Source organism: Fibrobacter sp. UWB3, assembly GCF_002210405.1.
In the GTDB taxonomy this organism is placed as follows: domain Bacteria; phylum Fibrobacterota; class Fibrobacteria; order Fibrobacterales; family Fibrobacteraceae; genus Fibrobacter.
The window spans coordinates 1-55,137 of the sequence record NZ_MWQJ01000004.1 but is presented as its reverse complement, the minus strand read 5'-3'; the positions used below and the strand labels follow the sequence as shown (position 1 = coordinate 55,137).

65 protein-coding genes, 2 tRNA genes and 2 pseudogenes (1 of these 69 only partly in view) are annotated in these 55,137 nt (G+C 49.5%); 12 read left to right on the top strand and 57 right to left on the bottom strand.

Annotation, left to right across the window (positions count from 1 at the left end; genetic code table 11):
• Positions 1-1,133, bottom strand: the 5' portion of a protein-coding gene (locus B7991_RS06025; protein ID WP_088630034.1) for an aspartate kinase. The gene continues 187 nt to the left of window position 1, outside the view; 1,133 of the gene's 1,320 nt are visible here — the first part of the coding sequence; it begins with the start codon at positions 1,131-1,133; the stop codon falls past the left edge of the window.
• A 249-nt stretch (positions 1,134-1,382) separates the two neighbouring features.
• Between B7991_RS06025 and B7991_RS06020 the strand changes: the two genes are divergently transcribed.
• Together B7991_RS06020 and B7991_RS06015 are read left to right on the top strand one after the other, a co-directional pair.
• The gene (locus B7991_RS06020) at positions 1,383-2,477 is read left to right on the top strand and encodes a hypothetical protein (protein ID WP_088630033.1); all 1,095 of its coding nucleotides are present in this window, start codon (positions 1,383-1,385) and stop codon (positions 2,475-2,477) included.
• A 116-nt stretch (positions 2,478-2,593) separates the two neighbouring features.
• On the top strand, positions 2,594-3,538 hold the full coding sequence (locus B7991_RS06015) for a sigma 54-interacting transcriptional regulator (RefSeq protein ID WP_088630032.1): 945 nt from the start codon (positions 2,594-2,596) through the stop codon (positions 3,536-3,538).
• Positions 3,539-3,564: 26 nt separating this feature from the next.
• On the opposite strand, the gene B7991_RS06010 is transcribed toward B7991_RS06015, so the two are convergent.
• Both B7991_RS06010 and B7991_RS06005 read right to left on the bottom strand, forming a co-directional pair.
• Positions 3,565-4,479 (bottom strand): hypothetical protein, encoded by a 915-nt coding sequence (locus tag B7991_RS06010; protein ID WP_088630031.1) that lies wholly within the window; start codon positions 4,477-4,479, stop codon positions 3,565-3,567.
• Positions 4,480-4,508: 29 nt separating this feature from the next.
• Complete coding sequence (locus B7991_RS06005; protein ID WP_088630030.1) at positions 4,509-6,017, bottom strand: phosphomannomutase; 1,509 nt, start codon at positions 6,015-6,017, stop codon at positions 4,509-4,511.
• 309 nt (positions 6,018-6,326) lie between these two features.
• Here B7991_RS06005 and rsmA point away from each other — a divergent pair, with 309 nt between their 5' ends.
• A complete protein-coding gene (gene rsmA, locus B7991_RS06000) occupies positions 6,327-7,112 on the top strand; it encodes a 16S rRNA (adenine(1518)-N(6)/adenine(1519)-N(6))-dimethyltransferase RsmA (RefSeq protein ID WP_088630029.1) in 786 nt (261 codons plus the stop codon).
• 130 nt (positions 7,113-7,242) lie between these two features.
• Complete coding sequence (locus tag B7991_RS05995) at positions 7,243-8,121, top strand: MBL fold metallo-hydrolase (protein ID WP_088630028.1); 879 nt, start codon at positions 7,243-7,245, stop codon at positions 8,119-8,121.
• A 144-nt stretch (positions 8,122-8,265) separates the two neighbouring features.
• Here B7991_RS05995 and B7991_RS05990 read toward each other — a convergent pair whose 3' ends face one another.
• Positions 8,266-9,060: a YggS family pyridoxal phosphate-dependent enzyme gene (locus B7991_RS05990; RefSeq protein ID WP_088630027.1), complete on the bottom strand. Its 795-nt coding sequence runs from the start codon at positions 9,058-9,060 to the stop codon at positions 8,266-8,268.
• Between the two features lie 282 nt (positions 9,061-9,342).
• On the opposite strand from B7991_RS05990, the gene B7991_RS05985 reads away from it, so the two are divergent.
• Complete coding sequence (locus B7991_RS05985; RefSeq protein WP_088630026.1) at positions 9,343-9,717, top strand: hypothetical protein; 375 nt, start codon at positions 9,343-9,345, stop codon at positions 9,715-9,717.
• 2 nt (positions 9,718-9,719) lie between these two features.
• Positions 9,720-9,941, top strand: a complete 222-nt coding sequence (locus B7991_RS05980; RefSeq protein ID WP_088630025.1) for a hypothetical protein — start codon at positions 9,720-9,722, stop codon at positions 9,939-9,941.
• A 52-nt stretch (positions 9,942-9,993) separates the two neighbouring features.
• Here B7991_RS05980 and lon read toward each other — a convergent pair whose 3' ends face one another.
• From lon to B7991_RS05955, 5 genes are all read right to left on the bottom strand, one after another.
• A complete protein-coding gene (gene lon / locus B7991_RS05975) occupies positions 9,994-12,345 on the bottom strand; it encodes an endopeptidase La (protein ID WP_088630024.1) in 2,352 nt (783 codons plus the stop codon).
• A 123-nt stretch (positions 12,346-12,468) separates the two neighbouring features.
• Positions 12,469-13,722, bottom strand: coding sequence for an ATP-dependent Clp protease ATP-binding subunit ClpX (gene clpX / locus B7991_RS05970; protein ID WP_088630023.1), 1,254 nt, complete (start codon positions 13,720-13,722; stop codon positions 12,469-12,471).
• Positions 13,722-14,312, bottom strand: a complete 591-nt coding sequence (locus B7991_RS05965; RefSeq protein ID WP_088630022.1) for an ATP-dependent Clp protease proteolytic subunit — start codon at positions 14,310-14,312, stop codon at positions 13,722-13,724. The genes clpX and B7991_RS05965 overlap by 1 nt, the downstream gene beginning before the upstream one ends.
• A 12-nt stretch (positions 14,313-14,324) precedes the next feature.
• Positions 14,325-15,584 carry a trigger factor gene (gene tig, locus B7991_RS05960; protein ID WP_088630021.1) on the bottom strand — a complete coding sequence of 420 codons (1,260 nt, stop codon included), beginning with the start codon at positions 15,582-15,584 and terminating at the stop codon, positions 14,325-14,327.
• 45 nt (positions 15,585-15,629) lie between these two features.
• A tRNA-Leu gene (locus B7991_RS05955) sits at positions 15,630-15,709 on the bottom strand.
• Positions 15,710-15,857: 148 nt separating this feature from the next.
• Here B7991_RS05955 and B7991_RS05950 point away from each other — a divergent pair.
• Complete coding sequence (locus B7991_RS05950; RefSeq protein WP_088630020.1) at positions 15,858-17,093, top strand: oligosaccharide flippase family protein; 1,236 nt, start codon at positions 15,858-15,860, stop codon at positions 17,091-17,093.
• Between the two features lie 82 nt (positions 17,094-17,175).
• Here the strand turns inward: B7991_RS05950 and B7991_RS05945 are convergent, their stop codons facing one another.
• From B7991_RS05945 to tuf, 32 genes are all read right to left on the bottom strand, one after another.
• The gene (locus B7991_RS05945; protein WP_088630019.1) at positions 17,176-18,519 is read right to left on the bottom strand and encodes an O-antigen polymerase; all 1,344 of its coding nucleotides are present in this window, start codon (positions 18,517-18,519) and stop codon (positions 17,176-17,178) included.
• Between the two features lie 3 nt (positions 18,520-18,522).
• A complete protein-coding gene (locus B7991_RS05940; protein ID WP_088630018.1) occupies positions 18,523-19,722 on the bottom strand; it encodes a lipopolysaccharide biosynthesis protein in 1,200 nt (399 codons plus the stop codon).
• A 3-nt stretch (positions 19,723-19,725) separates the two neighbouring features.
• Entirely contained in the window at positions 19,726-20,904 is a 1,179-nt protein-coding gene (locus tag B7991_RS05935; protein WP_088630017.1) for a polysaccharide biosynthesis/export family protein, read from the bottom strand.
• Between the two features lie 102 nt (positions 20,905-21,006).
• Positions 21,007-21,480 (bottom strand): 50S ribosomal protein L17, encoded by a 474-nt coding sequence (gene rplQ / locus B7991_RS05930; RefSeq protein WP_015732008.1) that lies wholly within the window; start codon positions 21,478-21,480, stop codon positions 21,007-21,009.
• 2 nt (positions 21,481-21,482) lie between these two features.
• Complete coding sequence (locus B7991_RS05925) at positions 21,483-22,457, bottom strand: DNA-directed RNA polymerase subunit alpha (RefSeq protein ID WP_015732009.1); 975 nt, start codon at positions 22,455-22,457, stop codon at positions 21,483-21,485.
• Between the two features lie 18 nt (positions 22,458-22,475).
• Positions 22,476-22,901 (bottom strand): 30S ribosomal protein S11, encoded by a 426-nt coding sequence (gene rpsK / locus B7991_RS05920; RefSeq protein WP_049858437.1) that lies wholly within the window; start codon positions 22,899-22,901, stop codon positions 22,476-22,478.
• Between the two features lie 26 nt (positions 22,902-22,927).
• On the bottom strand, positions 22,928-23,296 hold the full coding sequence (gene rpsM / locus B7991_RS05915) for a 30S ribosomal protein S13 (RefSeq protein ID WP_014546096.1): 369 nt from the start codon (positions 23,294-23,296) through the stop codon (positions 22,928-22,930).
• Positions 23,297-23,305: 9 nt separating this feature from the next.
• Positions 23,306-23,422 carry a 50S ribosomal protein L36 gene (gene rpmJ, locus B7991_RS05910; protein ID WP_014546097.1) on the bottom strand — a complete coding sequence of 39 codons (117 nt, stop codon included), beginning with the start codon at positions 23,420-23,422 and terminating at the stop codon, positions 23,306-23,308.
• 27 nt (positions 23,423-23,449) lie between these two features.
• The gene (infA, locus tag B7991_RS05905) at positions 23,450-23,668 is read right to left on the bottom strand and encodes a translation initiation factor IF-1 (protein WP_014546098.1); all 219 of its coding nucleotides are present in this window, start codon (positions 23,666-23,668) and stop codon (positions 23,450-23,452) included.
• Entirely contained in the window at positions 23,668-25,029 is a 1,362-nt protein-coding gene (gene secY, locus B7991_RS05900; RefSeq protein ID WP_088630016.1) for a preprotein translocase subunit SecY, read from the bottom strand. The genes infA and secY overlap by 1 nt, the downstream gene beginning before the upstream one ends.
• A complete protein-coding gene (gene rplO / locus B7991_RS05895; protein WP_073442655.1) occupies positions 25,029-25,469 on the bottom strand; it encodes a 50S ribosomal protein L15 in 441 nt (146 codons plus the stop codon). The genes secY and rplO overlap by 1 nt, the downstream gene beginning before the upstream one ends.
• 1 nt (position 25,470) lies before the next feature.
• Positions 25,471-25,650 carry a 50S ribosomal protein L30 gene (rpmD, locus tag B7991_RS05890; RefSeq protein WP_073442653.1) on the bottom strand — a complete coding sequence of 60 codons (180 nt, stop codon included), beginning with the start codon at positions 25,648-25,650 and terminating at the stop codon, positions 25,471-25,473.
• Between the two features lie 13 nt (positions 25,651-25,663).
• Positions 25,664-26,146 carry a 30S ribosomal protein S5 gene (gene rpsE / locus B7991_RS05885; protein ID WP_015732010.1) on the bottom strand — a complete coding sequence of 161 codons (483 nt, stop codon included), beginning with the start codon at positions 26,144-26,146 and terminating at the stop codon, positions 25,664-25,666.
• Positions 26,147-26,157: 11 nt separating this feature from the next.
• Positions 26,158-26,529, bottom strand: a complete 372-nt coding sequence (gene rplR / locus B7991_RS05880; protein ID WP_014546103.1) for a 50S ribosomal protein L18 — start codon at positions 26,527-26,529, stop codon at positions 26,158-26,160.
• 9 nt (positions 26,530-26,538) lie between these two features.
• Positions 26,539-27,078 carry a 50S ribosomal protein L6 gene (gene rplF, locus B7991_RS05875; protein WP_088630198.1) on the bottom strand — a complete coding sequence of 180 codons (540 nt, stop codon included), beginning with the start codon at positions 27,076-27,078 and terminating at the stop codon, positions 26,539-26,541.
• 2 nt (positions 27,079-27,080) lie between these two features.
• On the bottom strand, positions 27,081-27,476 hold the full coding sequence (rpsH, locus tag B7991_RS05870; protein WP_014546105.1) for a 30S ribosomal protein S8: 396 nt from the start codon (positions 27,474-27,476) through the stop codon (positions 27,081-27,083).
• Between the two features lie 12 nt (positions 27,477-27,488).
• Complete coding sequence (locus B7991_RS05865) at positions 27,489-27,674, bottom strand: type Z 30S ribosomal protein S14 (RefSeq protein ID WP_014546106.1); 186 nt, start codon at positions 27,672-27,674, stop codon at positions 27,489-27,491.
• A gap of 9 nt (positions 27,675-27,683) precedes the next feature.
• Positions 27,684-28,223, bottom strand: a complete 540-nt coding sequence (rplE, locus tag B7991_RS05860; protein WP_014546107.1) for a 50S ribosomal protein L5 — start codon at positions 28,221-28,223, stop codon at positions 27,684-27,686.
• A gap of 9 nt (positions 28,224-28,232) precedes the next feature.
• Positions 28,233-28,532: a 50S ribosomal protein L24 gene (rplX, locus tag B7991_RS05855; protein ID WP_073442651.1), complete on the bottom strand. Its 300-nt coding sequence runs from the start codon at positions 28,530-28,532 to the stop codon at positions 28,233-28,235.
• Entirely contained in the window at positions 28,532-28,900 is a 369-nt protein-coding gene (rplN, locus tag B7991_RS05850) for a 50S ribosomal protein L14 (protein ID WP_015732011.1), read from the bottom strand. The genes rplX and rplN overlap by 1 nt, the downstream gene beginning before the upstream one ends.
• A 20-nt stretch (positions 28,901-28,920) precedes the next feature.
• Entirely contained in the window at positions 28,921-29,175 is a 255-nt protein-coding gene (gene rpsQ / locus B7991_RS05845) for a 30S ribosomal protein S17 (RefSeq protein WP_088630015.1), read from the bottom strand.
• Positions 29,176-29,192: 17 nt separating this feature from the next.
• A complete protein-coding gene (gene rpmC, locus B7991_RS05840; protein WP_014546109.1) occupies positions 29,193-29,384 on the bottom strand; it encodes a 50S ribosomal protein L29 in 192 nt (63 codons plus the stop codon).
• Complete coding sequence (rplP, locus tag B7991_RS05835) at positions 29,384-29,797, bottom strand: 50S ribosomal protein L16 (RefSeq protein ID WP_014546110.1); 414 nt, start codon at positions 29,795-29,797, stop codon at positions 29,384-29,386. The genes rpmC and rplP overlap by 1 nt, the downstream gene beginning before the upstream one ends.
• Positions 29,798-29,799: 2 nt before the next feature.
• Entirely contained in the window at positions 29,800-30,459 is a 660-nt protein-coding gene (gene rpsC / locus B7991_RS05830; protein ID WP_014546111.1) for a 30S ribosomal protein S3, read from the bottom strand.
• 2 nt (positions 30,460-30,461) lie between these two features.
• On the bottom strand, positions 30,462-30,812 hold the full coding sequence (rplV, locus tag B7991_RS05825) for a 50S ribosomal protein L22 (protein ID WP_014546112.1): 351 nt from the start codon (positions 30,810-30,812) through the stop codon (positions 30,462-30,464).
• Positions 30,812-31,093, bottom strand: coding sequence for a 30S ribosomal protein S19 (gene rpsS / locus B7991_RS05820; protein ID WP_014546113.1), 282 nt, complete (start codon positions 31,091-31,093; stop codon positions 30,812-30,814). Before rpsS ends, rplV begins: the two co-directional genes overlap by 1 nt.
• Before the next feature lie 3 nt (positions 31,094-31,096).
• A complete protein-coding gene (rplB, locus tag B7991_RS05815) occupies positions 31,097-31,927 on the bottom strand; it encodes a 50S ribosomal protein L2 (RefSeq protein WP_014546114.1) in 831 nt (276 codons plus the stop codon).
• A gap of 2 nt (positions 31,928-31,929) precedes the next feature.
• Positions 31,930-32,232, bottom strand: coding sequence for a 50S ribosomal protein L23 (gene rplW, locus B7991_RS05810; protein ID WP_088630014.1), 303 nt, complete (start codon positions 32,230-32,232; stop codon positions 31,930-31,932).
• Positions 32,232-32,852: a 50S ribosomal protein L4 gene (rplD, locus tag B7991_RS05805; RefSeq protein ID WP_014546115.1), complete on the bottom strand. Its 621-nt coding sequence runs from the start codon at positions 32,850-32,852 to the stop codon at positions 32,232-32,234. Before rplD ends, rplW begins: the two co-directional genes overlap by 1 nt.
• Entirely contained in the window at positions 32,852-33,469 is a 618-nt protein-coding gene (gene rplC / locus B7991_RS05800; RefSeq protein ID WP_014546116.1) for a 50S ribosomal protein L3, read from the bottom strand. Before rplC ends, rplD begins: the two co-directional genes overlap by 1 nt.
• A gap of 5 nt (positions 33,470-33,474) precedes the next feature.
• Positions 33,475-33,783, bottom strand: a complete 309-nt coding sequence (gene rpsJ, locus B7991_RS05795; RefSeq protein WP_014546117.1) for a 30S ribosomal protein S10 — start codon at positions 33,781-33,783, stop codon at positions 33,475-33,477.
• A 9-nt stretch (positions 33,784-33,792) separates the two neighbouring features.
• The gene (gene tuf / locus B7991_RS05790) at positions 33,793-34,977 is read right to left on the bottom strand and encodes an elongation factor Tu (RefSeq protein WP_085491737.1); all 1,185 of its coding nucleotides are present in this window, start codon (positions 34,975-34,977) and stop codon (positions 33,793-33,795) included.
• 679 nt (positions 34,978-35,656) lie between these two features.
• On the opposite strand from tuf, the gene B7991_RS05785 reads away from it, so the two are divergent.
• The 3 genes from B7991_RS05785 to B7991_RS05775 all read left to right on the top strand — a co-directional run bounded on the left by B7991_RS05785 (position 35,657) and on the right by B7991_RS05775 (position 39,523).
• Positions 35,657-37,123: a glycosyl hydrolase family 5 gene (locus B7991_RS05785; protein ID WP_088630013.1), complete on the top strand. Its 1,467-nt coding sequence runs from the start codon at positions 35,657-35,659 to the stop codon at positions 37,121-37,123.
• A 218-nt stretch (positions 37,124-37,341) separates the two neighbouring features.
• On the top strand, positions 37,342-39,024 hold the full coding sequence (locus B7991_RS05780; RefSeq protein WP_088630012.1) for a glycosyl hydrolase family 5: 1,683 nt from the start codon (positions 37,342-37,344) through the stop codon (positions 39,022-39,024).
• Between the two features lie 166 nt (positions 39,025-39,190).
• Complete coding sequence (locus B7991_RS05775; RefSeq protein WP_088630011.1) at positions 39,191-39,523, top strand: helix-turn-helix domain-containing protein; 333 nt, start codon at positions 39,191-39,193, stop codon at positions 39,521-39,523.
• Positions 39,524-39,552: 29 nt separating this feature from the next.
• Here the strand turns inward: B7991_RS05775 and B7991_RS05770 are convergent, their stop codons facing one another.
• The 5 genes from B7991_RS05770 to B7991_RS05750 form a co-directional block, all read right to left on the bottom strand.
• A complete protein-coding gene (locus B7991_RS05770; protein WP_088630010.1) occupies positions 39,553-40,605 on the bottom strand; it encodes a M48 family metallopeptidase in 1,053 nt (350 codons plus the stop codon).
• 9 nt (positions 40,606-40,614) lie between these two features.
• Positions 40,615-41,172: a LemA family protein gene (locus tag B7991_RS05765; protein WP_088630009.1), complete on the bottom strand. Its 558-nt coding sequence runs from the start codon at positions 41,170-41,172 to the stop codon at positions 40,615-40,617.
• Positions 41,173-41,317: 145 nt separating this feature from the next.
• Positions 41,318-42,262, bottom strand: a complete 945-nt coding sequence (locus B7991_RS05760; protein WP_088630008.1) for a hypothetical protein — start codon at positions 42,260-42,262, stop codon at positions 41,318-41,320.
• A 131-nt stretch (positions 42,263-42,393) separates the two neighbouring features.
• Positions 42,394-42,957 carry a M48 family metalloprotease gene (locus B7991_RS05755; RefSeq protein ID WP_141099843.1) on the bottom strand — a complete coding sequence of 188 codons (564 nt, stop codon included), beginning with the start codon at positions 42,955-42,957 and terminating at the stop codon, positions 42,394-42,396.
• Positions 42,958-42,988: 31 nt separating this feature from the next.
• On the bottom strand, positions 42,989-44,812 hold the full coding sequence (locus B7991_RS05750; protein ID WP_254917863.1) for a DUF4954 family protein: 1,824 nt from the start codon (positions 44,810-44,812) through the stop codon (positions 42,989-42,991).
• Between the two features lie 73 nt (positions 44,813-44,885).
• On the opposite strand from B7991_RS05750, the gene B7991_RS05745 reads away from it, so the two are divergent.
• Positions 44,886-45,350 (top strand): hypothetical protein, encoded by a 465-nt coding sequence (locus B7991_RS05745; RefSeq protein WP_088630005.1) that lies wholly within the window; start codon positions 44,886-44,888, stop codon positions 45,348-45,350.
• On the top strand, positions 45,347-46,633 hold the full coding sequence (locus B7991_RS05740) for a glycosyltransferase (RefSeq protein WP_088630004.1): 1,287 nt from the start codon (positions 45,347-45,349) through the stop codon (positions 46,631-46,633). Before B7991_RS05745 ends, B7991_RS05740 begins: the two co-directional genes overlap by 4 nt.
• Before the next feature lie 77 nt (positions 46,634-46,710).
• On the opposite strand, the gene B7991_RS05735 is transcribed toward B7991_RS05740, so the two are convergent.
• The 11 genes and pseudogenes from B7991_RS05735 to B7991_RS15085 form a co-directional block, all read right to left on the bottom strand.
• Positions 46,711-47,136: a hypothetical protein gene (locus B7991_RS05735; protein WP_088630003.1), complete on the bottom strand. Its 426-nt coding sequence runs from the start codon at positions 47,134-47,136 to the stop codon at positions 46,711-46,713.
• A 21-nt stretch (positions 47,137-47,157) separates the two neighbouring features.
• Positions 47,158-47,229 (bottom strand) — tRNA-Met (locus B7991_RS05730).
• A gap of 35 nt (positions 47,230-47,264) precedes the next feature.
• Positions 47,265-48,014, bottom strand: coding sequence for a metallophosphoesterase (locus tag B7991_RS05725; RefSeq protein WP_088630002.1), 750 nt, complete (start codon positions 48,012-48,014; stop codon positions 47,265-47,267).
• A gap of 389 nt (positions 48,015-48,403) precedes the next feature.
• Complete coding sequence (locus tag B7991_RS05720) at positions 48,404-48,733, bottom strand: polymer-forming cytoskeletal protein (RefSeq protein ID WP_088630001.1); 330 nt, start codon at positions 48,731-48,733, stop codon at positions 48,404-48,406.
• Between the two features lie 9 nt (positions 48,734-48,742).
• A complete protein-coding gene (locus tag B7991_RS05715; protein ID WP_088630000.1) occupies positions 48,743-49,543 on the bottom strand; it encodes a M23 family metallopeptidase in 801 nt (266 codons plus the stop codon).
• 10 nt (positions 49,544-49,553) lie between these two features.
• Positions 49,554-50,552: a ParB/RepB/Spo0J family partition protein gene (locus tag B7991_RS05710; protein ID WP_088629999.1), complete on the bottom strand. Its 999-nt coding sequence runs from the start codon at positions 50,550-50,552 to the stop codon at positions 49,554-49,556.
• A gap of 151 nt (positions 50,553-50,703) precedes the next feature.
• Positions 50,704-51,489, bottom strand: coding sequence for a ParA family protein (locus B7991_RS05705; protein WP_014546136.1), 786 nt, complete (start codon positions 51,487-51,489; stop codon positions 50,704-50,706).
• Positions 51,482-52,159 (bottom strand): 16S rRNA (guanine(527)-N(7))-methyltransferase RsmG, encoded by a 678-nt coding sequence (locus tag B7991_RS05700; RefSeq protein ID WP_163442944.1) that lies wholly within the window; start codon positions 52,157-52,159, stop codon positions 51,482-51,484. The genes B7991_RS05705 and B7991_RS05700 overlap by 8 nt, the downstream gene beginning before the upstream one ends.
• 867 nt (positions 52,160-53,026) lie before the next feature.
• Positions 53,027-53,812, bottom strand: a complete 786-nt coding sequence (locus B7991_RS05695) for a hypothetical protein (RefSeq protein ID WP_176421764.1) — start codon at positions 53,810-53,812, stop codon at positions 53,027-53,029.
• A gap of 281 nt (positions 53,813-54,093) precedes the next feature.
• Positions 54,094-54,327, bottom strand: a pseudogene (locus tag B7991_RS15090) (VOC family protein); the annotation flags it as partial.
• A 184-nt stretch (positions 54,328-54,511) separates the two neighbouring features.
• A pseudogene (locus B7991_RS15085) lies at positions 54,512-54,676 on the bottom strand (VOC family protein); the annotation flags it as partial.
• Positions 54,677-55,137: the final 461 nt, after the last annotated feature.

The following is a 55,137-nucleotide window of genomic DNA, read 5'->3' as shown; positions in this document are numbered from 1 at the left end:
GCGATAAGAGCGATGCCCGGGAAAATCTTGATACGGTCCGGACGCATCTGCTGCGTGATGTCTTCGAGGACAACGTCTTGCACGGCGTCGAGAGCCTTGGAATCCACAACGATGCTCATGGAGTCAATTGCACTCGGGCAGAGTTCGTAGGAGAGTCCTTCGCTTTCGAGAACGGCGAGCACGCGGCGGCCAAAGCCAACTTCCTTGTTCATCATGGACTTTTCGATGTAGATCATCGAGAAGCCCTTGCGGCCTGCAACACCCGTAATCGGGAGCTTTGCGCTTTCCGGAGTCGGGCCAATGATGGTGCCTGCGTCTTCCGGGCGGTTCGTGTTGCGGATGTTGATAGGAATCTTCTTGGCGCGGCACGGAGCGATGGATTCGTCGTGAAGCACGCTTGCACCGGAGTAAGCGAGTTCGCGGATTTCGCGGTAGCTCACGTATTCGATCGGGAGCGGGCTTTCGACGATGCGCGGGTCAGCCATGAGCATGCCCGAAACATCGGTCCAGTTTTCGTACTTGGCAGCGTCAATGCCGTTAGCAAGGATAGCGCCAGTGATGTCGGAACCGCCACGGCTGAAGGTCTTCACTTCGCCACGGAGGTTAGAGCCATAGAAGCCCGGCAATACGTACAACTGATTTTCGTCGCCGAGAGCCTTTGCAATTTCTTCGTAGGTTTTCGGAGCGATGCGGTACTTGTCATCGAAAGTGATGAGCGGGTAGCTATCGACGAAGTTTGCACCGAGATACTTTGCCATGAGGCGTGCGCAGAGGAATTCGCCACGGCTCACGAGGAAGTCCGTGCTCACGGATTCCGGATGATTCTTGAGCTTGTCTTCGAGGCTGTCGAGGTCTTCGGTAAGCTTGTCTTCAAGACCGAGGTCCTTGCAAATTTCATCATAACGCTGGCGGATGAGGTTCCACGGCGTAGAGAAATCGAGGCCCTTGGAGGCGAGATCATAGGTGCTGTAGAGGAGGTCGGTCAGCTTGGTTTCTTTCGGGTTACGCTTGCCCGGAGCAGAAACGACGATGACTTTGCGGTTCTTGTCGCTTTCGACAATGGCCTTGATTTTTTTGAACTGACCTGCGTCGGCAACAGAGGAGCCGCCGAACTTACATACGATTCTAGACATGTTATTCCTTTGGGCCGCTGACCTCTCAGCTTCAAGCTTGACCGCTTTCCTCGCGATCATACCCCGTTCGGGATATTGCCCAAGCTTACCCATCGAGCCAGCCACTTGGTGTTTCACGACGGCATTTTACCGCCGCGCGGGCACAATGTAGAAATTTAAAATGCGACTGGCTAGGGGGTACAACACCTCCAAAAACTCCAATTACTATATTCCCATAATGAATTGTGTTTTAGGAAAAAGGAGAAAATCATGAAATACACCTTGCTTACGGCTGTGGCATCCGCATTCCTCATCGCCGCCTGCAGCGACAGTAACCCCTCAAGTGCCCCAAACGCCATTAGCGACAGCAATCCGTCAAGTTCCTCAAATGCCAATGGCGACAGCAATCCGTCATCCTCAAACGCCAACGGCGATAACACCGCCTCTGACAAAAATCCAAATTCAATAACAGGAACACTATACGTCGACGAATCACAACATTTGCTGGTCACAACATTCACAGACGTCCATGGTAACCGTTGCGATCTAGAAAACGACAATTTGATTTGGAAATCTCTAACAAAAGACGTCGTAACGGATTCCTTCGACTACGAATTCATTGGCGATACGCTTGTCCTCTACGATTATTACGAAGGCGGAATCGAAGAGTACGGCGACCTGTACGTGGGTGGCACAGCAGGCAACATTTACGGCACCTGGGTCTATACCGGCTCTGAACGCAACCGAAAAACAGGCGAAGAAGAACACTCCACAAACACCCGTTACGTGACCCGAACCTACACTTACGCTCCGGGAAAAGTGACCATCAGTGTCGAATACCACATGGACCTTTACGTTGCCGATGAACAGGAAAGAGGCTACATGGAATCCAGCTTTATGGTGGAATTGTATGGTTATCTCGCCCGCAGAAGCCACATGGACGACGTCATCTACATCATGGACAACGAAGATCAAGCTAGCAGCATCGCCCAAAGCATTGAAAATAACGGCGTTCAAATTATCGAAGGCTCAAAGACAAATCAAACCTTCAAAATTGGCGACAAGACATACACCGTAACCGTCAAGAAAGCGGAAACGACACTCCACTTTTCCGGACGCACCAACCGAGAAGTAAAACTCGAAGTGACCGACGGCACCACCACCTGCAGCAGTTACGCCATCTACAAGACGGTAGACGAAAACCTCTGCAAAACGGAAAATCTTGAATATTTTACGGTCTATGATGACGAAGACGAAGATGGCAACAAGCTCTTCTACGTTTCGAGGTACAAAAACACCGACCACGAAAAGTTCCAGGAATGCCTCAGCAGCATCGCGATACCGATTACGGATATAAAGAACTAAACCTGGTAACAAAGGCTCCATAAGGAGCCTTATTTTTTATAAAAATTTACCGAATAATTTGGCGAAAAAAGCGTGTTATATAGTAGGAGCCATCTCAAATAGAACTTTGAAGATCTATGAAAAAACACGAACAACTGATGCTTATCGCCGCCAAGTCAAACATTCCCGTGCTATTGCAGGGGGAATCAGGAGTCGGCAAGGAAATCGCCGCTAGGTTTATCCATGAACACAGCCCACGAAGCAAGGGGCCATTCGTAGCACTCAACTGTGGAGCCATTGCACGTAACCTCGCCGAGAGCCTTTTGGAAGGCGCCAAGAAAGGCTCTTACACCGGAGCCGCGTGCGATCACCAGGGCATTGTGCAAGCCGCAAACGGCGGCACGCTATTCCTCGACGAAATCGGCGAGATGCCATTCGACATGCAGAGCAAGCTTTTACGCATCCTGCAGGAACATTCCGTGCTCCCGCTCGGGGCCACGCAAAACGAACCGGTCGACTTCAGGCTTATATGCGCCACAAACCGCGACTTGCAAAACGAAATCCACAGCGGGAACTTCCGCAAGGACCTGTTCTTCAGGCTGAACGCCTTCCCCATCGTGATCCCGCCGCTCCGCAACCGGGACGACTTCGCCGACATCGCCACAGCCATTTGGAACGATATCACAGCAAGGACTTTTGCCGTTCAACTCCTGCTCCGCAAATGGGAAATCAGGGCGCTTTCCAGATACGACTGGCCGGGCAATATCCGCCAGCTGAAAAACGTCCTCCAGCGCTACGCACTATTAAGGCAACACGAAATATCGCTTGAAGAAATCCTCTCCGAAGAATTTTCGCACCAGACGATAAACGATATCGATGAACACTACACGTACTGCAACACACGAGCCTCGGCACCGAATTGGCAATTTATTCAAAAAGCGCTATACGAACACAATGGGAATAAAAGCAGAGCCGCCAAAGCGCTCAAAATCAGCCGCGGATGCCTGTGCTACCAAATAAAAAAGCACGAGCTCCGCGAATGGAACTCGTGCGAAAAATTGAACCGCCCGATTGAAGCTTGAGCAAGCCAAATCAGAACGGGAACGAATTAGAACTTCACGCCGACGGCGATGTAATGGTTGCCGCCTTCAAACGCCGGGCGCGGGCTATAAGCGTAGTCAAACACAACCATGCCAAACGTCACACCGAGACCGCCACTGATCGCATCTTCGGTATCCGGGCGGACTGCATAGCCCATGCGGAACGAAAGCATGTCGAAGTAGACCACTTCACCGCCAATCAAGACTTGCGCCTTTGTATCGGCACGGCGGTACGCATCTACAGACAAATGCACCATCCAACGGTCAAGAATCGGGATGAATCCCGTCACGCCCGCCTGGAGCGCAAGCGGTGCCGCTTCTTTCTCAGATTCATACTTGCTTGCAAAACCGAGATTCGTGAAGTTCGCACCGAATGATAAATACTGATTCACGCGGAAAGAGCCACCACCATCGACCGAGAACAAAAATCCAGTTTCGTCATCAATCGTCTGCGTGGCAAAACGTGCCGAGGCCGCCCAGTTAAAAACCTTGGAACGGCTACCAAAACCCGCCAAAAGCGACCAAGCGTAAGAGCCATATTCCGAAGTCTTGAGGCCATTCTCGTCACGACCTTCAATATTGTCGTAACCCAAAAAGTCAACGGCAAGCCCTAGCGTGTACTTTTTGCCAAGCGGAAGGCCATAGTAAGCCGAAACAAAGTTATCGGCACCGCCATTGCCAAAAATCACCTGACTGAGTCCAAATTCCGCATCGTTTGCAACGCTCATTGCAAGCGGATTGCGCGAAATTTCGGACACGCGGCCGGGATCAGCAACGCCTGCACCCGAGAGCGCAGCCGCACGCGGCGAAACCTGCATCGCAAGGAACTTCATCGTCACACCGCCCGGGTCCAAATGCCAATACTCCCCTGCAAATGCGAGGGAACCAACAGTTAGTGCAAACGAAATAAGCTTTTTGAACATACGATTAATAAGATACAAAAAAGTCGAAGCTACTTTCTCCAGCCTTCCATAATCTTAAGGCATTCGGCGAGGAGTTCAGCACTGCGTTCCTTGCCTTCCGTTTCCACGTAGCAGCGGAATTCCGGAGCGTTACCACTCGGGCGCAAGTGAATGATATCACCAGAATCAAATTCCATGCGGTAGCCGTCGACTTCGTTGAGCGATACAATCTTGCCCTGGAACGTCTTGTCCTTTGCAAACTTGGAGGGCTTTGCAGCGAGAGCGCCAAACAGCTTTTCGCCGAGATTCTTTTCGCGGATTTCAGCGAGCTTCGCCTTGGACTTTTCAGTCGGGAATTCCTTGAGGCGGTCGCTCACGGTAAAGCGCTTGGGCAACTTACGGAGCAAATCTACAACGCACATGCGTTCCTTGCGGACCATCACCATCACGGCAATCATCGGAAGGAGTGCGTCACGTGTTGGGAGAGCCTTGAGCGTGCGGCCATCGAGCGTCAAATCTGTCTCGAGCAAGAAGCCGCCATTAGCTTCGTAACCTGCAACCGTGAGGCTCTTGTCGTTTGCATCGACCAAGCTTTCCATGCCGGCAATCACATACGGGCTACCAATGCGCGTGCGGCAAATCTTTTCAAAGCTGCCGGACTTTTCAAGCGAAGTGTTGCAGCTCACCGGAGTTGCAATGCGCTTGATGCCAAGAGACTGTGCGGCCAAAATGCCAAGCACGTCACCACGGAGCCACATGCCCACGTCATCAGCCAAAAGCGGACGGTCCGAATCGCCGTCGGTGCTGAACACGGCATCCACGTAATCCTTGTGCGTAAATTCGCGAGCGAGTTCTTCATCTTCCTTGCGGATAGCTTCGGTATCGACCGGAACAAACACATCGCTACGGCCAAACGGCTTGACCGTCGCACCGAGGCTTTCGAGAACCTTCACCACGATGTCGCGGCCCACAGCGGAATGCTGGTAAACGCCAATCGTGAGTCCGTGCAACGCATCCTTCCCGAAAAAGTTCGGGTAACGCTTGCAATAATTTTCTTCGGCTTCAGCTTCGACCGCCGGGAGTTCCGGTGCAGCCTTCAGCATGCCCTTGTCGTCAAAAAGCGCTTCGTCAAAATCGACCGACTGCGAAACAATTCCCTGTTCGTCGGCCTTCGTGATTTCGCCATTCGGGTGGTTGAACTTGATACCGTTACGGTCAGCCGGGATATGGCTACCCGTCACCATGATGGTCGGCAAATGCTTGTCGATGCCGTACATCGCAATAGCGGGGCTCGGGATGCGACCGCAGTAAATCACCTTCCAGTTTGCATCGGCGCCAGCCTGCACGAGCGACTTCAAGATGCGTTCTGTACTCGGACGCAAGTCACCCGCAATCGCAATCGTGCGTTCGCACTTGTAAGACGCTTCGCAGTACTTGATAAAAGAACGTGCATACACATAGCACACACGGTCGGTCATAGCGCTCACGAGACCGCGGGCACCGCTCGTACCAAATGCCACCCCGGACTGTTTCATCACATCTTGCATTGCAACGGACATAAAAACCTCTGTTTAGTGATTAGTGGTTAGTAGCTAGTGGTTAGGACTGTTGATTTTAAAACGCAAAATCCTAAGGCACCGCCAAACCGCTAATTGTTTTACAAGGTAAAAGATACTAAAAACCGCATAATATCAAGAGCCCCTCATTTCAGCAGTAAAAGAAATAGAGGAGCATAGTGATAATAACAGCAAAGAATAGAGAACACATACTTTGAATATACATTTCAATTTTGACACTTTACTGTCAAAAATCAAGCTTTCAATTTTTGCAAGTCTAACACACCCGCATCAATTTCTATATTCCCCGTCATGGATAGAGCACGCCGTCGCAAATTTGGACAGAACTTTCTCGATGTTGAAACCGCCACCGCCATCGCAGGCGATTTGCCCGCCGAAGCAGGCGAATTCGTCCTTGAGATTGGTCCCGGTCACGGCGCTCTCACGGAGCACTTGCTCAACCGCGGGCTAGAACTTACTGCTGTCGAAATTGACGAGCAGTGCGTTGAGGTCTTGAATGAAAAATTCAAGGACTACAAGAACTTCAACATTGTAAACATTGACTTTTTGAAGTTTGACTTGCAGGCGTTTTTGAATGCGCACGCAAAGCCTTGGGTTACCGGCAACTTACCATACAACGTAAGTACCGCCATTATCGCAGGACTTATGCCGCGCTTGCACTTGACCAAGGGATTCATGGGAATGGTGCAGCTCGAAGTTGCCGAACGCATTTGCGCCGAACCCTGCTCCAGCAATTATGGGAGCCTATCCGTGCTCGTTTCTGCTTTTGCAAATACACAAATTTTGCGTAAGATCGGGCCAGAGCATTTTACGCCAAAGCCGAATGTCGATAGCGCCACGATGCTTTTGACACCGCGCGAAGATGCCCTCCAGGCGCCCGACGGATTCTTTGACTTTGTGCGTACCGCATTCACGCAAAAACGAAAGACTCTCGCCAACTCTTTCGGCCGTAATTACGACAAGAAGAAAATCCAGGCGACCATTGAACTTTTGGATTGGCCGACGACCATTCGCGCCGAAGAGCTCAGCCCCGAGCAGTTCCTGAATTTCTACAAGGCGTTTAAAGGTGAACCGTAGCAACGCATCCTTTTTTAATGTCACCCCGGCCTGAGCCTGCCCCGGACATGTTCCAGGGTGCCGGAGTCACTATTCTCACAAAAGGCTCTGTCATTCCCGCCACCGAGCGGGAATCTCCCTACAAAAAACAATGATTATCAAAATTCTCATCGACAACATCAGCGGTTTTGCCAGCAGCGGCTGCACTTGCGATTCTTGCACGGCCGAAACTTCACAAAAACAATTAAAGGGCGAATGGGGACTTTGCGTCTACACCGAATTCAACGGCAAACGCATTCTGCTCGATACAGGAGCATCCACGCAATTCGCCAAGAATGCCGCACTCATGGGCATCGACATTTCCAAAATTGACGCCGGCGTCTTGAGCCACGCGCACTACGATCACGCTGACGGCATGCAGGAATTTTTCGACAAGAACGACCACGCCAAATTTTACTTGCGTGATGCCGCCCGCGAAAACTGCTATCATACGCACAAATTCTTAAAGTTTTTCACGTATCAAGAATACATCGGCATTCACAAAGGAACTCTCAAGCGCAATGCCGACCGAATCGTATTTGCAAAAGGCGACTGCGAAATTTTTCTGGGAGTCACACTCGTCGGTCACAAGACTCCAAACCTCGATGAAATTGGCAAGCGCGCCCACATGAGCGTCAAGGAAAACGGCAAATACCGCCCCGACAGTTTCGACCACGAACAAAGTCTAGTTTTCGATACGCCCAAGGGCCTCTTCATCATGAACAGCTGTAGCCACGGTGGCGCCGACAACATTATCAAGGAAATCGAAGCGACATTCCCCGGCAAACAGATTTACGCCATCCTCGGTGGATTCCATCTGTTCCGCACGCCCGATGACCGCGTAAAAGCATTCGCGGAACGCCTCCGCGAATTGAACATTCAAAAAATCTACACAGGGCATTGCACCGGAGGGCGCGCCTACGAGATTTTGCACGATGTGCTCGGCGACAAAGTCGCACAAATGCACACCGGCATGGAAATAGAGGTATAAATTAGTACACTCTGTCATTCCCGCTATACGAAACTTTGAACTTTAGTTCTATAGTTGAGTTATGCTCTTTGAGTAGAAAGCGGGAATCTCCCTTTCAACAACAAAACGGTGATGCCCGCACAGCGGCGGGCATGACAGCGTAGATTATACAGGATCGTTCACCGGTTTGCTGTAATCGCGTTCGCCAAAGAGCGCCGTTCCCACGCGAATCATCGTAGAACCTTCTTCAATCGCGACTTCCAAATCAAGCGTCATGCCCATCGAAAGCTGATCGAACTTAGCAAAGGCGCCACCTTTTGCAATGAACTTATCGCGCAAACCACGCAAAAACGCAAAGCATTCGCGAGAATCTTCAGGAACGCCCGTATTCTTGCCAATCGTCATGAGACCGCGGAAACGCAAATGCGGGAAATTTTCGCTCTTGCCGTCATCAGTGGCAGCACCCGCTTTTGCCGCAAGATCGTTCAAGAAAGCTTCGGCTTCGTGAACATCCAGGCCGCTCTTCGTTTCTTCTTCGCCCGCATTCACCTGGAACAAAATGTCGAGAACTTTTCCCTGACCATTTGCAGCTGCAGCGCAAACCTTCTCCAACTTTTCCACCGCTTCGATACTTGCAATGGAATGGATGCAGTCGGCCACAAGTGCAGCCTTCTTGAGCTTGTTACTTTGCACAGGACCAATCACATGGCAACGCACGCGGCTTCCGTCCTTTGCTGTACGCGGTTCAGAGAACTTGAGTTCCGCTTCTTGCACGCGGTTTTCGCCAAAGTCCGTTGCACCCAAAGCAATCGCATTTTCCACAGCTTCTGCCGGGTGGAACTTACTCACCCACACAAGCTTAACCGAATCACGGCTGCGGCCCGCAATCTTGCAAGCCTCGCCAATCCTTGCTTCGAGAGCTGCAAGGTGCTCGCGCATTTCATCAAGTGTGAATTCCATAATTTTAGTAGACAGTAGGAAGTTGGAAGTAGACAGTGATTAGTGATTATGTTTTTCAGTTAAAAGATAATAAATCCTTTTCGGCCTAATATTAAAAAATTTATTCGCCAGTTAATATACTACTCTTCTCAAAAAGATTTTTATAAATTACAAAGTACCAGTATCAACATACTGGATTTTGCTATATCCTTTCTTATATCTTTTCCTAAATCCTTAGCTATATCGTTTGCTAAATGAATCGGCACTCCGATTCAATTTAATCAACTATATAATCTAAAGGATATGAAAATACATCTTGACAACTGCTGCTACAACCGGCCATATGACGACCAAAGCCATTTGACCATTTCCATTGAAGCCCAAGCTAAAATGCAAATACAATCTCTTGTAAAAGCACAAAAATTGCAATTGGATTCATCATTTATTCTTGATTACGAAAATTCTTGTAATCCGTACACAGACAGAAAATCTGCTATAACAAAATTTTTGAATGATAATGTTTTCGATTATGTAGGAAGCGACAAATCAGATGTAATCGCCATAAATGCCAAGAAAATCATGGCAACAGGGGTAAAAATGAAAGACGCTTGTCACATTGCCTGTGCAGAATTAATGAATTGTGATTATCTTTTAAGTACGGACAAGCGGAGGTGCTGAAAATGATAACTGAAATCACTCCACCAGCAACAATCGAATTGCTTTCCAGAGGAATGGAATGCCTCATCCGTGAACTCGGAGTTGTTGACACTGAGTATTTCATAGCAGCGGTCCAAAGAGAACGATTTGACTATACCAAATGGCAACGTGAACATTTCAACAAAATGGATCTGCAAACCTTTGTTGACAAGGCCTCTGCCTACGCCAAAGAAAAAGGGAAATAGCAAAAAAGGCCCGCGCACATCACTGTGGCGGGCACTTATTTTTCTCAATTAATTACGCTTTCTTCGCGCTTTTTGCGACCTTCGGCATTTTGAACAAAATCTTCACGATTTCGTCAATGTGCTTGTGCGGGTATATCTTGAGGCCCTTCTTCGCCGGGTCCGGGAGTTCAGCCACATCCTTCTTGTTGCCTTCCGGCAAGTGGAGCGTCTTCACGCCAGCAGCGAGTGCTGCAAGCGCCTTTTCGTTCAGACCGCCAATCGGGAGGCAGGCGCCCGTAAGGCTCACTTCACCCGTAAACGCGATGTCCGGTGAAATCGGCTGCTTCGTAAACGCACTCAAGAGGCAAAGAGTCAGCGCGATACCTGCAGAAGGTCCATCCTTCGGCACAGCACCTTCCGGCACGTGAATGTGGATGTCCGTCTTACGCACAATCGCGGGGTCAATGCCAAAGCGCTGCAAGCGTTCACGAACAAGTGAAACAGCAATCTGTGCGGATTCCTTCATCACATCGCCAAGCTTACCCGTCAAAATCAGCTGACCCTTGCCGCTCAAGAGCATGCATTCAATGGGCAGGATTTCGCCACCAACACTTGTCCAGGCAAGGCCTGTTACAACGCCCGGGCGGCCCGGTTCCGGCAGCTGATTGTCCAAGAATCTCGGAGCACCGAGGTAATCCTGAAGCACCTTCGCCGTCACTTCCGGCTTGATTTTCTTGCCCATCACAATGTCTTTTGCACGATGGCGCACCGCACTTTCAAGCACGCGTTCGAGTTCACGAACGCCCGCTTCGCGTGTCCAGCCGCGCATCACGGCGTTAATCATCTCGTCGCTGAAGCTCACCTGTTCGCCAAGCTTCACGCCCGTGCGTTCACAGATACGCGGGAGCAAATACTTGCCAGCAATCTGCAGCTTTTCATGCGGATAGTAGCCCGGCAGGCGCACCACTTCCATACGGTCACGCAGAGCTTCCGGAATTTCGCCTTCGCTGTTTGCCGTCGCAATAAAGAGCACACGACTCAAGTCAAGCCCCACTTCCATGAAGTGGTCGGTAAAGTCGTGGTTCTGTTCTGGGTCCAAAACTTCAAGCATAGCGCTTGCAGGGTCGCCTCTAAAGTCGCTAGCCATCTTGTCGATTTCATCGAGCAAAATCACCGGGTTCATGCACTTTGCACGGCGCAAAGCATGAATAAATCTACCCGGCATCGCCCCAATGTAAGTGCGGCGGTGCCCACGGATTTCAGCTTCGTCACGCACGCCACCAAGCGTAATGCGGACAAAGTTACGCTGCATCGCTGTTGCAATCGATTCCACGAGAGTCGTCTTACCAACGCCCGGAGGACCCACAAGGCAAAGGATCGGAGCACGGCGTTCCGTACCGGTAAGCTTCAGCACGGCCACGTATTCCATAATGCGTTCCTTGACCTTGTCGAGGCCAAAGTGTTTGGAATCGAGTTCCGCCTTCACCTTCTTCATGTTCAAAACGGTATCGGTGTAAACACCATACGGGAGCGAGAGGAACCAGTCCACGTAATTGCGGCTCACCGCGTATTCCGGGGAGGTCGGCTGCATCATGCGCATGCGACCGATTTCTTCTTCAAGCTTTTCTTCAATTGCCTGGCTAAACTTCTTGGCCTTGATTTTCTTGAGCAACTGGTCCGGTTCCGAAGCACCGCCATTTTCGCCGTCCAGTTCATCCTGCAACTGGCGAATCTGCTCCGAGATAAACCATTCCTTCTGCTGCTGGGCCATCTTCTGGCGCACGTTCTGCTGAACGCGAATCATCACGTTCTCGTTTTCCTGCGCGACCTGCATCAAGCTAATCAAACGATCCGCAAGAGCGTCAATCGTTTCGAGTTCCAAAAGCGCCTGCTTCTCGGAAAGCGAAATCGAGAGGAACGGGATCATCCCGTAAAACGCGTTGATGTGGCTATCCATCGTAAAGAGCGCTTCGACCATGCCATCGGCAATATTCCTGTGCATGGCGTATTCGCGGAACATGTTCAGCACATCTTCAAACTTTTCGCTCTTGTCTTCGGCCTTGATAAAATGTTCTCTCGGCGAGACCGTCACCTGCAAAAATCCGTCGCGCAAAGCAATCGAACGGAGATCCACAATGGAATCGCCTTCCAGCACGACCTTCACACAGCCATTCGGGAACGGCGTCACATTCGCCACGCGGGCAACCACGCCCACCGAGTAAAGGTCGAGCATCGGGTTGTCGAGCGTTTCCTGTTCCACATTCTTCTGTGCAACCAAGATAATTTCGTTGTTATGATTCTCAGCAAATTCCAGGGCGCGGAGCGACATCTCGCGGCCCACCAAAATGCGTCTAGTCGTCAGCGGAAATACAACAGCGTCCCTCAGAGGGAGCAACGGGTACGTTTTATTAAAGTCAAAAGCCATATACTACAAAGATAGTATTTTGAAAGGTGAGGGAACAAAAAAGCAGTCACCGTTTTTCGGCAACTGCTAAGATTTACATTCGTGAGGTCGCGGCGTTCAGGAGGTAGCTGCTCCCAGCAGCAACTAAGACTTTTTCTTGTTGTGCTTGAGGCCTTCCTTCACCATTTCGACAGTCACGGTGAACTTCTTTTCGCCAGAGCCGGGCATCTTGAACATAGCCTGCTGCAGCACGCGTTCCATCACGGAGCGGAGCCCACGTGCACCCGTCTTGCGGGTCATCGTCTCGCGGACGATTTCCTTGAGGGCATCGTCCTCGAATTCGAGCTTGATGTTGTCCATTGCAAACAAGCTCTTATACTGCTTCACGAGTGCGTTCTTCGGCTTTGTCAAGATGTTGAGGAGAGCCGTTTCGTCAAGTTCTTCGAGAGCAACAGCAATCGGCAAACGACCGACAATTTCCGGGATGAGGCCGAACTTGATCAAGTCTTCCGGTTCAAGCTGCTTGAAGAGTTCGCTCAAGCTGTTTTCGCTTGCTGTGTGGATATCGGCACCAAAGCCCATGCCACCCTGGTTCACGCGCTGGGAAATAATCTTGTCCAAGGTTTCAAAGGCGCCACCGCAAATGAACAAGATGTTTCTCGTGTTCACCTGCACAAGCGGCTGTTCCGGATGCTTACGGCCACCCTTCGGCGGAACAGAAGCAACCGTACCTTCCAAGAGCTTCAAAAGTCCCTGCTGCACACCTTCACCGCTCACGTCACGCGTGATGGAGGGGTTTGCAGTCTTACGAGCAATCTTATCAATTTCGTCGATAAAGATAATGCCGCGTTCAGCCTTCGCCACATCGTAATCGGCAGCCTGCAAAAGGCGCACGATAATGCTATCGACGTCTTCACCCACATAACCAGCTTCGGTCAAGACCGTCGCATCGGCAATCGTGAACGGCACGTCCAAAAAACGGGCCATCGTCTGCGCCAAGAGCGTCTTACCCGAACCCGTCGGGCCAACCAAAAGCAAGTTCGACTTTTCGACATCGACATCGTCCTTGGACTTGTGCGTCTGCTTGTAACGCAAGCGTTTGTAATGGTTGTAAACCGCCACAGAGAGCGCCATCTTTGCACGGTCCTGTCCAATGACAAAATCGTCCAAGTGAGCCTTGATTTCGGTCGGGAGCGGGAGCGGCTTCGAAGAGATTTCCTTCGCTTCCTGTTCCTGTTTCGTACGAGCCAAGTCTTCTTCAAGAATGCGGCTGCACATGCGTATGCAATCACTGCAAATATACGCACCCGCACCGGTGATCATCTTTTCGACTTGTTCGGCCGGCTTTCCGCAAAAACTGCAACTTACAGCCGGGTGGTTCTTGCCACTACGATACATTAAATACCCTCTTTACGCGGCACAAAAATTTCATCGATGACGCCAAAGGCCTTTGCTTCTTCCGGGCTCATGTAAAAGTCGCGGTCCGTCTTCTCGCGGACTTCTTCGACCGGCTTTCCGGTATGCTTCGCGACAATTTCGGTAAGGGTATCCTTTGTACGGATAATTTCCTTGGCGGTAATCTGAATATCTGTAGATTGTCCAGTAGCGGCACCCGACGGCTGGTGCAACATGATGCGGGAATGCGGGAGCGCATAGCGCTTGCCCTTCGTACCTGCAGCAAGGAGCACGGCGGCCATCGAAGCACAACTACCAATGCAGATCGTAGCGATATTCGGGCGTACGTGCTGCATGGTATCATAAATGGCAAGCCCTGCCGACACGTAACCGCCCGGGCTGTTTATATACAGCGTGATATCCTTTTCCGGATTCTCGTATTCAAGGAAAATCAATTGGGCCATGACGTTGTTCGCCACTTCGTCGTTAATCGGCGTGCCCAAAAAAATGATACGTTCCTTGAGGAGTCTGGAATAGATATCGTAAGCGCGTTCGCCGCGCCCGGTAGTTTCAATGACGGTAGGGATGATCATTTATTCCTCTTATTACTTTGTTTCTTCTGCAGCCGGGCGGATACCGACGATGAAGTCAGCAGCCAACTGGAAGCGAAGTTCGTCGCGCAACTGGTTGATACGGCCAGACTGGCGGAAGTGGTTCTTCAAGTTTTCGAAGTCCACGTGGTAAGCAGCGGCCATCTGCTGGAGGCGTTCGTCAACGAGAGCCTGCGTCGGCTTGATCTTTTCCTTCGTGGCAACGAATTCGAGAATGCGGTGCTTCTTGATTTCGCGGACAGCTTCGCCGGAGAGTTCGTTTATCTGTTCTTCGGTCGGTTCGACAACGTCCTTTTCGCTCTGGGCATTGCGGTTGAGCGTCCACTTGATGAGGTCGTAGATGCGAGCCTTCGGCACTTCGAACGGGTTAGCTTCGATGAGCTTGTCGATAGCTTCGTTGATTGCCTTGTTCTTAGCAGCGTCCTTCTTCTGGGCAGCGAGGCTTTCAGCGAGGTTGTTTCTCAAGTCAGCTTCGTCCTTAACGCCAATCTGCTTGCAGAATTCTTCGTCCAAAGTCGGCGGAACGATTTCGCGAACGTCCTTGATTTCGACGTTGAACTGAGCGGTCTTGCCGCGGTAGCGTTCGTCCTTGTGGTCATCCGGATACTTGAAGTTGATTTCCTTCTTGTCGCCGGCCTTAGAACCCATGAGGCCTTCATCGAATCCCGGAGAAGCGGATTCACCGAGGAGGGAGCGGAATTCCTTGTTTTCCGGGAGTTCCTGCTTTTCACCGTCAATCACAACTTCGATATAGTCGCCAACGACAACGTCGCCCTTCTTGGCTTCGCGGTCAACGTGTTCGTCCTTGCTCCACATCTGCATGAGGCGGTTGAATTCAGCCTGGACTTCTTCTTCGTGGACGGCAGTAGCCGGAACGGTGATGCCAGTGTCTGCGTAACCCTTGATATCGATTTCCGGATCAACTTCGACTTCGACCTTCAGTGTGATGTCGCTCTTTTCGTCATCCTTGAAATCCGTAACAACCATCTTGCCAACCGGGATGATGTTTGCATTCTTGAGCGTTTCCTGAACGATAGAGTTCACAACGTCATCAACGGCTTCGTGACGGATGGACGGTCCGAACTGCTTCAGGATCATGGCCTTCGGCACCTGTCCCTGACGGAAACCCTTCAAAGTCACCTGCTTCCTGTACTGGGAGAGCTTCTTTTCGAACGGTGCCTTGAGATCACCCTGCGGGATCGTAATTTCAATTGTACGCACGGTGGCGCTTGTTTCTTTGATTTCAGCGGACATATTTACTCCGATAAACGGTTGTTAAAAAAGTGATAAAAAAAGAACTGCGAGGGGTGGGAGTCGAACCCACACACCGAAGTACCAGATCCTAAGTCTGGCGCGTCTGCCAATTCCGCCACTCTCGCGATTTCAAGACCAAAGATACAAAAAAAAGCAAAATATTTTTCTGTTTTTTTCTGTAAATAGCCTTTTGCAACGTCCAGGAATCCCCTATCGCGCCAAACCAAGCTTTAGTGGGCAGCGCTCCAGGTTCTAAATTCTAACTTTGGTTTCATGTTTCAGGCTTTCCGCAATATTAAAATCGGTGTTTTCATTGCATTTGTAAATCTCCTCATCCAGGGAATTTCATTTTTCGTCCAGAATTTTATCGCAAGGAACCTCGGGACAGCCTCTTACGGACACTTTGGGCTCCTCCAGACCGACTACTCCATTTTCTGCGCCATCGCCGATTTCGGGATGACAACGCTTATCCTCGCCTTCTTCGGGAGCCGCGCGACAGTCGGATCGCTCTTCAGGAACATCCTCCAATTGCGGCTTTTCGCCGCCATGGGGGCAGCACTCCTCATGATCGCATTCGCATGCATTTTCCGCCACGACCATCCGATCTTTTACGGCGAACTCATCTTCACGCTCGGACTCGTCTTCCAGCACGCGTTTTTCGACTGGTACTTCATCTGCGGCAAATTCTGGAAAAGGCTCTTCGTCTCGAAGCTACTGCACACGATTTCATATTCCGCCGTCATGGGAATTACGCTTCTCTATTTCAGAGTCGATAGAATCGAGCTGATTGCACTTGCCATGGTTCTTGCAGCGCTTCCTGCATTCTTCTACGGCGTGACGCAGGCCTTCAATGCAAAGCTCCTCAAAATCACGCGCCGCACATTCCGCTTTATCGCCATCATGATCAAGGCAGGCACCCCCTACGCCATTTCCAGTTTTGCGTCATTTGCGTACCTCCCTCTCGGCCTTTACGTCGCCGACAAATTTGCAAGCAATGAATTTTTAGGATGTTACAACTTCGGACACAAAATCCTATTGCTCTGCTCCAGCATCATGGTTCACTTCATCTCGTCGAACCTCATCACATTACACTCCACGCACGATAAGGACATCCACCTTAAAGACATTGCCATCTTTACGCTGTTCATCGCCGTGTGCTCTTCTCCGCTGTGGATATTCCCATCGTGGATCCTGCAGATTCTTTTCTTTGCAGCGAACTGGACCGAAGCGACACTCCAGACAAGCGCTCACATTCTGCAAATCCTCTCCTTCTCGCTGATATTCCAGGCCACCCGCACAACGCTCATCTCGACGCTCCTCAAGGAACATGCCACCCCCACCTATGCCCTCATGATAAGCGTCGGCGGCATTGCAAACATCATCGTTTGCGGGCTTGCAGGGATGTACCTAGAAAATGAGCTTATACCCCTATTTGCTCTTACCGGTGACTTCTTGCTGACCGCAATCCTGTTCGGATATTTCATCCGCAATAAGAGAATGAAGTGGTAAAAAGGTATGAGGTCGGGCTTCGCCCTTTGAGATATGAGCAATGAGATTAAGGGAATCAAAGCTACACTGCAATAAACAGTGGTTAGTGGCTGGTGGTTAGGGAGGGTGGTTTTGCTCTTCCTGATTCGCATTCGGCAAGAACCGCAGGCTTCGCTGAACCAGTCTTAACCGTACAAATCGTCGATACGGTAAAGATGACCATGCCCCAGATACAGTAAATACCCTGCTTGTATCCCGACGTAAAGAACCACCATCCGACAAAGTAGATGAAGTAGGTGTACATCAAGATCTGCCGCGGAGTAAACGGTCTGCACAGGCGCAAATGGAGTACCGTAAGCCCAAGCCCGCACAGGAACGGCAAGAACAGCACTCCGAACAAATGAAAGTCCTTATAGACATCCCAAAGGTAGTTCACCGTATTGAACCCCACCACCTTCTGGATCCTCTCGTTAAAGGCGTCATCCCAGCGGAAACTACTCCTGAACGAACCCGTCAGCTTGGCATATTCAAAAATACCGTTAAAGAAATCTATCCCGTATGTATGCGGATGGATTTCCCTATCGTTCGGCGGGTTCAGCACATAGTCCAGATTCCAGTAGTTGTTCGCCAAGTACTTGTAAGGCAATTCCACCACGACACTCAAAGCCTTGCCCTGGACCGAGCCGCCACCATACTGGTCGCGAAGGCTACCGATCGAAATAAAGACAATAATTGCAATCACCAACAAAGACGCAATCACTATCGGCGAAATCCTCTTGTACAGGTAATTCACAAAAATCAGGAAAAATCCGAAATTGAAGAAAAGCGACGTTCTGTTCGGGTACGCCATCAGGTTAACGGCAATCGTCACAAACACCATCACCAATGCGACACGGCGAATCCATACAATGTTATTGTACTTCTTAAAGGAAGCGACACCAAAAAGCAGGACACACAAAGGGCCGCTATTGAACAACAGTGAGAAGTAACCGTAATCAATATACTTCGTCATCCACTTGGCCGGGTTCGGCGTAAAGATGACAAGAGTCCCGACCTTGTGGTAAATGCCATAGACGCCAATCAGGAAAACGAAGAAGACGACAAACGACAGCATCAAGTGGTATGTCCAGTTGTACTGCTTCGGACATACTGCAGGGTGGACCTGAACCGGAAGCCCTTTCGATTTCGCATAGAGCCTGGCGACAACGCAGCCCCCCGTAAACGAGAGCCCTCCCAGAAGCCAGACGCCCCAGGTAAACAAGTGAAAATCCGACATCGCCCTATCGATCTGGAAATACGATATGGCAAGCGTAATACACTGCGTAAAGCAATAGACATTCAGCGGGCTAAAGAAATCCTTCTTGAACCACCACGACTGAAATAGGCAAAAAATGACTACCAGAAAAAGAGCGGAACTGACCGGATATGCAATCGCCCAAGAAAGCACAAACTAGACCTTGTTCTTCTTAAAGAAACCCTTGAACGTCATCCATTCGCGAGCCACGGCAGTCTCACGCTTCTCTTCGGTTTCGAGGTAGTCACGTATATTGCATACAATTGTCGCAAGGAGGCAAGCCACTGCAAACACGAAAATCAACGTGACAGCCCTGAGCGGGTAAATCTTCTTGTTGTTTTCCCAAGGCGGTTCAAGCACGTGGAGGTTCTTGAGCATCTTAGCCTCTTCCAGGCGCATCTGTTCGCTCTGCTGGCGCAGGAGCTTGTACAAGGTTTCCTGGATGCGGATTTCCGATTCACGCCTCAAGTACTCCGCATAGAGCTCCGGAGACTTCTTGAGCTCGATCATACCGATATTGCTATGCTTGCCCTTGAGCGCTCCACCAAGAGCCGCATTCATGCCCTTGACGCGCTTCTGGAGTTCCTGGTAGCGCTTGCTGTTCTCGCCGCGGTCGAGCTTTTCAAAGTCGAGTTCCATGCCCATCTCTTCGCGCATGGCCTGCAACTCGCTCAAGTACTTGATCGTCGCGCTAAGCTGCACACCCGGTTCGTACACATTGTTCTTCACCTGGAAGTCGACAAACGAATTCAGCACGGAATCCAGCACATGCTCGCAGGAATCAAGCCTTCCCTGGAAGTACAGCCTGGACTGGCGAGCCTGATTCGTCTTGAACACGTTGAACGCCGAGTCCGCCTTCTCCAGCATGAACTCGATGACCTGTACCGCACGCTTTGCGTCCGTATCCTTGTAAAACAAGGAGAACATGTCTTCCTTGTTGTAGTCAATGCCGAAGTTCCTGCGGAACTCCTTCAGCAAGTCCGCATGGAACTTGCCCTTGAACTTGTAATGCTTCGCGAGGTCGAACTTCTCGATGACCTTGTCATGCAGTTCCCAGGAATTGAGAATCGTCCACACGGCGTTCGCATCACCGTTATCCATGGAAAGTCCCAAAAGCGAACTCATGCCCGAGCCGCCCATCATACCGCTAAGCGCACTGCTCATGGACTGCTTGGATGCAGGCGGAGTGACAACCGCAGTCGCCGCATACATGGGATCAATGACCCACATGACAAGCACAAAAGCGACAATGGTCGGGATTGCAACAAACGCGGAAAAGAACTTGAAATGCTTCAAGTCGCTATTCAAAACGCGCAGGCAAAATTCAATAAAACCGATAGACTCTTGCTTTTCCATAAACTACTTGTAATTGACGTAAATGATGAACGCAGACGAGACCACACTTAAGAGTGACGCCATGAACAAGGTAAAGTCCTTGAACGATTCATAATGGTTCTTGGGGATTTCAATGACGTCGCCCGGCAAAATCGGGTCCGTAGCCACATTGATAGGAATAGCCTTGGGCGTATCGCCACGCCAGACCTTGACCTGGTTCCAGTTACCCGTTATCGTATTCACGCCACCCGAGGAGATGTAATCGATTGCATGCCACGTGGGGTTATAAGCGTAACGTCCGATATAGTTCACGGCACCGCCCAGGTACACATACAGTTCCTTCACAAAGAACTCAATTTCAGTATTCGGCTCGACATACGTTGTCTTCATCTCGGCAAACGTCAGCCAGCGCGGTTCCTTGTCCGGTTCACGCACGCACACGGCCTTATAACCGTAGTTGTGCATCCTGTTGGCACCGGCAAGGTCAAAGTAATCCTGGAGCGTCCTATCCGAGCGATGGGCAACGCTAGTCCTGTATCCAGGAAAAATGAGGCTCACGTTATCTCCAAGCGGAACAAACGGAATGTAGACCTTGTCACCTTGCTCAAGCATGATGTCGCTATCAAAATCACCATTCATCGTCATGGTATTGTAATTCACGTGAATCGTATCCTTGCCACGAATCACCTGCACATCTTCCTGGTTTGCATTCGGCAAGAGCCCGCCAATCGCGCGGATGAAATAACTCAGACGCGTCTGCGGATCGATAACATGCTGGCCAACCATAGTCAGAGCGCCCATGGCATTAATGCGGAACTTCTTGAGAGCCGCAAGCTGCACAAAACAGTATTCACGCTTGTAACGCTTGGAAACCAAGTCGAGAATCAGCTTCTGGGCTTCGCCAAAGGTCTTTCCGCCCACATGCACGGCACCGCATTCCTCGACAGCCACATTTCCATCCGGATACACCTGGATAGAGAGATACTTGTCTTCGAGCATCAAGTCCAAAAAGTCACCCGGACCGATGATGTAATTTGAATCCACAGCGACTTCGGAAAGCATCGGCGTCAGCGATGCAGCACCGCGCGTAGACGATCCATCACCAAGAACGAGGCTTTTCGCAGCGGTCGAATTGCCAAACATGGAATCCGATGCAAAGGCACAGATACATGCCAAAAGAATACAAACAAGAAAAGAGCGCATATAACCTTTCTACAGTTTAGAAAAAGGATGACAAGTTACCTAATTATACAAAAAAAAGGCGCGGCGTATAAGCCGTGCCTTTTTTAAAGACCGTTTTTGATCTTAGTTAGCGGACTTGCCTTCGCCTTCGACCATGTCAACAGCAGCGTCAGCCTTGGCAGGTTCAGCAGCCTTCTTAGCCTTAGCAACGATTTCGTCTTCGACGAGACCGATAAGAGCCATTTCAGCAGCGTCGCCGGCGCGGTTCGGGCCGAGCTTCAGCACGCGAGTGTAACCGCCGTTGCGGTTAGCATAACGCGGACCGATCGTGTTGAACAAATCCTGGAGAACCTTCGGGTCCATCACGAAGCGAGCTGCTTCACGACGTGCAGAAAGGTCACCCTTCTTTGCGTAGGTAATCATGCGTTCTACACAGCTGCGCACAAGCTTAGCCTTGTGGAGAGTGGTACGCACATAGCGCTTGTTCTGATCCGTTTCCATGCCCTTCTCGAGAATAGAAGTCGTGAGGGCGCGGAGGATGGCACGCTTGTGTTGGGCGTTAACACCCAGTTTCTTGTTTTTTACACCGTGTCTCATGTTTAATCCTTCAAGTAATCATCGACGTCCATGCCAAAAGAAAGGCCCATCGACGTCAACACCTCGTTAAGTTCAACCAAGGACTTCCTACCGAAGTTCTTGTATTTGAGCATATCGTTTTCCTTGTTGCGAACAAGCTCGCCAATGGTATGGATGTTTGCCATACGGAGGCAGTTGCTGGAGCGAACGGAAAGTTCCAGATCGTCCACGCGCATACGGAGGAGGTTAGCGATACGCTGACGTTCTTCATCCATTTCGAGTTCTTCAGGAGATTCGAGATCGCCTTCGAAGTTGATGAAGATTTCCAAGTGATCCACAAGAAGCTTTGCAGCATATGCAAGAGCGTCTTCCGGGTCAATGGAACCGTCTGTTGTAATTTCAAGTTCCAGACGGTTGTAGTCCGTCTTCTGACCAACGCGGGTATCGCTGATGTGCATTGCGACTTTCTGAACCGGGTTGAAGTTCGCATCCATGGCGATAACGCCAATCGGAGCGTCCTTGTCCTTAAGTTCGTCGGCAACAACATAACCACGACCGCAGGAGATCTTCACGTCCATCGACAAAGAAGCATTGCCGTTCAATGTCGCAATGTGAACATCCGGAGTCAGGATAGTGACATTTGGATTGTCCATAAAGTCCTTGGCCGTGACTTCGCCATCACCGGACATGTCCAGGTGAAGGGTTTCATCATGATCAGACAGGAGCTTTACACGGATGCTCTTGAGGTTGAGGATAATGTCAGTGACATCTTCCTTCACACCCGGAATCGTCGAAAATTCCTTGTCAACGCCTTCGATTTTCACGGAGACAATAGCCGCACCCTGCAGAGAGGAGAGAAGCACGCGACGGAGAGCGTTACCGAGGGTAATACCCCAGCCACGTTCCAAGGCTTCTACGACAAACTTGGCGTAGCGGCCATCTTCGCCGGTTTCCACTTTCTGGAAGCTGCGCGGCATCTGAAGTGATTTCCACATCATTGGCGATACCTCTTTGGATTAAATTCTTCTCTTCTTTTTAGGACGGCAACCATTGTGCGGAATGCCCGTCACGTCTCGAATAGAGAGAACTTCGAGGCCCGCATTCTTGAGAGCGCGGACGGCAGATTCACGGCCGCCACCAGCACCCTTAACGCGAACGTCCACCTTGCGCATGCCGAGATCGAATGCCTTGTGGGCAGCGGTTTCAGCGGCGAGCTGGGCTGCAAACGGTGTGCTCTTGCGGGAGCCCTTGAAACCGGAGTTACCCGGAGAACCCCAAGCGACAACGTTGCCACGAGCGTCGGTGATAGAAACGATTGTATTGTTGAAGGAAGCGAACACGCAGGCGATACCCTGGATGTCAATGCGCTTCTTGCCCTTCTTGATCTTGACTTCTTCAGCAGCAGCCGGAGCTTCAGCAGCGGCAGCAGCAGTTTCCTTGATTTCTTCTTCAGCCACGATGATACTCCTTACTTCTTCTTGTTAGCCACAGTCTTCTTGGGGCCCTTACGTGTGCGGGCGTTGGTGCGGGAACGCTGACCGCGGACCGGGAGGCCCTTGCGGTGGCGGATGCCGCGATAGCAGCCAATGTCCTGCAAACGCTTGATGTTCAAGGTAACTTCTGCGCGGAGCTGACCTTCCACAGAGTATTCATCTTCCAAAAGATGACGAATCTTACCTTGTTCTTCTTCAGTCAGGTCGTCACACTTCTTGTTCTTGTCAATGCCCAACTGAGCACAGACCTTGTTAGCGGTGAACAGACCGACACCATAGATTGCCGTCAGACCGTATTCAACAGTCTTGTTTTTCGGTAAATCGACACCAGCGATACGTGCCATACGATCTCCTTATCCCTGCTTCTGCTTGTGACGGGGGTTCTTCGAACAGATGATGCGCAATACACCCTTACGACGGATGATCTTGCAGTTTTCACATCTGGGTTTAATGGAGGCTTTGATTTTCATAGGTTTGACCTTCTTTTGTAATACCTATTACTTGTAACGGTAAGTAATTCGCCCGCGATTTAAATCGTACGGGGAAATCTCGACCAACACTTTGTCGTCCGGCAAGATTCTAATGAAATGCCGGCGCATTTTTCCTGAAACATGGGCGAGGATCTCGTGACCATTTCCGAGTTGAACACGGAAGAAAGCGTTGGGAAGAGCTTCCAACACAACGCCTTCTACTTGTATACCTTCTTCTTTAGCCACTAAGATGCCATCCTGCCGCGAATGCGGCCACGTTTCAAGAAACCTTCATAATTCTTGGTATGCAACTGGGCTTCGAGCTGACGAAGAGTATCCAGAGCAACACCTACCACGATCAAGACCGAGGTACCCCCAATATAGAAACTCATATTGAGAGCGTCTTTCATGTGCAGGGGAACAACGCTGATTAAAGCGAGGTAAAGAGACCCAGGCAATGAAATTCTGGTCAAAACGTGGTCAATGTATTCTGCTGTCTGCTTACCCGGACGGACTCCCGGAATAAACCCACCACTTCTCTTGAGGTTTTCGGCAATGTCGTTCGGGTTGTACTGGATTGCCGTGTAGAAGTAGGTGAAGAATATAATGAGGAGGGCATCTACTACGCTGTAGGAGACGTGTCCCGGAATAAATGCAGAAGCAAAAGCCTGCATCGCAGATACGTTCGGGAACCAAGATGCAACCATGGCCGGAATGAACATGATGCAAGATGCAAAGATCACAGGAATCACGTTAGCGGTGTTCACCTTGAAAGGCAAATAGCTAGCCTGACCACCCAAGACCTTGTTTCCGACAGTCCTGCGAGGACTTTGGAGTGGAATGCGACGGGTCGCCTGCTCGACGAAAACGATAAATCCGACAATGACAACTACCAGCGCCAAGATAAAGACCTCGATCGCAAGCGGCTGGATGCCTTCATTAAACATTTCGAATTCGGCCAAGATGGCCCGCGGAAGGCCACCGACGATACCGGCGAAAATGATAAGAGAAATACCGTTACCCACACCGTGCGAGGTAATCTGCTCGCCAAGGTACATCAAGAAGATCGTACCTACGGTGAAGGTTAACGTCGCAAGGAGACGAAAGCCGATGTTACCGAGTCCGGACGAGAAGTTCTCGGAAAGGACCGAGATGCCCGTACCGGCGGCCGTCGTCACCTTGAGGTTAGAAAGCCACATAGAAATGCCCCATCCCTGCAAGGCGGAAAGGACCACCGTGAAGTATCGGGTATACTGATTCAGCTTAGCGCGACCTTCCTGACCCTCCTTCTGGAGCATCTGGATGGCGGGGATAACCGAGCCCATCAACTGGAGGATGATGCTTGCGCTAATGTACGGCATGATACCGAGGGCAAATACAGTTGCTTTCGCAAATGCACCGCCGGTAAACGAGTCGTACAGGCCGAACAGGTTATTCGAATTTTTGAAGTATTCTGCGAGGACCGCAGCATTTACTCCGGGGATGGAGATGTGAGCGCCAATACGATAGACAATCAAAAGACCAAGCGTAAAAAGGATCTTTTTACGCAGGTCTGCGATTTTAAAAGCATTGACGAACGCATCGATGGCTTTCTTGAGTGCTTCCATTAGATGATCTCAACTTTGCCGCCAGCAGCTTCAATGGCAGCCTTTGCCTTTTCGCTGATAGCGTTAACCTTTACGTTGATAGCCTTGTCGATAGAACCAAAAGCGAGGACCTTGACCGGCAGTTCGACGTTCTTGATGAAGCCCTGGTCGAAGAGGACCTTGGCATCGAAATCAGTAACGCTGACACCAGCGAGGCGCTTCAGGTTCACGATCTGGAATTCAACACCAGCGTGCTTGAAGCCGCGCTTCGGGATACGACGGTGAATCGGCATCTGGCCGCCTTCGAAAGCGACGCGACCGGCCTTAGCACTCTTACGAGCACCAGCACCCTTCTGACCACGACCGGCAGTCGTGCCCCAGCCAGAGCCCGGACCACGACCAATGCGCTTGCGGCTCTTGCCCTTGGCAGCCTTGCCAGGATTGAGAGTATTGAGTTCCATCTTAGATCTCCTCGACCTTGACCATGTCCTTCACGGCATTGATCATGCCTGCAATGGACGGAGTCAGATTGTGTTCAACAGTTTGTCCGATCTTGCGGAGGCCGAGTGCAGCCACGTTAGCGCGGTGCACCGGAAGGCGACGGACGATACCCTTGATCAAAGTAATACGAACTTTCTTCATTAGGTATTACTCCTTAGGCTTCAAAACCACGCAACTTAGCGCAGTCCTGTTTGTTCTTCTGAGAAAGCAGGCCTTCCAAGCAAGCGCTGACGACAGTGCTCGGGTTGGAGGAACCGTGAATCTTCGTGAGGATGTTGCGTACACCGGCGAGTTCGAGAACAGCACGGGCAGCAGCACCGGCGATAACACCAGTACCCGGAGCAGCCGGCATGAGGAGGATGCGGGTAGAACCGCTCTTCACTTCGATGTCGTGCGGGATAGTGCCATCGAGGAGCTGGACTTCCACGATGTTTCTCTGGGCAGCTTCGGTACCCTTACGGATAGCTTCGGAAACTTCCTTAGCCTTGCCGAGACCGACACCGACCTTGCCGTTCTTGTTGCCAACGACAACGAGAGCGGAGAAGGACATGCGACGGCCGCCCTTGACGGTCTTAGCGCAACGGTTGATGTGTACAACCTTGTCTTCAAATTCAGAAACTTGAGCTTCGCGTTCCAAAGTGTACCTCACTAGAATTTGAGTCCGCCTTCACGAGCTCCCTCAGCGAGAGCCTGAACGCGACCGTGATAGATGTAACCGCCGCGGTCGAAGACCACGGATTCAATGCCCTTGGACTTGGCGAGTTCAGCAATCTGGAGACCGAGCTGCTTAGCCTGTTCGGTCTTCGTCATTTCACCAAACTTACCCTGGAATTCCTTGGAAGCTGTGGTGACCTGAGCGACAGACTTGTTGTTTTCGTCATCAAAGATCTGGGCAATCATGTGAGACAAGGAACGGCGAACAGCCAAACGAGGGCATTCTGCAGTTCCGACAACAGACTTGCGTACGCGTTCGTGGCGTGCGATTCTGGACTGGATTCTTTTTTTAGCAATTGCAGTCATAGTTTACCCTTATTTACCTGTCTTCTTACCCTGCTTGCGACGCACAATTTCGCCAGCGTACTTGATGCCCTTGCCCTTATACGGTTCAGGCTTACGGTACTTGCGAATTTCTGCGGCAGCCTGGCCAACCTTCTGCTTGTCGATGCCGGAGATCGTAATCTTCAGCGGATCAACAGCCTTCAGTTCAACGCCTTCCGGAGCCTTGAAGATCACCGGATGAGAGAAGCCGAGAACCAAGTTGAGGTCCTTGCCCTTCTGTTCGACGCGGTAGCCAACGCCAACGATTTCGAGAGTCTTCTGGAAACCCTTGGTCACACCTTCGACCATGTTATTGACGAGAGCGCGAGTGGTGCCGTGCATAGCGCGGGTGAACTTTTCATCATTCGGGCGGGTGAAGGAGAGCTTGTCGCCATCGAGCTTGATGGAGATGAGTTCGTGAACGTTCGTTTCGAGCTTGCCCTTCGGGCCTTCGACCTTGATGTTCTGACCGTTGACGTTAACCTTAACGCCAGCCGGGATAGTGATAATAGCTTTACCGATACGGGACATCTTTACCATACCTTTGCGATGACTTCGCCACCCACCTTGAGTTCGCGGGCTTCGTGGTCAGTCATGACACCTTTAGATGTGGAGATGATAGCATAGCCGAGGCCGTTGCGAACGCGCGGAAGCTTGGCCACGTCAACGTAGTGACGGAGACCCGGCGTAGAAACGCGCTGGAGGCCCTGGATAGCGGATTCGCCCTTCGTGTAACGGAGGAGGACCTTGAGGATGCCCTGCTTACCGTCATCGACGACGACGAACTTCTTAATGAAACCTTTTTCCTGCAACACACGTGCAATATCACGCTTAAGATTGCTGGCAGGAATGTCCACCACGGGGAGCTTTGCCGTAGAGGCATTGCGGATACGGGTGAGCATATCGGCGATAGTATCTGTCATTGCCATTTTATACTCTCCTTACCAAGACGACTTTGTGATACCGGGGATTTCGCCGGCGAGTGCCATTTCGCGGAAGCAAATACGGCAAAGGCCAAAGCGGCGCATAAAGGCGTGCGGCCTACCGCAACGCTTGCAACGGTTGTACCCACGAACGGTATACTTCGGAGTACGCTTGCATTTTTCAATCATTCTTCTGCTTGCCATGGTATTACCTTACTTCCTGAAGGGGAGTCCAAGTTCTTCGAGGAGGGCACGGCCTTCGTCGTCCGTCTTAGCGGAGGTGACGAAAGAAATGTCCATACCGAAGGTACGGGAAATCTTGTCAATGTCGATTTCAACAAAGATCGTCTGTTCCTTGATGCCGAGGGTGAAGTTACCCATGCCATCAAAGCCACGGCGTGCGAGACCACGGAAGTCGCGGACACGCGGAAGGTCGATGTTGATGAAACGATAGAGGAAGTCCCACATGTTGTCGCCATGAAGTGTGACCTTAGCACCGATGCCGATACCTTCACGGAGGTGGAAGTTAGCGACAGCCTTCTTAGCGTTAGTGACAATAGCCTTCTGACCGGTGATAGCAGTGAGAGTGTCAGCAGCTTCGTCGAGAATCTTGCGGTTCTGGGAAGCGGCGCCCACGCCCATGTTGAGCACGATCTTTTCGAGACGCGGAATCTGCATCACGTTCTTGTAGGCAAACTTTTGCTGCAAGGCCGGAACGACCTTTTCGAGATAGAATTGCTTCATCTGGTTCATTGCGTTACCTTACACAGCCTTTCCAGTTTTTACACTGGTACGAACGCCCTTCTTACCCTTTTCGCGAACGATGCGGGTACGAACGGGAGTGTTGCCTTCGAGAAGCATCACGTTGGAAATGTCGATCGGCAATTCCTTTTCAACGATGCCACCAGTCTGATTGGTCTGAGACGGCTTTTCGTGACGCTTGCAGACGTTGACGCCAGAAACGGTCACCTTGCCATCCTTGACACTGATCACGGTGCCGGTCTTGCCCTTATTGGCACCGGAAATCACCTTGACGTTATCATTCTTCTTGATGTTAGCCATTACAGAACCTCAGGTGCGAGGGAGATGATCTTCATGTATTTCTTGTCGCGGAGCTCACGAGCCACCGGTCCAAAAATACGGGTTCCACGCGGTTCGCCATCCTTGTTGATGAGAACCACTGCGTTGTCGGAGAAACGGATGAACGTTCCGTCCGGACGTGCGATTTCTTTAGCTGTGCGGACGACGACGGCGTCGGCCACGGAACCCTTCTTCACCTTGCTCTGGGGGATAGCGTCCTTAACGGCTACCTTGATGACATCACCGATGCTAGCATAGCGACGGTTTGTGCCACCCAAAACACGGATGCAGGCGACTTCCTTGGCACCACTGTTATCGGCCACGACGAGTCTGGTTTCTTCTTGAATCATATTCGCCTTACTCCAGGAGTTTACTTCTTCTTTTCCACAATGCGGACGAGGCGCCAGCGCTTCGTTGCAGAGAGGGGACGAGTTTCCATGATTTCGACCAGGTCGCCTTCTTGGGCTTCATTCTTTTCATCGTGAGCCTTGAGCTTGCTAGTCGTAGTCATGATCTTGTTGTACATCGGGTGACGCTTGCGGTTTTCGACCACAACCGTAATCGTCTTGTCCATCTTGTCGGAGGAGACGATACCCTGCTTGACTTTACGAAGGTTTCTTTCCATTTCCTGCTCCTGCCGGCTTATGCCTTGGCCTTTTCGCTGAGGATGGTCTTGATTCTGGCGATGTCCTTGCGGGCAGCTTGAATCACAGAGGGTTTTTCCAAATTACCGAGCTTCGCAGTCATGCGGTAATTGAACAAATCGAGATTCAACTGAGCCAGTTTTTCCTTGAGCTGGTCAACGCCCAGTTCTTTCAATTCACGTGCTTTCATTAGATCTCCGATTCTTCGATGATTTTGCACTTAAGGGGGAGCTTCTGAATTGCGACATGGAGAGCTTCCATGGCAAGTTCACGTTCAACACCACCCATTTCAAAAAGGATGCGACCCGGGAGGATTACGGCTGCCCAGAATTCGACTGCGCCCTTACCCTTACCCATACGGGCTTCTGCAGGGTGACGGGTAATCGGCTTATCGGGGAAGACGCGAATCCACACACGACCACCACGCTTGATCTTACGAGTCATGGCGATACGAGCAGCTTCGATCTGGCGAGCGGTGAGCCAGCACTTTTCAAGAGCCTGGATACCGAATTCGCCAAAGGCGATATAGTTGCCACGAGAGGCGACGCCCTTCATGCGCCCTTTCATTTGCTTACGATGCAATGTTCTTTTCGGACTCAGCATAATTACTTCTCTCTCTTGTTGTCGTTCATGACGTCCTTACCGATCTTTTCACCGTGCATGATCCACACCTTGATACCGATGGCACCATAAACGGTCTTAGCGATGGCAGTTGCGTAGTCGATGTCAGCACGAAGAGTGTGCAGAGGCACGCGGCCTTCAGCATACTTTTCAACGCGGGCAATTTCGGCACCACCGAGGCGGCCACCGCACTGCACCTTGATACCTTCCACACCCATGCGCATAGCGGACTGGATAGCACGCTTCATGGCACGGCGGAAAGAAATACGCTTTTCGAGCTGGCGAGCAATGTTTTCAGCCACGAGCTTTGCATCAGTTTCCGGACGCTTGATTTCGTGGACTGCAATATAGATTTCTTTACCGGTGAGGAACTGGAGTTCGCCCTTCAAACGTTCCAATTCTTCGCCCTTTTTACCGATAACGATACCCGGGCGAGCGGTATAGAGGTTAACGTTCACCTTCTTGACGGTACGTTCGATGCCAACCTTGGAGAGGGAGGCATGTTCGAAACGCTTCATCAAGTAGCGACGGAGCACGATATCTTCATAGAGAAGATCGGCAAACTTGTCTTCGGCATACCACTTGGATTCCCAACCGCGGATAACGCCAAGACGAAGACCATTAGGATGAGTTTTGTGACCCATTGTTAATTCTCCTTGTCTGCGACAACGACGGTGATGTGGGAGAGCGGCTTTTCGATACGGAAAGCACGGCCCTGGGAACGCGGGTGAATGCGCTTCATGATCGTACCACCATCAGCGGTGATGGTCTTGATCACGATTTCTTCGGCGGAAACCGGAGCGGCGGACTTCTGCTTCAAGTTAGCGACAGCGGACTTGAGAGCATTTTCAACCAGCGGAGCACCCTTGGTCTGCGTACGGAGGATGGAGAGCATCGCGAAGGCTTCGCTGACGGACTTGCCACGAACGAGGTCGACTACGCGACGGAGCTTGCGAACGCCGTAACGGACGTTTTTAACTTTAGCAACAGCTTGCATTATTTCTTGCCTCCAGCAGTTTCAGTCTTGCGGTGACCGCGGAAAGTACGGGTCATGGAGAATTCGCCGAGCTTATGGCCAACCATGTTTTCGGTGACATAAACCGGAAGGAACTGCTTGCCGTTATAGACGGAGAACGTGAGTCCGACCATATCCGGGACGATTGTGGAACGACGGGACCAGGTCTTGATAGCCTGTTTCTTGTCGGAACCGGCCATCGCCTGGGCCTTGCTGAGAACGTGGGAATCCACGAACGCACCTTTCTTAAGGGATCTAGACATGAATTAGGCCCTCTTCTGACGATGACGTACGATGAACTTATCAGTACGCTTGTTGTTACGAGTTTTTGCACCCTTAGAGTTCTTACCCCAAGGAGAGCACGGATGACGACCACCAGAGGTACGACCTTCACCACCACCAAGGGGGTGATCGACCGGGTTCATAACGACACCACGGACGGCCGGGCGCTTGCCGAGCCAGCGAGAGCGGCCTGCAGAACCCGAGGATTCATTCATGTGATCGATATTGGAAACCTGGCCAACGGTAGCGAGGCAGTCTTCCGGGATGTAGCGGACTTCGCCACTCGGAAGCTTGACCTGGCAGAGCTTGCCGTCCTTGGCAACCAGTTCTGCACCGGCACCAGCGGAACGAGCAATTTGGGCACCCTTGCCCGGCTTCATTTCGATGTTGTGGATAATGGTGTTGAGCGGAATGTCGCGGAGAGGAATTGCGTTACCTACGCGGAATTCAGCACCTTCACCAGCGTTCAGCACATCGCCAACCTTGATTTCGGCCGGAGCGATGATGTATGCGCGCTTGCCGTTTTCGTACTTGACGAGAGCGATGCGAGCGGTACGGTTCGGATCGTATTCAATCGTTTCGACAGTGCAGGAGAGACCGGCGAACTGACGCTTGAAGTCAATGATACGATACAGTTTCTTGTGACCACCACCACGACGACGGGAGGTAATTTCACCAGCATTGTTACGGCCGGAGCTACGCTTGATACCTTCGGTAAGCGGCTTGTACGGCTTTACAGCAGAGAGTTCCTTGCGGTCACCAATCTGCTTGTAACGCAGTGTCGGGGTAATCGGGCGATAAGATTTCAGACCCATGGTTATACTCCTTCAAACTCGGCAATCTTTTGCCCGGCCTTCAATGTGATGTAGGCCTTCTTCCAGTTCGGTTTCTTGCCAGCGACCATGCGGACGCGCTTGATCTTGCCGCGGTTGATCAAAGTGTTGACCTTAGCGACCTTGACGTCAAAGCGCTTTTCGATAGCGGCCTTGATGTCTTCCTTAGAAGCGTCCATGGCGACCTTGAACACGTACTTGTGCACGTTCGTACGCGGATTGACCATGTTCTTCATGGTTTCTTCGGTAACGTGCGGAGCAACGAGGATTTCGCGAATTTCTTTCATTAGCGGCCTCCTTCAAGTTCTGCGAGAGCAGCCTGAGAGATGACAACGTTATTTGCACGAACAACATCGTAAGTGTTGACGTCAGCTACGCGAGCGCAACGGCACCAAGGAATGTTGTTAGAGGAAAGATAGAGGTTCTGATCCTTTTCGCTAACGATGAAGAGAACGTTGCGCTGTTCGATGCCGGACTTGGCGAGAACAGAGAGGAGATCCTTGGTCTTCGGAGCGCTGAAGCTGAGAGCTTCGAACACGGAGACCTTGCCTTCGCTAGCCTTGTTGGCGAGAGCGGAGTAGAAAGCGATCTTCTTGACCTTCTTGTTCACCTTTTCGAAGTAGTCATGAGACTTCGGACCGTGTGCCTTAGCACCACGAACCCAAACTGCAGAGGTGTTCTGACCGGAACGAGCGCGGCCGGTACCCTTCTGCTTCCACGGCTTCTGGCCACCGCCACTGACTTCGCCCTTGGACTTAGTCTGGGCAGTACCCTGACGATTGTTGTTCAGGATAGCCTTGATGTGGAGGTACATGCAGACCTTGTTGACTTCCTGGTCGAAGAGAGCCGGGAGCTGGATATCATTCTTAAAATCGCCAGTAGCGGCGAAAAGCTTTGCACTAGCCATTAGTCTTTCCTCACCACGATGATGCTGTTCTTCGGGCCCGGGACAGCGCCACGGACGAAGATCAGGTTGCGGTCGCCATCAACTTTGACGACCTGGAGGTGCTTCACGGTCACTTTCTTGTTGCCGTATTGACCAGCCATACGCTTACCCGGGAAAACACGACCCGGATAGGAGTGAGCGGACGTACCACCCGGTTCGCGCATATTGTGCGTACCATGGGAACGAGGACCGCTATGGAAACCGTGGCGCTTGATAGTGCCAGAGAAACCATGACCCTTGGAGATGCCAGAGACGTTCACAGTCTTTGCATCAGCGAAGTCGGCAGCGCCGAATTCCTTGCCAACCGGCCAGGATTCGAGATCAGCGACATCAAATTCAGCGAGGTGTTCACGAACAGCCACGTCAGCCTTCTTGAAATGGCCGACTTCTGCCTTATTGGCGCGCTGTTCCTTCTTGAGACCAAAGCCGATCTGGACAGCAGTGTAGCCGTCCTTCTCTTCTGTCTTATGGCAAACGACCACGCACGGACCGGCTTCGAGAACCGTGACAGGGACGCATTCGCCCTGTTCCGTGAACACTTGGGTCATTCCCAATTTCTTTGCGAGAATACCGTTCATTGTTATTAGACCTTAATTTCGACTTCAACGCCTGCCGGCAAGTCAAGTTTCATGAGGGAATCTACAGTTTGCGGCGTAGCATCAAGGATGTCGATAAGACGCTTGTGCGTACGGGATTCGAACTGTTCACGAGAAGTCTTGTCAATATGCGGAGAGCGGAGCACCGTATACTTCTGGATCTTCGTCGGGAGAGGGATGGGGCCTGCAATACGAGCCCCAGTGTTCTTAGCTGTATTCACGATATCTTGAGCAGAGCGGTCGATCATACGATGATCGAAGCTCTTCAAGCGAATACGGATGCGTTCACCAGCCATGATTATTCCTTACTTGATGATTTCGGTAACAGAGCCAGCACCAACAGTACGTCCACCTTCGCGGATAGCGAAGCGGAGCTGCTTTTCCATGGCGATCGGAGCGATGAGGTTCACGTGAATCGTGACGGTATCACCCGGGGTAACCATTTCGACGCCTTCCGGGAGCTGAATCGTGCCGGTAACGTCGGTGGTGCGGAAGTAGAACTGAGGACGGTAGCCGTTCATGAACGGCGTGTGGCGGCCACCTTCGTCCTTAGTGAGAACGTAGATTTCAGCCTTGAATTCGGTGTGCGGAGTGACAGACTTCGGAGCGGCGAGAACCATGCCACGGACGATGTCCTTCTTTTCAGCGCCACGGAGGAGGAGACCAACGTTGTCACCTGCCTGAGCGTCGTCGAGAAGCTTGCGGAACATTTCAACACCGGTGATGACGTATTCGGTGGTTTCACCGAGACCGATACGTTCGACCTTGTCGTTCAAGCGAACGACACCGCGTTCGATACGGCCAGTAGCGACAGTGCCGCGGCCAGTAATCGTGAACACGTCTTCGATCGGCATGAGGAACGGCTTGTCGGTATCGCGCTGCGGGAGCGGGATGTAGGTGTCGCAAGCGTCCATGAGTTCCATGATCTTGTCCTGGTATTCCGGATCGCCTTCAAGAGCCTTGAGAGCGGAACCGCGGATGATCGGGGTGTTGTCACCGTCAAAGTCATACTTGGACAGAAGTTCGCGGACTTCCATTTCGACGAGGTCGAGAATTTCGGCATCGTCAACCATGTCGCACTTGTTCATGAACACGACGATCTTCGGCACGCCAACCTGGTGTGCAAGAAGGATGTGTTCGCGAGTCTGCGGCATCGGGCCGTCAGTAGCAGCAACGACGAGGATAGCGCCGTCCATCTGAGCAGCACCAGTCACCATGTTCTTCACATAGTCAGCATGCCCCGGGCAGTCGACGTGTGCGTAGTGACGGTTTGCAGTGGTGTATTCCACGTGAGAGGTGTTAATCGTGATACCACGAGCCTTTTCTTCCGGAGCGTTGTCGATTTCGTCGAAACGCTTTGCAGCGGCAAGACCCTTAGCAGCAAGGGTGGTGCAGATTGCAGCGGTCAAAGTGGTTTTACCGTGGTCAACGTGGCCGATGGTGCCAATGTTGCAGTGCGGCTTGCTTCTGTCAAAATGTTCTTTTGCCATTTTTTCCTCTTCTTCAGCAGAAGGTTTATCGCTTCAAGTTCAAGAGAACTACTTGAGTTCCCCGTATTTTCGCAAAGCATAGGAAGCGGTACTCTGCGAAATTGGAACACAAATTTAATAAATGCTAGGTAATTTGCAAGTATTTTTCTTTTGAAATTACGCTAAAAAAGCGGATTTTTGGACTTATCCACAGGTTTTCGGGGGTGTTTTCGGGCCGTTGAAAACCCGCTCATTTCCTAGGATAGAATTGCCCTTTTTCGCTTAAAAATCAAAGGTTCAATATTTTATATCAACTATAAAACCAATTTTCCAACATTTTATCAACATTATTCACAAACCCGACAAAATTCAATTCACAACCCAAGTCTTACAATGTAAAAAGATTTTTACATCAGAAAATTTTACAAAGTTTTACCTTTTTTGGACCTCCCCAACCCATTGCCCTTCAATATTTTGAGATTCTCCGATTCATTCAAAAAACAAGACACAAATCTCCAAAATCACCCATCGACCACCAACAAACTATTAATAGATACCGATGACCAATAATCACTGACTAGTGGCTAACATAAATTGTCCTAAATCACGATAATGGCATGAAAAGTTTTTTTACAAGACATTATATATAATATTTCTATCTTTATGCAAAGGTGTTTGGGGATAATTTCGAGGAACTTCTATGAAATACCCCCTTTTAAAGTCCCTTCTTTCTCTTGGGACGATTGTTTTAGCTTGTTCTTGCTCAGACGACAAGCCATCTTCCAGCAGCGATGATGGCGTTCCTGAGCAGCAGTCTACCATTACGTCGTGCGACAATGCTTGGCTTTTGTCTGGAGACCGTATTTACCTTGGCTATAGTGACTTGACCGTTACAGACGAGGCAGGCGTCCAGATTGGCTTTATCACAGCGATTCCGAATTCTTCGAACGTCAATATAGTGGATTTGTCCGGTAACTTGCTCATCAGCAATGTCAACCTCCTTGCAACTACAGTTATATTTGGTGACAACGTCCGTTTCAAGACTATCGACAACGTTTTCCACCTGAAGGACGCTACCGGGAATTACCTCATCTACGCCAGTTCGATCGTGACCGACCCGAATGGAAAGCAGATTGGTATCGCAAACTTCACGACAGGCATCATCACAGACTTCAACGGTACTGTGCTGACCCAAGCCAACATCATGTCGCTCCCTATTTTGCAGCCGAACTCCAGATGCGTGGACTACATCTCCCCCATCGCATCGTCTTCGAGTGCAGACGTTCCTCCGGTTTACAGCAGCAGTAGCAACAACATCACCAATAGCTCCTCTTCTTACGTGCCACCCACCCCGAAGAGCAGCAGTTCTTCTACCCCCAAGAGCAGCAGCTCTCAGCCGAAAAGCAGTAGTTCTGCCCCAAAGAGCAGCAGTTCCTCTGTCGTCACTGGCCAATGCCCAAATATTAAGGTGAAGAGCGGCGGCAAGAGCGGATCTGGCTGGGCAACCCGTTACTGGGACTGCTGCAAGCCTCACTGCTCCTGGCCGGAACATGCAGGCGGCAATTACTCCAAGCAGTGCACCAACAAGGGTCAGTCTGAAAACACAAACTGGGGCGACGGCAGTATCTGCAGCGGCGGTCCCCAGATGACCTGCACAAGCCAGATTCCGTTTACGATTGACGGCTGTACCGAAATGGGCTTTGCATTCGCAGCAGTGCCTGCAAGCGATGGTGGTTCTTGCGGCAAGTGCTACCAGCTCACCTTCACAGGCAAGGGCAAGTACTCGACCGATGCAAACCACAGAGCCATCAAGGACAAGAAGCTCATCATCATGACAACAAATATCGGTGGTGACGTTCAGCAAGGTCAGTTCGACATCATGATTCCTGGCGGTGGCGTCGGTATGTTCAACGGATGCTCTTCCATGGGCTGGGGCCCGCAGGGCGAACAGTACGGCGGCCTCCTCTCCGATTGCGAAAAGGCTAAAAACTACAACGCATCTGCAACCTTGTCCTGCCTCAAGAGCAAGTGCGCCGAAGTGTTCAGCAGCGATGCCAAGGCAAAACAAGGCTGTCTCTTCCTTGCTGAATTTATGCACGGCGCAGGCAACCCGATGCATGACTACGTCGAAGTGGAATGCCCGCAAGTTCTTAAAGACAAGTATTAATCTAAAAGTCTAAAACGGAACTAAACGCCCCGAACAGGGGCGTTTTTCTTTTTTGTAAGTCTTTGATAATAAATAAGTTGTGCTAAACCGCACAAATTGTCATTGTATAGTTCTTTTTACTCTTATTTACGAGCAATTCAAACAATAAGATTTTATCTTTTACCGCGGATGATTGGAATACAGGGTGTGATATAATAATTATAAGGGCTTACTATATCATGAAGAATAAATTTTTCAAAACCCTCGCCATTTTTGGACTTTCCGTTATCGCATGGAACTGCTCTGACGATCCAGCAACATCAGCGCAACACACATCCGAAACCCCCGTTGTCCAGCCAAAGAATGCATTTGAAGTCGATATAAACTGCTGGATGTTAAATATCGGTACGCAGACTTTGCTTATTGTGCCTGATGCATTGGGCACCTATACTGTCACTGATCCGTTCAGCATTCCTTACGGCACTTACGATGTCGCAACAGGCACGATTTACGACTTAAACGGCAACGTTGTCATTACCAATGTTGACACTAGCACCCTCCCCATTTTGAGCACAGACAAGACCGTCACATACCTCGACGGTACAAGACTTGCCATCGTCAATGGGGAACTCGTTCCGCTTTCGAACGGTATCACCGTGAGCAGCTCTTCAACAACTGTTCCGGGCACTGTTACCGTAAGCAGTTCTTCTGTCTACAATCCGGGCACTCCGGCCGTGAGCTCCAGCTCCGCCAAGACGCCGACCCCGACGCCTGCCGTGTCCTCCTCTTCTCAAAAGACAGAACAGCCTGTCGCAAGCTCTTCTTCACAACAGCAACAGCCGAAGTCCTCCGCCAACACATCAGGCAAGCAGTGCAACGGTCAATGCTATGATAACGCTTCTAGCAAGTGCGTTGGATATCACGAACAGCTCACAGGCTCTAAGGGCGAAAAATACGCCTACGACGAATCTTGCAAGTTAAACTGCTACTACGATCCTGACAATAAGAATTGCCAGAACATCACCGGCTCCGCACCGGCAAGCAGCCCGTCCGAACAGCCGAAGTCCAGCTCCAGCGTGAAGTCTTCTTCGTCTCAGCAACAGCAGCAGCCGAAATCCTCTTCGTCTCAGCCGCAGCAACAGCCGAAGTCCTCCAGCAGCCAGCCGAAATCTTCGTCTAGCCAGCAGCAACAGCAGAACAACCCCAACGCAGGTGCTGAAGAAGCCAAGTACCTCAATGCAGGTGCTGGTGGACAGCAGGGCTTTGCAACCCGTTACTGGGACTGCTGCATGCCTCACTGCGCTTGGCCGGAACACGGTGGCGCTGCCAAGACTTGCGATGCCAAGGGCAAGACCCCAATCGGCAACACGAACGGCAGTATCTGCTCTGGTGGCCAGGGCACGACTTGCACAAGCCAGATTCCTATAATCGTGAGCGACAAGCTCGCCTACGCATTCGCTGCAACTCCGGGTAACGACGCCACATGCGGCAAGTGCTTCGCCCTCACCTTCACCGGTACCGGCAAGTACGAAACCAAGGCAAACCACAAGGCACTTGCAGGCAAGACTCTCGTCGTGATGGCATCGAACATCGGTTACGACGTGCAGGGCGGCCAGTTTGACATTATGATCCCGGGTGGCGGTGTCGGTTTGTACAACGGTTGCTCAGGCATGGGCTGGGGCAGCCAAGGTGCGACATACGGCGGTCTCCTCACCGAATGCGAAAGCGAAGTCGGATACAGTGGCGACCTCTTGACCAAGCGTAAGCAGTGCCTCACCGAAAAATGCAACAAGTCCTTCGGAAGTGACACCCAGGCCAAGGAAGGCTGCCTCTTCCTCGCCACATGGATGGAAGCTGCAGGCAACCCGAACCACACTTATAAAGAAGTCGAATGCCCGTCTGCTTTGAAGGCCAAATTCTAATCAAAAACGGCAAAAAATACTATTAGTCATAATTAAAATTTATAGAAGCACCCTGCCAAAGGGTGCTTTTTTGATTATGATTACATCGCTGAAATCCAAAAATTTTCTCGAAATTATGGAAACAATTGTTTGCACGATATTTTGGGGTAATTCATAACATTGGAGAATGCGATATGACATTGATGTCATCCGAAAAGCTGAAATAGAACTTTTAGCACAGATGCAAGGGGCTACTTCGATCACGAAGAAAAAGCTCGCTCTCGATAGCGGGATTAGCCGTCAGCACCTCGGTCTCGTCGCAAAAGGCAAACGCAATCTTTCCGTCAAATCATTTTGCGACCTTGCCGATGCCTTCGGCTGTACAGCCACCGAACTGATGTACAAGCTCGAAGCTTTAATGTTGGAGCAAATCAAGCTCCAAACGCCTGCCGCCGCCGACAAGGCTAAGGGCATAAACTATATCAATAAAAACATTCTGGAAAAAAGTAATCCAAAATAAAAATGCCTAAGCCATAATCGCAGGCGCTTTTAAAATTGTTCAAGCAGCCGAATGCGTTCGGGCGTGTCCGGGTGCGTGCAGAACAAGATATTTGCCTTTGCGACCCACCCCTTTAATCCCATATTGTTATCGAATTCCTCATCCGGATGGATTACGTAAAGCTGCGCAATATCGTTACGCTGTACCGACATGAGCCCTGGATCATTGGAAATTTTCCGCAGTGCAGAAGCGAGTGCCAAGGGATCTCCACAAAGCTCGGCACCGCCGGCATCGGCAACGTACTCGCGCTTACGCGAAATTGCAAGGCGAGTGAACCAAGTGAAGACATAGCCGATAGAACTCCAAATAAACACAAGCAAGAGAACAAGGATTAGATACACATCAGCTCGTCCACTATTGCGGTCACGCCTGGACGAACGACGTGGAGACCGGATCATGGCGCTCATCAACTTGAGCGACACCGTCTGAATCGTCGCAAAAATTCCAACGAACACAATGCACACGACCATAAGGCGCGTATCGCGATTCTTGATATGCGTAAGCTCGTGACCCACGACTGCCGAAAGCTCCCTATCATCCAGCTTTTCGATAAGACCCGTCGTAAGCGTAATGGTAAACGAAGGAATATCGATACCGCTTGCAAAGGCGTTCATTCCCGAATCCTGGATAATATTGATTTGCGGCATTTCGATGCCGCCTGCAATGCAGAGATTTTCGACAATGTTGTAGACACGCAAGTTATCCTTGCGTTCAACAGGTTTTGCATGAGTCGCATGCCGGATAATGGCGGTATTGGCACAATAGGCGATAATGAACCATACACCTACAATCTGCAAGGTGTACGGAATCACGACCTTGAAGCAATGCCATATTTCGGGCCAGTGCATAGTTCCGTACTTTGTATGTGAAGCATGGTCCGCAGGGCAACCGCCTTCGACAATATCGCAAATCGCACCGAAAAAATCAAGCCCCAGAATAACCAGAAAAACCATCCCCAATAATATTACCGGGAACATGAAAAGCAGAATTACCGTATTACGGTTATTCCGCCATATCTGAGTCTGGAGACCGACGTATTTCATTGAAGGAAATTAAAACTTCACTTCAGGAGCCTTTTCGAGCGTAGCCCTATTTTCAGTTGCCTCGTACATGGCGGCACGTGTAAAGTGGAACATGCCTGCAATGATATTGCTCGGGAAGACTTCGCAAGCGTTGTTGTATTCACGCGTCGAAGAATTGAAGAATCGGCGGGCAGCGGCAAGCTTGTTCTCAATGTCGGCAAGCTCCGCCTGTAACTGCAAGAAGTTCTGGTTCGCCTTGAGTTCCGGGTATGCTTCAAGCGAAATACGGAGTCCCGAAAGGGCTGCAGAAAGCGACTTGTCGGCAGCAACCTTCTCGTCGATAGTCTTGGCATTGATGGCAGCAGCACGGGCGGCAGTCACTTCTTCAAGAACCTGCTTTTCGTGAGTTGCATAGCCCTTGACCGTCGAGACAAGCTGTGGTACAAGATCATAGCGCTGCTTGAGCTGCACATCGATATTCGCAAATGCGTTTTCGCGATTGTTGCGAAGTTTTACAAGCCCGTTGTACATGGAAATGAACACGGCGATGACAATAAAAATGACTGCGACAACGATAACTACGGTCATATTTTCTCCTTGATTCTTATAAACAAATATATATAAGAATTTTAGTTTTACTTCTTGTCTTTCGCCTTTTCTTCTTCTGGCCGTGAGCGACAAGTGCTTCATATTAATGAAGCATGGCCGCGAGAGCGAGCGCCTCTTACACTTTCTATTTACTTTGGGCGCGAACGGCTTCAGGATCAGGCTTCGTGTCTTCGAGCAGGCGATCGGCCCATTCATCCCAGAACTTGCAGCGTTCGCCTTCGAGCTTCATTTTCGCAAACTTCACCGGTTCTGTTTCGACGGCGAGCGTCACCACGGATTCCTTGTATGCCTGCGGGAGCCCTGCGACATGTGCCATGCGCTTCTTGAGTTCAGCGACAGTCGCATCGAGAATATCGACTTCAAAACGGCGCTCAATGTAGCGGCGGGTAATGAACCCAAGCGACATGAAGTAATCGCCCTGATTACCTTCGGCAAGGTAATTCTTGTTGCGCAAATTCTTGAGAGCAAGTACTGCTTCTTCGTACGGCGGGAGCTGCGGAGCTTCACCGCGCTTTGCAAATTTCTTGTGCAGGAACCAGCCAAGGAATACGAGCAAAGCAACACCAAGTACAGCGAGCAATACATAAAGCCACTGCGGGAGTCTCGGGTCGCTCAGTGGGTCTTCCACTTCGAGAATATCAGCTTCTTCGCCAGTCGTGCGGTTAGAAACCTTGACCGCGACCGGGTCCGTATGCGTCTTGACCGTATCCGTACCGACAACAGCATTCACTTCTTGCGGAGCAATGAGAAAATCGCCACTCACAAATGTATTGAGCGTTGCAAGCCAAGTGAACTTCGCAGTGCCTTTAGGCATGCCCTCGGTGATTTTTTCGTTCTTCATTTCCTTGACTTCAAAACTGCCAAGGTTACCGACAAAACTCGGTAAATCGACAATCGCATTTTCAGGCGCCGTGACCTGGATTTCATAATTGAACTTGTCGCCGATAAAGACCTGTGCGTTATCGACATTTGCCTTGACACTCAAGTCAAAAGCGTTGGCAGAAGCAACTAAAAGTACCGCAAGCGAAAAAAGAATCTTGAAACTTTTCAATGAAGTAAAACGAGACATTTTAAACCTCAAAAAGGAATATACAAAAAATTGAAACTGTAAAGTAATAGGAGATGCCCGATCATCCCCGTCATCCCCGTCAAGCGAGGACAGGCGCGAGGACAGGCGTCGGGCATGACAAAAAAAACGTCCTACCGTTTACCAATCACTTTCTTCAGTATTCTCTGGCTGCGTAGCGCAACAGTCGGGTGTTCCCTGTAAATTGATGCAAAAAGCTTTGAGTACGGGATTTCGCATTCGGCAAGTTCCTGCATGGCAGCTTTCGCTTTCTGCTTCCCTACTTCCTTAAACGCATACGCATCCGCTTCGAATTCCTGATTCCAGCAATACCAATTGAAAAAGTAGCGGAACGGAATTGCCACCAAATGGAGCCACAGAATCGCTTCGAAAAAACTCCAATTCCAGCGAGTGACCATTGCCGCCAAGAACCAAACGGCAACCATCAGGAACGCGACTTTCATCAAGTTCCGCAAAATCGAATGGTGCAAAATGCGATGGCCTTCTTCGTGCTTTTCCACGAACAGGCTCTTCTGAGGTTCCTTGCGATTTTCCGGAAGCGGTGCAATGTCGTTCACTAGCGGAATCAATCGCAACACAGCAAAAACACCACCACGCAATTGCGTCAACCTGCGTTCACGAACTTCAATTACAGCGCGGAGTACAATTTCTAGACAAAGTAAAATATATAACAACATAACAGTAAAATTCGCGCAGCTCAATCTAAACTTAAGCAAGATTCTTTACGAACGCATTCAGACGTCTTGCCGATTCTTCAAGGCGATTTCTTTCCCATTCCATGAATCCCTTGTCCACCGGATGGGCACTGTCGTAATCATCAAAAATCTTGCGGCCGCGTTCGTTGTCGCGATCCAAGCCATGACTTACGCTATCAAACCATTCCTTGTCGAGTTGTCTGTAACGCTTGACCAAGTCATCCATCGTTTCAGGGAGTGTCACGACACGGGCTATTTCTTTATTTGTATCACCGAGAAGCTTGCGCAATTCGCGTGGCGACTGTTTCGAAAGGGACTCGTCACTTTCCACAAGCGTAAGCATCAGATCAAGCACGTAGCGTTCCAGATATTCACCATACGTCTTGATGGCATTTTGTCGTACGCGTTCGCGCAAGAAGTTTTCACCAAGACCGTCAATATCAGATTTCGTATAAACGTCCTTAACCTTGCTCACCTGCAAGCGGTTGTACGCATCAAATACAAGACGAGCCGTTTCAGGATTGTAAATCGAATAGAATGCTGACGGCACAAGGCCCTTACCGCGAATGGAATATTTATACGCATTGCGATCCAGCGCATACGCATTCTTTGCATAGTTCCAGCCCGGCACAATTTCGTTCAAGCGTGGAGCTACACCCACCAGCTGCGGGTCGCCCGCGTGGATCAGCGAGAACGGGAACTTAAGTCGTTGCGGTAAAGTCGTGAGTCCACTTGCAATCAAAGTAAACGGAGACTCGCGGAAATTCGACGGGAACTTGATGTTCACGCCAAGACCGAAGAACATTCCCTGACCAGGCATTACTTCCTGGTCTGGCATGCGGCCCGTGTGATTGCTGCCGACGTTTGCACCATAGCCCAAGTTACCACAGCCTTCTGGCCAAAGTGCTGCAATCAAAAGCGAATGATGGTGCATCTGCGTCATCGGTCCCATGTAAGAACTATTGACTTCGCCTTCTTCGATATGGCAGCACGGCGCAATGATAGACGACTTCACAATCGCCTTGCAACCGACCTTGCAGCGACTCATCAGAACAGAACTCTGGACCTCGGCGCCCGTATGCACCTTAACGCCCATCTGCACATTCGTATTTTCAAGAATCACGGAATCATAGACATGGCTCGATTCTTCGAGCGAACTCATGATGATGGAATTGCGAATCTTTGCGGCACCTTCGATGCGGGCATGCGCACCAATCCAGCTATTGCGGATAATGTTCGTATTCGAAACGACTGCGCCCTTCCCCACGATTCCAAACGGGAGTGCAAGTTCGGACCTATACGTGCTGAGCATTTCAGCAAAAGAATCCTGGACGCTCTGTTCAGCCTTGTGGAACAGCTGCAAGTCGACAAGCTCCGTCGTGAGTTCCGGGAAAACCAGCACTTCGCGACCACCCATCTCGTTACCGACATTAATGGACGAACCAACCATGTAGTTGATTTTGCCGCTACTCACGAGCGTGCCTACATTTTGCACCACCGCACTACTGCGCACAAGCACATTGCTTAACGTCGAGACCTTATAAATCAAGGCGTTCTCGATAATGCAGTTATGGACCATGCAATCGTAAATACCTGTAGCGACCGAAACATCGCCCGGCAAGAGGAGCGTACCAAAGAACTTCGGGAGGCGCACATCGCCCATAAAACTCGAACGGAAAATTCGATTCGGGTCAAAGTCCGGCTCGACTAGCACCTTCGACCAGTCGTCGCAACTGTTTCCGTTTTTCTCCAAAATCTGGATTTCAAACGCCGTCATCGGACGGTACTTGCCAGTCGCTGATTTGATGACTTTAAAATTCTCGACCGAAGTAGCCAAAACACTGCTCTTCAGCGCTTTTTTCAATTTTAACAATCGCTGCATGGTTAAAAAATAGACTAAATTAGGGGCGATGATGAAGGAATACCTCTTCAACTTGATTAAAAAACATCAATACAATATCTCCATCTATACGGAAGATATTTTTGAAAGACGTTGTCAGGAAGAAATTATCCGCAGTGACGAGGATAAGAGCTCCTTCGTATACATTGAATTTGACTTCGATTCCATCAATGCAACCCTCGGCAACGAGAGCAATTCCCAGCAGTTCTGGAATATCTTCATGGAAACGCTTTCCAAGAACAAGCGCGGAAACGATATTCTCGGTTTCCTCGAACATGAAAGCGGAATCGGCCTTTTGCTACTGGATTCCAAGCTCGATGGCTGGACACGTCTTGCAGGACGATTCATGCGTACCGCAAGCGCCCAGAACTTCGAAATCATAAGCCTTGTGCTTGATAAAAACGTAAAGCCTATCGTCTATCCGAGCTGTATCCAGGATATCCAGACACAGCAGACCGCAAAGCAGGAACAATGAAAGTACTCGTCATAGGCTCCGTCTATCCAAGATTTCAAGAAGACGCCGAAGTCCCTTGGCTGCGTACATCTATCGCCCACTTGAAAAAAGCGGGTGTCGAAATTCAGGTGCTTGCGCCTGCGTACAAGGGCCTCAAGAGTCATGACATTGACGGCACGCACGTAAACCGTTTCCGCTATGCTCCGGCCGCCTGGGAAATCCTCACACACGAAGAAGGTGCCCCAAGCAAGATGGCCTCCAAGCCATGGCTGCAACTACTCGCCATCCCTTACATCATCAACGGATTTTTCCAGTGCATCAGGATTTGCCGCAAGTGGCGCCCTGACGTGATTCACGCGCACTGGCCGTTCCCGCACGCCTACATCGCACTCGGTGCAGCCAAGCTTTTTAAAATTCCGCTCGTACTGAATTTCCACGGTGCAGAGCTCTTGCTCATCCGCAAAAAGAAATGGGTCAAGCCACTCCTGAAATTTGCCATCGGGCAGGCACAGGCGATCTTCGCAAATTCAAGTTTTACCGCCGGTAAAATCAAGGCGCTCCGCAACGTAAACGTCGAATGGAGCCCGTACGGAACTACGCTAGAGGATAATAAAGACGAGAGTGGCGTCATCCTGAGTGAAACGAAGGATCCAGTCACAATTGTTCCGCATCCAGTGAACGGCAAATTCAAAATTCTCTTTGTCGGACGACACATCGAACGCAAGGGAATCTGCTATCTCATCGAAGCTGCAAAGCATTTGCCTAGAGACAAGTTCGAAATCCGCATCGTCGGTGTCGGTGACTTGACCGAACAGCTTAAAGCGCAAGCCGAAGCAATGCAAAGCGTCATCCTGAACCCCGGAACAGAGTCCGGGATAAACTCCAGTGAAGGATCCAGTCAAGGAAATCAACCAGCAAATATCATTTTCACGGGAAAGCTCTCGCCCGAAGCTCTCGCAAACGAATACAAGACCGCAAACGTCTTTACGCTCCCAGCTATAGTCGACCACAAAGGCGACACGGAAGGACTCGGAGTCGTGCTCATCGAAGCGATGGAATTAGGTCTCCCGATTGTCGCAAGCAATGTCGGCGGTATCCCGGATGTCGTTGTCGACGGAGAGTCCGGAATTCTTGTTCCCGAAAAAGACCCTGTTGCGCTTGCCGACGCCTTTAAGTGCCTCGAAGCAGACCCGACATTGATTCAAAAACTTCTCGCTGGCGCCCGCAAGCGCATTGAAGAATGCTTTACCTGGGATGGCATTATCGAACGCCAGATTGAAGTTTATAAGCGCCTTCAGCAATAAAAAAAAACGCGATTCTTCGCGGCAATTTTTTTCGATATTTCTAGTAACTAGTAACTTTGAATTATTAACTAATTAAATTACTTTACCTTAAATCCGGCCTTTTCGAAAGCAGCTCTATTTTCCGGATTCTTCATGGCTACATTCGTAATCCAGTCAAATTCAGCAATGCCGCCTTGCAAACCTGCACGAGCGCAGAGCTGGTCACGTGCGACGTTATATGCATTGAGAATCTGGATCTTTTCAAAATCCTTGGCGTTGTCGATACGTTCGGACCACTTGACGCCAAGCTCTACAAGGCCATTGCTAGCTTTTGCGTAAACAACCGCCTTTTCATCAGTGATATTGGATTTTGCAGGAGCCGTGAACGGAAGCACAGGAACAATCGGCTGCGACTGCGGCAACACGACCTGACTTGCAGGCTTTGCTTCCGGCTGCTTGTCAGAACAAGAAACAAAAAAAGAGGCGATTGCCAAAAGTGAAATTACTAGAATTTTTTTTGACATGCTCGCCTCTTTTTTTTGTAATAGCGGTTCAGGGATTTGAACCCCGGACCAATGGATTATGATTCCAGTGCTCTACCGCTGAGCTAAACCGCCATTGATTGCAAATTTAGTAAAAGATTTTAGGAATTTCAAGGGGTATTTGAAAAATAAACCTTTGTTTCCATAAAATTTTCGCCCCATTCAATCACGCGCCAGCCCGGTGCAGCAGAACTCAGACAAAATACCGACATATTCGGGTCAATCTGCATCTGCGTCGACGGAGTCACATAGACGGTCTTATCTCCAAAATTTTCGACCATCTCGCTGTGATAGTGTCCCACAAATATATGCTTGAGATTCTTTATCTTCAAAAGCGTCGCCTGAACTTCTCCAATGTTCTTTAGCGCATATCTCAAGTCCATGAACTTGTGGTTGCAATGGCATGGTGGATGATGTAGGAACAGCAAAACCTCACCATCCACTTTTGCAGTTTCCTGCTCTAGCCATAAAAGTTGCTCACTTGAAACCGTCCCATCTGCACTATCCAAAAAGAAAATGGAATGTCCGTCAATATCATAGCGATAATAACACTTTCCATTATGTATTTTGCCTTCCAAGTCAAAATACTTCTGCATGACTTCAATGTTGTCATGATTTCCCGGAATAACGCATACTGGAACTTTGCAGTCTTTTAATACGTTGGCTATATAAGAGTAGGCACCTGGTTTAAAGTCATCGGCCAAATCTCCAGAAATCACCAAAAGATCCAGATCCTTCATGGTTTCAGAGTTATAGGCCGTCAAAAAGTTCTTACAGACATCAATATCCTGGACTAAACTCGCATCTTCACCGATGTGGGTATCAGATATCTGACCAATCTTAAGAACGTCTTTCTTCATACAACTACGTAAATTCTATATGAATATAGCTATTGAGATAAAAAAATGAAAACTAAATACGTTTTTTTATGATTTTTTCGACAATGTAAGTACTTTTGTGAACTTTGTCACATAATCTTCAACATACTTTCGTGACCATTTGGTGAATTAGCATTGAAAACTCAGGTTCAACATCTATCAACGTTGAAGAAAGTGAATAAGTTTTAAACTTTCAACATCAATCCACATTTGCTTTAATTCTGTAACTCGTTGATTTTCATAGACTTACAAAATCGATTTAAAATTTCTATCCACTATTCACTACATTAAATACTAATTATCATATATAAATATATTTAGTATTATTTAGTATAGGTGGTTGATTACTTTTCCTTCTTGCTTGCAGGCGTTTAGTTCATGTCACAGTTGCCCTGTAATATGGCACCTTCGTCTATGACGAGCTGTTCTGCTTTTACGTTACCTAAAATTTTGGCATTATCCTGAAGGACGAGTTTCTTTTTGCAATCTACGTTTCCTTTGATAACACCTGCAAGAATGGCAGCGCCACACTTGACGTCGCCTTCGATTATTCCAAGTTTTTCAAGAATCAATTCGCCATCGATGATAACACTTCCGTGAACCTTTCCGGCGATTCGCAAATCAGTTTTACCGGTAATGTCCCCATCAATTAGGACATTCCTTCCGATTTGAGTAAATTCCTGTTCGCTTTTGCTCCCCATATTTTTCCTCTAGTATGTAAATATCGTTTCCGGATCCTGCGGTAAATTATTCTTGGTAATAGAATAATGCAAATGTGGACCGCTGGTATTTCCGGTATCGCCTACATAACCGATAACATCGCCTTTTGTAACATTGGCACCTTTTCGGGTTCGAATACTCTTGAGGTGTGAATAAGACGACTTGTATCCGTTCTGGTGATCGATGACAACCGTGTTTCCGAGATCGCCGCTGTTGCCGGCGTAAGTGACCTTGCCACTACCCGATGCAAATACCGGGTTTCCTTTTCGGGCCGAAATGTCGATTCCCAGGTGCTTGTTTTCGTAGGAGAACTTTTTGCTGATAATGCCAACAGCCGGGATCACGTTCGGGATTCGTTCCAAGCGAATTTTTTCGTCGGTCGTAAGCCAGTTGTGTATCCCTTCGAAGTCGATTTGGTTTTTCGCGGACGGCACATGCGCAAATCGGTTACGCTCGATGATGCTGTTGATTTTGTTGGAGTCGTTTTCGAGGAACGTCTCGAAAATATTCTGGATTCTATTTTCCATAATCCACAGAGAATCAAGTCGCGAAAAGAGCTCTTCGTAGTTTGCATTCTGCTTGATGAGCTGTGCATTGTGTACGCGCATCTTTTCGTAAGAGATGAGTGTCTTGTTGATCTTTGCAATGTGGACTATGAACAAAATAAGAATAATAGCGACCAGGACAAGCCCGATATGGAACAAGTAAAATTGCTTGCTCGATATGCGGTACTTCCTTGCACCGGTCGTGTTTTCCGGAATAATCTGGATAGTGTAGAACTTACGACTCACAATTTTACCATTAACGGTTGTCCATTATTTCCTGGATTCTTGTCAGGTCATCCATGGAATAATAGTTGATGACGATGGTGCCCTTGGTCTGGTCCTTGGCGCTTGGGTTGAGTGCGACCTTTGTACCGAAGAATGTTTCGAGCCTGTTTTCGAAATTCTTGAGATCAGCGCTGAGTTCCGGCTTCGGTCTCGGTTCGCTACCGTGGACTTCCGGCATTTCATCTTCTTCGGGAGCGGCTGCGCCATTTTCAGGTTCGCCTTCTCTTGCCTCTCCTTCGTCTTTTGCCTGGGCGAACGGATCTTCGCCGCGAGCAATAGCTTCGATCTGACGGACGTTCAAGCCTTCTTCGATGACGCGCTTTGCGAGAGCTTCCGGGTCTGCAATTTTTTCACTGCAGAGAGCACGGGCGGCACCGCCTGCGAGTTTGCCTTCCTGAATCCAGGCCTGCACTTGGTTCGGGAGCTTCAAAAGACGGAGTGCGTTCGTGATGGCAGAACGGGACTTGCCGACTGTCTTGGCCAAGTCATCATGTGTATAATTATGGTTGTCGATCAACTGCTGGTAAGACTGTGCCACTTCAATCGGGTTCAAGTCTACACGCTGGATGTTCTCGATGAGAGCCCATTCGCTCATGGTCTTGTCGTCGAGATTTTCGTAAACCTGAGCCTTGATGGTTCTGCAGTTGGCGAGTTTCGATGCACGGGTACGGCGTTCACCGCTGATGATCTGGTAACGGTCGCCCACCTTGCGGACAGCGATCGGCTGGATGAGTCCGTGCTTTTCGATGGTTTCAGCAAGTTCGACAAGTTCATCGTCATCGAAGAACTTACGCGGCTGGAACGGGTTCGGGTCAATCAAGTCGATGTTGATTTCGACGATTTTCTGATTGTCTGGATTTACGTTTTCGTTTGTAGCGGTATTGTTGATAGCGTTATCGACAGAGTTGCCGAGAACATCGTGTGCCTTAAAAATTGCAGAGAGACCGCGACCAAGTGCTTGTTTACCCATAATAGTTTCTAGTTGTTAGTCAAAGGTTATTAGTTAAAAGTTTATGCAAGTGTCATTCTGAGCGAAGCCGTTAAGCGAAGTCGAAGAATCCAGTGAAGTTGTTGCCTGGATCCTTCTCCTATCACTTCGTTCTAGGGTCAGGATGACTTCGTCACTTTTCCTTATTCAGTATTTCTTCGGCGAGCTTCATGTACGACTGCGAACCTGTGCTTTGCACATCGTAAAGGATGACCGGCTTGCCGTGGGACGGAGCTTCGGAGAGTTTCACGTTGCGCGGAATCATCGTCTGGAAAACGGTATCGCTTAAGTTTTCACGAACTTCTTCAGCGACCTGCTTCGAAAGGCTCAGACGGGAATCGTACATCGTGAGGAGGGCTCCTTCGATTTTCAAGTTGGAGTTCAGATTTTTCTGGACTTCACGGATAGTCTTGAAAAGTTCAGTCATACCCTGCAATGCATAATATTCACACTGCACCGGAATGAGCACGCTCGTTGCGGCCGTCAGTGTATTAATTGTGAGTAAGTTCAAGCTCGGAGGAGCGTCGATGATGATGAAATCGAACTCTTGCTTGAGAACGTTCATCACGCGTTCGAGTCTGCGTTCGCGGCTCATGGCGTTGACAAGTTCAATTTCCATGACAGCGAGGTCAGGTCCAGAAGTGATGACCTTGAGGTATTCAAGCGACGTGTCCAAGATGGCGGGCTTGATATTTTCGAGCGTGAGATTGTCCGGATTACCAGCCATGTCCAGGATTTCGTGGATATCCATATCCTGGGATTCCATGAAACCGAGACCTTGAGAGGCATTACCCTGCGGGTCCATGTCTAAAAGAAGGGTCTTCTTTTCAAGGGCTGCAAAACTCGCGGCCAAGTTCACGGCCGTAGTAGTTTTACCGACGCCACCTTTTTGGTTGCATATGGCGATAATTTTACTCATTATTACCTCGGGTGACTAGAGCGTACACCTGTTCTTCTTCTGGAAGTTCATACTTCTGGATATGCACTTTCGGATCGTTTTCCAAATGGGCAATATTGTTGAAGCTCTTCAGCGTGACAAAAGTTCCGCCCCGCTTGAGACCTGCCTGGGCACGTTCCCAGTCGTTTTCGAAAGTCGAGAGGGCGCGGCAGCTGATAAAATCAAGGTCAGTGAGACCGGAAGTTTCAAAGCGCTTGCCGACGACGGTCAAGTTGTCCAAGTGGAGTTTTTCTTTGACCATCTGCATAAAGTTCACGCGCATGTGGCGTGGTTCAACTGCATAGAACTGCACGTTTGGCATGGCAATTGCAAGCGGGAAAACTGGGCAACCTGCCCCAGCACCCATATCGGCCCAACGGAGCTTGTCATCCTGAGCGGAGCCGTTAGGCGAAGTCGAAGGATCCAGTGACTTTCCCATAAATACAAATGGTACTAGAGAGTCGGCGATGTGCCTGCTCAAAAACTTTTCAGAATCCTTTGCCGAAATCAAGTTACCATATTCCTTGGTGTCCACCACCAAGTCTGCAAACTGGTAAAGCTTGTCGAGAGTCTCTTCGGACAGCTGTACACCATGTCCCGAAAGGAACTGGTTTAAAAGATCTTGCTGCGCTTTGTTAATTCTATAGCTCAATTTTCTTTTGACGTCATCCTGACCCGAAAGGGGAAGGATCCAGTTAAGTTTTGCTAGAACTTTTGTGTAGTGAAACAAAAATGTTCCACGTGAAACATGCGATAGCGAGTGTCGCAAAAATATGCTTGCATATTTTTATGACCGAGCATGAGCATGTAGGACATGAAGTGTCCAAACATTTCTGTTCCGAATTGAAATTTAGTATAACTTTTTTAGAAAACAATTCACAAACTCCCCTGCCCTATAAAAATCATAAAATAGTTGTTGATAACATTTTGATAAATGTTGAGAAACTGTTAAGCTGAATGCTGCGAAATGTATGCTTGCATACATTTCATAGCTGAGGCGCCAGTTTCGCGCTTGCGCAAAAACTGTTAAGCCGAATGCTGCGAAAACAAAAAATCTCCTGTTAAGGAGATTGTGTTTGATGTTACTTATTAACCTTTATAATGTGTTTACTATTGGCAGGTCGACCGAGAAGGTTAAAAAGTTGAACACCTTTCGGTATAATTGTTGGGTGGGTATTTTTCTTTAGCGAGGTAGTATTTCTTTTCGATGCATTAATCTTTATTGTCTGGATCATGAACGATGAAGTAACCTATGTTTCACGTGAAACGCAGCCGAGGTCAGAAAGCGAAAAAATGCTTGCATTTTTTCATTTGCTGACCGATGGGTGTTGGACTATGGCTTTGCCATAGTCCAAACATGCGATAGTAAGTGTCGCAGAACATACTTGTATGTTTTTATTTGGTATCCGCAGAGTGTAGGCCTATAACTTGTTATAGGCCCAACATAAGCCGATTAAGGTAGGACTCGAAGAGTCAAAAAAAATCCCTCGCGTTCATAGCGAGGGTTATTAGTAGTTAATTACTTTAAAAATTGGACTGTGAATTTTCCTTTGGCCGGTCGTCCTATTAAATCAAAATGTCTGCGTTTTTCGATATGTAGTTTTGGGCGGATTATATTATGGATTGATGATATGCCTTTTTTTCGTTCATGGAAAAAGTAGGTAACTGTTTTGTGATCAAGTCCTTCTTCTATATATGTCTTGCTGAGTGTGGGTCTTCCATTTATAAAAGCGCTTTCATAACGGTACCATATAGTCTGGTAATTGTCGCGATCATCTTTCTGATAGCATGTATTAGTGTCTTTTTCGTCCATGACTATAATCTCGGTTTGGTCGCGTCTAAAAATGGTGTCGTTTTTCATGACGTAGATGAAAGTGTATTCGCCTTCTTCATCAGTGTTAGTAGTGGCTATGGAGTCTCCATCAAAGTAGATGGTTGTCGGTGAAGTACCCATACTATCTATCGCAGCACTTATGGTCCATATATTTTCTTCGTGAGTGACCTTGATACTATCGTGAGGAACCTTGGTTGTTCTATAGGTCCATTCCCCATTACGGAGGTTTGCTTCATAGATACTGTCGATTTTTTCGTTATTCCAGTATGCTTTCCAGATGTAAACGGATTTACCTCTGGTATTGGCTGTTCCTTTGTCCCAGTATGCGCTATCTGGGACGAGGCCTTCATAATTTTCGTCAAACATGGCAATTTCTATTTTTTCCATATCGAAAATTGCCTGGAGGCAATTGGCGAAGGATTGAGAAAATAGAGCCAAAGCGAAAAGTATAAGTGTGATTTTCTTCTTCATGTATTGTAATATAGTAAATAAATTAATTTATGAGAATTATATTGGAGAAAGTTTGCGGTTGTTGAGCCCAAAGAGGTTTCACGTGAAACCTTATGAGGCGAGTGAAGCAGAAACAAATATATTTGTTTCTATTTCCGAGCCGATTAAGGTAGGACACGAAGTGTCCCAACACAGCCGAGGTTTCCGAGCAAAAATGTGCTTGCGCATTTTTATTTGGAAACTGAAGGGTGTAGGACTATGATGTAATCATAGTCCCAACACATGAGCTGAGAGTTTTAACATTATATAGTAATCTCTATTCTGTTGCCTTCGGGGTCGAGGACAACACTTTCGTAATACCCGTCGCCGGTAGTTCGAGGTTGACCTACAACGGGTACACCTTCGGAAGACATTTTTTGGGTCAGGTGGTCCACTTTTTCTTTTGAACCGACGGAAAAGGAAAGATGGGTAAAACCCAGATGTTGGGTGTCTGGCTTCGCTATCGTGTTTGCTCCTTCGGAGCCAACTTGCTGCACCTCGGAAATGTCGGTAAACGAGTTTCCCGCCGCTTCCTCGGTTTGCAATTGTTTCACGTGAAACACGGCCGAGGTCAGAAAGCGAAAAAAATGCTTGCATTTTTTTATTTGCTGACCGATGGGTGTCGGACTGTAACGAAGTTACAGTCCCAATATTTCGTTCAACACATATATCAGGACGATGCATGATTTCCAGACGGGCGCCGTCATCGAAGGTAATGAACCGGCTGGTAAACTGTTTTGTCGGGTTGCGGTAAATCGGGTGGACTTCCCCACCGAAGTACTTCCGGTAGAACTCACAAACCTTATCGATATCTCTGACCCAAATGGCAACATGTTCAATCTTCATAAAACCTCTATGAACAATATACCTAATTCCGATAAAGAAGACCCCCTAAACAGAAAATGTTTGGACACTTTGTGTCCTACATGCTCATGCTCGGTCATAAAAATATGCAAGCATATTTTTGCGACGCTCGCTATCGCATGTTTGCTCCTTCGGAGCCAACTTGCTGCACCTCGGAAATGTTGGTAAACGAGTTTCCCGTCGCTTCCTCGGTTTGCAATTGTTTCACGTGAAACACAATCAAGAATACCAAGTAAAAACATACTCGTATGTTTTTATTTGGTATCCGCAGAGTGTAGGACTACGATGTAATCGTAGTCCCAACATATGAGCTGAGAGTCGCAGAATTTAATTGTATGTTCTATTTCCGAGCCGATTAAGGTAGGACACAAAGTGTCCAAACATAACCGAGGTCAGAAAGCGAAAAAATGCTTGCATTTTTTCATTTGCTGACCGATGGGTGT

Bases quoted from the DNA above. Each gene is read 5' to 3' on its own strand.
- tuf (WP_085491737.1), bottom strand. From the start codon at position 34,977: ATGGCAAAAGAACATTTTGACAGAAGCAAGCCGCACTGCAACATTGGC.
- rpmJ (WP_014546097.1), bottom strand. From the start codon at position 23,422: ATGAAAATCAAAGCCTCCATTAAACCCAGATGTGAAAACTGCAAGATC.
- secY (WP_088630016.1), bottom strand. From the start codon at position 25,029: ATGGAAGCACTCAAGAAAGCCATCGATGCGTTCGTCAATGCTTTTAAA.
- B7991_RS05780 (WP_088630012.1), top strand. From the start codon at position 37,342: ATGAAGAATAAATTTTTCAAAACCCTCGCCATTTTTGGACTTTCCGTT.
- B7991_RS05995 (WP_088630028.1), top strand. From the start codon at position 7,243: ATGATTATCAAAATTCTCATCGACAACATCAGCGGTTTTGCCAGCAGC.
- B7991_RS06005 (WP_088630030.1), bottom strand. From the start codon at position 6,017: ATGTCCGTTGCAATGCAAGATGTGATGAAACAGTCCGGGGTGGCATTT.
- rplR (WP_014546103.1), bottom strand. From the start codon at position 26,529: ATGACTGCAATTGCTAAAAAAAGAATCCAGTCCAGAATCGCACGCCAC.
- B7991_RS05775 (WP_088630011.1), top strand. From the start codon at position 39,191: ATGCGATATGACATTGATGTCATCCGAAAAGCTGAAATAGAACTTTTA.
- lon (WP_088630024.1), bottom strand. From the start codon at position 12,345: ATGGCTTTTGACTTTAATAAAACGTACCCGTTGCTCCCTCTGAGGGAC.
- B7991_RS05865 (WP_014546106.1), bottom strand. From the start codon at position 27,674: ATGGCAAGCAGAAGAATGATTGAAAAATGCAAGCGTACTCCGAAGTAT.
- B7991_RS05725 (WP_088630002.1), bottom strand. From the start codon at position 48,014: ATGAAGAAAGACGTTCTTAAGATTGGTCAGATATCTGATACCCACATC.
- rpsC (WP_014546111.1), bottom strand. From the start codon at position 30,459: ATGGGTCACAAAACTCATCCTAATGGTCTTCGTCTTGGCGTTATCCGC.
- rplQ (WP_015732008.1), bottom strand. From the start codon at position 21,480: ATGAGACACGGTGTAAAAAACAAGAAACTGGGTGTTAACGCCCAACAC.
- rplB (WP_014546114.1), bottom strand. From the start codon at position 31,927: ATGGGTCTGAAATCTTATCGCCCGATTACCCCGACACTGCGTTACAAG.
- rpmD (WP_073442653.1), bottom strand. From the start codon at position 25,650: ATGAAGAAAGTTCGTATTACTTTGATCAAGGGTATCGTCCGTCGCCTT.
- B7991_RS05720 (WP_088630001.1), bottom strand. From the start codon at position 48,733: ATGGGGAGCAAAAGCGAACAGGAATTTACTCAAATCGGAAGGAATGTC.
- rplO (WP_073442655.1), bottom strand. From the start codon at position 25,469: ATGGAACTCAATACTCTCAATCCTGGCAAGGCTGCCAAGGGCAAGAGC.
- B7991_RS06020 (WP_088630033.1), top strand. From the start codon at position 1,383: ATGAAATACACCTTGCTTACGGCTGTGGCATCCGCATTCCTCATCGCC.
- B7991_RS05745 (WP_088630005.1), top strand. From the start codon at position 44,886: ATGATGAAGGAATACCTCTTCAACTTGATTAAAAAACATCAATACAAT.
- rplW (WP_088630014.1), bottom strand. From the start codon at position 32,232: ATGAAAGAAATTCGCGAAATCCTCGTTGCTCCGCACGTTACCGAAGAA.
- B7991_RS05755 (WP_141099843.1), bottom strand. From the start codon at position 42,957: ATGTTGTTATATATTTTACTTTGTCTAGAAATTGTACTCCGCGCTGTA.
- rplF (WP_088630198.1), bottom strand. From the start codon at position 27,078: ATGTCCCGTATCGGTAAAGCTATTATCACTATCCCGGCTGGCGTTAAG.
- rplP (WP_014546110.1), bottom strand. From the start codon at position 29,797: ATGCTGAGTCCGAAAAGAACATTGCATCGTAAGCAAATGAAAGGGCGC.
- B7991_RS05735 (WP_088630003.1), bottom strand. From the start codon at position 47,136: ATGTCAAAAAAAATTCTAGTAATTTCACTTTTGGCAATCGCCTCTTTT.
- rplN (WP_015732011.1), bottom strand. From the start codon at position 28,900: ATGATTCAAGAAGAAACCAGACTCGTCGTGGCCGATAACAGTGGTGCC.
- B7991_RS06010 (WP_088630031.1), bottom strand. From the start codon at position 4,479: ATGTTCAAAAAGCTTATTTCGTTTGCACTAACTGTTGGTTCCCTCGCA.
- B7991_RS05705 (WP_014546136.1), bottom strand. From the start codon at position 51,489: ATGAGTAAAATTATCGCCATATGCAACCAAAAAGGTGGCGTCGGTAAA.
- rpsM (WP_014546096.1), bottom strand. From the start codon at position 23,296: ATGGCACGTATCGCTGGTGTCGATTTACCGAAAAACAAGACTGTTGAA.
- B7991_RS05925 (WP_015732009.1), bottom strand. From the start codon at position 22,457: ATGATGTGGAAATCACTTCAGATGCCGCGCAGCTTCCAGAAAGTGGAA.
- B7991_RS05785 (WP_088630013.1), top strand. From the start codon at position 35,657: ATGAAATACCCCCTTTTAAAGTCCCTTCTTTCTCTTGGGACGATTGTT.
- B7991_RS05950 (WP_088630020.1), top strand. From the start codon at position 15,858: ATGTTTCAGGCTTTCCGCAATATTAAAATCGGTGTTTTCATTGCATTT.
- rplD (WP_014546115.1), bottom strand. From the start codon at position 32,852: ATGGCTAGTGCAAAGCTTTTCGCCGCTACTGGCGATTTTAAGAATGAT.
- B7991_RS05940 (WP_088630018.1), bottom strand. From the start codon at position 19,722: ATGGAAAAGCAAGAGTCTATCGGTTTTATTGAATTTTGCCTGCGCGTT.
- B7991_RS05980 (WP_088630025.1), top strand. From the start codon at position 9,720: ATGATAACTGAAATCACTCCACCAGCAACAATCGAATTGCTTTCCAGA.
- B7991_RS05935 (WP_088630017.1), bottom strand. From the start codon at position 20,904: ATGCGCTCTTTTCTTGTTTGTATTCTTTTGGCATGTATCTGTGCCTTT.
- B7991_RS05770 (WP_088630010.1), bottom strand. From the start codon at position 40,605: ATGAAATACGTCGGTCTCCAGACTCAGATATGGCGGAATAACCGTAAT.
- B7991_RS05710 (WP_088629999.1), bottom strand. From the start codon at position 50,552: ATGGGTAAACAAGCACTTGGTCGCGGTCTCTCTGCAATTTTTAAGGCA.
- rpsQ (WP_088630015.1), bottom strand. From the start codon at position 29,175: ATGGAAAGAAACCTTCGTAAAGTCAAGCAGGGTATCGTCTCCTCCGAC.
- B7991_RS05740 (WP_088630004.1), top strand. From the start codon at position 45,347: ATGAAAGTACTCGTCATAGGCTCCGTCTATCCAAGATTTCAAGAAGAC.
- rpsJ (WP_014546117.1), bottom strand. From the start codon at position 33,783: ATGGCTGGTGAACGCATCCGTATTCGCTTGAAGAGCTTCGATCATCGT.
- clpX (WP_088630023.1), bottom strand. From the start codon at position 13,722: ATGTATCGTAGTGGCAAGAACCACCCGGCTGTAAGTTGCAGTTTTTGC.
- rplX (WP_073442651.1), bottom strand. From the start codon at position 28,532: ATGGCTAACATCAAGAAGAATGATAACGTCAAGGTGATTTCCGGTGCC.
- B7991_RS05965 (WP_088630022.1), bottom strand. From the start codon at position 14,312: ATGATCATCCCTACCGTCATTGAAACTACCGGGCGCGGCGAACGCGCT.
- tig (WP_088630021.1), bottom strand. From the start codon at position 15,584: ATGTCCGCTGAAATCAAAGAAACAAGCGCCACCGTGCGTACAATTGAA.
- B7991_RS05695 (WP_176421764.1), bottom strand. From the start codon at position 53,812: ATGAAGAAGAAAATCACACTTATACTTTTCGCTTTGGCTCTATTTTCT.
- B7991_RS06015 (WP_088630032.1), top strand. From the start codon at position 2,594: ATGAAAAAACACGAACAACTGATGCTTATCGCCGCCAAGTCAAACATT.
- B7991_RS05760 (WP_088630008.1), bottom strand. From the start codon at position 42,262: ATGTCTCGTTTTACTTCATTGAAAAGTTTCAAGATTCTTTTTTCGCTT.
- rsmA (WP_088630029.1), top strand. From the start codon at position 6,327: ATGGATAGAGCACGCCGTCGCAAATTTGGACAGAACTTTCTCGATGTT.
- rplE (WP_014546107.1), bottom strand. From the start codon at position 28,223: ATGAACCAGATGAAGCAATTCTATCTCGAAAAGGTCGTTCCGGCCTTG.
- rplC (WP_014546116.1), bottom strand. From the start codon at position 33,469: ATGAACGGTATTCTCGCAAAGAAATTGGGAATGACCCAAGTGTTCACG.
- rpmC (WP_014546109.1), bottom strand. From the start codon at position 29,384: ATGAAAGCACGTGAATTGAAAGAACTGGGCGTTGACCAGCTCAAGGAA.
- rpsS (WP_014546113.1), bottom strand. From the start codon at position 31,093: ATGTCTAGATCCCTTAAGAAAGGTGCGTTCGTGGATTCCCACGTTCTC.
- rplV (WP_014546112.1), bottom strand. From the start codon at position 30,812: ATGCAAGCTGTTGCTAAAGTTAAAAACGTCCGTTACGGCGTTCGCAAG.
- rpsH (WP_014546105.1), bottom strand. From the start codon at position 27,476: ATGGCAATGACAGATACTATCGCCGATATGCTCACCCGTATCCGCAAT.
- B7991_RS05765 (WP_088630009.1), bottom strand. From the start codon at position 41,172: ATGACCGTAGTTATCGTTGTCGCAGTCATTTTTATTGTCATCGCCGTG.
- B7991_RS05985 (WP_088630026.1), top strand. From the start codon at position 9,343: ATGAAAATACATCTTGACAACTGCTGCTACAACCGGCCATATGACGAC.
- B7991_RS05990 (WP_088630027.1), bottom strand. From the start codon at position 9,060: ATGGAATTCACACTTGATGAAATGCGCGAGCACCTTGCAGCTCTCGAA.